Origin of the sequence: Bowmanella denitrificans (assembly GCF_002887595.1) — a bacterium.
Classification (GTDB): domain Bacteria; phylum Pseudomonadota; class Gammaproteobacteria; order Enterobacterales; family Alteromonadaceae; genus Bowmanella; species Bowmanella denitrificans.
In genome coordinates this window covers 574,917-632,587 of sequence record NZ_PEBU01000001.1, presented here as the reverse complement: position 1 = coordinate 632,587, position 57,671 = coordinate 574,917, and the positions used below count along the sequence as shown (strand labels likewise).

Below are 57,671 nucleotides of genomic sequence, written 5' to 3'. Positions count from 1 at the left end.
TTCTGTGCGCCTTCCAGGGCACTACCCTTAAACACCTGTAAAGGTTCGGTCAGCCCCAGCAACTGGATATTGTTCTCCACAATAAACTTGGCTTTGGTCAGCGAGGTGGGGGGCTTACGGGTCACCATAGTCACAGAATTAATCTTGCCTTTGGCCGCCGCACGCACGGCATCAAGACCAAGCAACGCTCCGGTAGCCAGCAGGATCTGACCGCCATGACGATCGGCCAGCTTCACCACTTCAGGATGCTGTAAGATGGCCGCGCCGCTGACAGTGACCAGGGTACGGCCCTGGCACAAGGCGGGTTCGGCAATATCCATAAAGGCGGTGGTAGGGGCGCATTCCACAATGACATCTGCCAGATCGGCCAGTTCTTTGCTGCTGACCACCGGCACATGCTGTGACAACGTTGCCATGGCGGCTTTGGCCTTATCCGGGTTGCCGGATGCAACAGCCACCAGCTCGAGGCCTGGCATGCCTTTATCCAGAGCCAAGCCTACAACCTTGCCGATAGTGCCAAAGCCGGCAATACCTACTTTTAATGTTTTTCTCATACTGGTTTCAACCACCCAATCAATACAAACAAAGAGTACATATTAATATCCATGTATACAATTATATTTTTTGAAATACATCATATCATTAATATGATATGGGCGGCTGCCAGGCCGCCATTTTCGGACTTATTCAGCCGGACGGGAGGGTAATTGCGGGTAGCGACCCATCATCAGAATCAGCACACAACTCAGTAGCATCACCACTGACATGGCCCAGAGTACTTCGGTGTAGCGTCCCAATGCGTCATAGGTCAGCCCCATAATCAGTGGCCCTACACTGGCACCAATTTTGAAGCCTGAGTAGCCATAGCCATAAATGGCCCCGAACGAGCGATGACCGAAGTAGCGGCTGGTAAAATAGGCCATCACATCAAACTCCGCACCGATGGCGATACCGATCAGTGCCGTACATAGCGCTGCTGACTGACCGCTGGCACCCATGGCAAAGGCGGCCAGGCCGATAACCGGGCCGAGCATAAAAAACACCACTACATAGGGTGCAAAGAACTTGTCCATCAGATATCCGGCCAGCAAACGACCACCTACAATGGAAATGCCCAGATAGGCAAAGGTACCCACGGCTTCCTGTAAGTTCATACCGCGGTCCATCATCATTGGCACCAGATGCACTAAAACTGTGGAGGTCGTCAGACCGGTTATCACAAAGGACGCAACCATCAGCCAGAAGGTACGCTGCCGCAGTGCTTCTTTGGCAGTAAAGCCGATTAGGGGTTTATTGGTGGCCGTAGCTGGGGCCTGGCTTTGCTGCTCGGCCAGTCCGTCCGTGCTAAGGCCCATTTCTGCTGGTGTTTCACGCACCAGGAATTTGGCGATTGGCAACACCAGCAGCACCACAACCACACCAATGGCGATGTAGGCTTCCCGCCAGCTGTAATGGCTCATAAAGTAAGATGCGATCAAGGGCACCAATGTCGTCCCCAGCCCTACACCGGACAAGCCAATCCCTAATGCCAGGCCGCGTTTTTTATTGAACCAGCTCACCAACAGGCGGGAATATGTTAAAGGCGCGGTGCCGGCACCAAGGATAGGAATCAGTATGCACATAGCATACAAATGCCAGATGGATGGCGTCAGCAAGGACATGGCAGCGATGGTAAAGCCAAACAGCAGGGTCGAAGGCACCAAAATGCGCTTCACCCCATATTTGTCTACCAGAGTGCCGACATAAGGAAAAAACAAGATGGCAGTAATGCCAATCACGGTGGACCCAAAGGAAATCTGGCCGCGACTCCAGCCAAAATCGACCTCGAAGGCCTTAATAAAGGTGCCAAAGGACATGGCGATGACACTGTAGCCAAACGCCAGACCGATAATGGCGGCGAGCACAATCCACCAGCCATAAAACAGCTTTTGCTTAATCTCCACGCCAGTTTCGGCGCGAATGGTTTTTTCATTCATCTTGTTGCCTCCAGGTAAACAAATTGTGAATGCAATTCAAAATAATTGTATACATGTAATTATGTCAAGAATACTTTTTGTGGGGTGGGTGATCCTTTATACAAAAAAGCCGGGCCAGGCCCGGCGTTAATCACAAGGATGCACAATGCTTAGAATTGATAGGTGGCAGAAATACCAAAGGTTCGCGGTGCTTTATAAGAACTGAACACGGTATTATCCCAGGCGGCATACACTGTGGTGGATGCAATGTTTTGTTCATCAGTGAGGTTTTTGGCCCACAACTGTACCCGCCAACTGTCGTCCAGAGAGGCCAGTTGCAGGCTGGCATTGACGGTATATTCTGAATCCACTTGGGTTAACGGATCATTTGAATTATCAAAGAAGTACTCATCCTGATACTGATAATCCAGACGCGCAGCCCAAAGTCCCAGATCCGTTTCCCATTCATAGGCTGCAGCCAGATTCAAGGTATGTTCCGGGGTGCGGCGCATGCGATTGCCGTTCAGGTCGCTGCCATCTACTTCAAAGGTGTCGGTAAACTCAGAGTCGATATAGCCATAAGCGCCGGTGAGGGTTAGGTTGTCGGTCAGCAGCGCGGTAAATTCCAGCTCCAAGCCCTGTGCTTCGCCAGTACCGTTGCGTACTTCCAGATCCGCAGGTGTGTTAGGGCCGGTTTCAACCCATACCTGGCTCTGCAGGTCGGTGTATTTGGTAAAGAACAAAGCACCGTTGAGTCGCAGTCGGTCATTAAAGGCCTGAGATTTAAAGCCCAGTTCATGGTTCAAGGCGAACTCAGGGGCAAAGGAAGCCAGAGCCTCCTCAGCACTTTCGGGGCCTTCGCCATTAAAACCACCGGCCTTATAACCACGTGCCAGTGAATAATAGAAGAACAGGTCCTGACTGGCTTTATAGTCCACCACCAGGCTGGGGGTCCAGGCATCCCAGGAGCCCTGGGTATTGACGTCGTAGCCAGCAACTCTGTTGCCATTTAAATCGCCGTGCATATTGTCCCAGTTGTCAAAACGACGACCACTGGCCACCGAGCGGAAATCTTTTTCGTCTTCACTCCAGCGTAAACCGGCGGTCATTCGCCATGCGTCGGTGAAGTTATAACTGGCCTGACCGAATACCGCATAGCTGTCGGTAACGTTATAGGTGCTGTTATACAAGGTGCCAGTGGTGGTTCCCCAGGGCGTATGGAACCAATAATTAACCATCTCATGGCGGTCGATATCCTCACGCATATAATACGCGCCCATTTGCCAATCCAGCTTGCCGTGCACACCGGCCAGACGGAACTCTTGCGAAAACTGCGAAGATTGCTCGTCTTTCTGCTGATACCACATGTCGTCTACTTGCATGGCAGCCAGTGCGTCATCGTCGGCGACGTTATTATTGGCAGGGTCACCCCAGGGGTCAAAGAACAGACCGTCATCCACCATGCCGGCTGCGGCATTTTCATAGAAGCTGAAATCGTTGTCCCGATAAGCAGTGATGGACGTGAACGTCATGCCTTCCAGGTCGTAACGGATATTGGCACTCAGCCCTTTGACTTCGGTATCTTCGAAGCCGTCAAACTCGTTGTCCGCTTCCCGGGGATCAGCACTGATAAAGGCGGCATTGCGTCCTTCGCTGTAGCTGATATGCCGCACGGTCGGCACCGAATCGGACTTGGAATAATCGGCACTTAGCAGGATTTCCAGGTCATCGCTGGGATTAATCAGCAACTGGCCGCGCATGCTGTAGCGCTCCAAGGTATCAGCATCATTCCCGGTGTGAGTATTCTTGCCAAAGCCGTCACGGTTGACCGCACTAAAGGCCAGCTTGGCACCGACATTGTCCGACAGCCCACCGGTGACATAACCGCGGGCCTGGAAAAGACCATAGTTACCGGCGGTCAGCTCTACCTTGCCTTCGGGATAGGCCATAGACGGCTTCTTGGTGATAAAGTTAATTGCGCCACCCACCACATTTTTACCGTATAAGGTGCCCTGCGGGCCGCGCAGCACCTCAACACTGGCCAGATCATACAGATCCATGGCAGCAGCCACACCGCGGGAAATATAGACACCATCCACGTAGATACCAATGGCAGCGCCAGCCCCGGCACTTTCAATATCACTGCCGATACCACGCATAAACAACTCGGGTTCAGCGGCGTTATACACATTCATCTGAAAGCCCGGCACCCGCTCGGCGATACCGTTTAGGGCTTCGATGCGGGAATTGGCCAGTTGATCGCCACTAAAGGCGGAAATGGCAATAGGGGTTTCCTGCAGGCTCTCCACCTTATGCCGGGCGGTTACCTGGATCACTTCAACACTTTTGCTGCTCTGTCCTTGGGGAAGTGCGTCCTGATTTTGTTCCTGAGCCAGTGCCGATCCGGACATGGCCAATGCGACTCCGACGGCCAGAGCACGACGGCGGGTTTGGGGTACTAAGGTTGACTTCATCGTTGCTAGCTCCTTCCCAATCAAGGATGTGATTATTCTTCGGGGACAATTCCCCTGAGCACTTGAATTCACCCTAAGTGAGGGCCAGCTATAATAGAAATAGTTTGTTTTGACGCCGCTATAACATATTTAACATATCCGCAACAACCTCATGTGCTTTTACCTGACTACACCTGTTACTTTTCCTGCCCTCTATGTTTGCTGCCCCTGGCAAAAATACCGGGTAATCAAAGAAAATGGCAAGATCCACTTTGGTATCGGCTGCGGCGCGACTCCCAAGTCAACATTGATATACCGATCTTCCCAGTCAAAGCCTGATTAGGTATAACAATTACATTATACCCAATCAAATTATTATTATTTTTAACAAAACATACATCTGCCTAACATGGCCCTATACATTGAAGGCAGCACTGCTGGCTGTCTCGCAGAACAAGCAGGTAATTCAATGACCTATACAAAAGCATTTTTTGAACAGTTAGATAACCAGGATCCACTGGCATCGTTTAGAGCGCAGTTTGCCTTGAACGAAGGAGAGATTTACCTGGATGGAAACTCCCTTGGCGCTCGTCCTAAGGCCGCATTAGCCCGTGCTCAGCAGGTGGTGGAACAGGAGTGGGGACAGGATTTAATCCGCAGTTGGAACAAACATCAATGGTTTGAATTACCCTATCGTATCGGTAATAAAATCGCCAGTTTGATCGGTGCCGAGGACGGCGAAGTGGTCTGCACAGACGCTACCGGACTTAACCTATATAAGGCTGTATCCACTGCCCTGCAGTTAAACCCGTCTCGCAAAGTGGTATTGATGGAAGGCAGCAATTTCCCCACCAACAACTATATGGTGCAAGGGCTGCTCAGTCAGTTGGGCGACGACTACCAGGTCCGCTTTGTGGAAGAGGCGCAACTGCTCGAGCAAATCGACGAGCAAGTGGCGGTGGTGTGTCTGACTCAGGTGCATTACAAAACCGGTCGGGTGCTGGATATGCAGGCAATCACTGCCTATGCCCAGCAAAAGGGCTGTTTGGTGGTCTGGGATCTGTGTCACAGCGCCGGCGCGTTACCGGTAGATCTGAACGGGGCCAATGCCGATCTGGCGGTAGGTTGCACCTATAAGTATCTGAATGGTGGCCCAGGCAGTCCGGCCTTTATCTTTGTCGCCAAACGCCATCACAACCTGGCACAGCAGCCGTTAAGTGGTTGGTGGGGACACAGTGCCCCTTTTGATTTCAAACGGGATTACCAACCCGGTCAGGGCATTAGTCAGATGCTATCCGGCACTCAGGCGATTCTGAGCCTGGCGGTGGCGGAAGTAGGAATCGATCTGATGTGCGCTGCGGATATGCAGCAGCTACGTAAAAAATCCCAGGCCCTGACCCGTTATTTTATTGAGCTGCTGGATCAGGAATGTGGTGAGCATGGTTTTGAACTCGTCAGCCCTCGGGAAGATGAAAAGCGCGGCAGCCAGGTGGCACTGAGCCATGCGCAGGGTTACCCCATAATGCAGGCGCTGATCGATGCCGGTGTGATTGGCGACTTCCGTGCGCCGGATATTCTGCGCTTCGGTTTTGCCCCGTTGTACAACAGCTATGTGGATATCTGGCAGGCAGTACAACGATTTAAAGTCATTATGGATGAAGAACGCTGGCGCGATGCACAGTTTAATCAGCGCCATGCCGTAACCTGATCGGCATTAGCCGGGCTCGCCGACCGCGGGCCAATCCACCTCATCGTTAGTTTCAGGAGTTGCTATGAGTCAGCGCCAGGGCCCCATGTGGTCTTCCCATTTTGCTTTTTTGATGGCCTCTATCGGTACGGCGGTGGGTCTGGCCAATATCTGGCGCTTTCCCTATACCACAGGCACTAACGGCGGTGGCGCCTTCGTTTTGATTTATATTCTGGCGGCCCTGGTGATTGCCATGCCGGTGTTAATGGCTGAACTGATGGTGGGGCGTCGGGGGAGAAACAGCCCACCCGAAGCCATTGCCACAGTGGCCAAAGAGTCCGGTGCCAGCCTCTGGTGGCGACATATGGGAAATCTGGGGGTCCTGGGGGCCATTCTGGTGTTGTCCTTCTATGCCATAGTTGGTGGCTGGACCCTGGCTTATGTACTGAAGCTGGCCAGTGGCAGTATGCAGGGCATGGATCCGGGTGCCATATCTATGGTGTTTGACCAACTGCAGTCCGCGCCCGGCCTAATGTTGTTCTGGCACCTGTTGTTTTTGCTGGTGGTGATCGGCATTTCTTCGTTGGGCCTGGCAGGTGGCGTGGAGCGGGTGGTTAAGCTGGTAATGCCCTTGCTGTTTATTATGCTGCTGCTACTGGTGGGCTACGCCGCCTGGATTGGTGACTTTGCTCAGGCTGTGCGCTTCTTATTTACCCCGGATTTCTCCAAGGTCACTACTAATATGGTGCTGGAGGCTGTCGGGCAGGCGTTTTTCTCCATCAGTGTCGGCCTGACCAACCTGATGGTGTACGGTGCCTATATGCAGCGTCAAACATCCATTCCTCGCTCTTCTGTGGTGATAGTGGGCGCAGACACACTGGTGGCGTTACTGGCCGGTCTGGCGATCTTCCCGATTATTTTCGCCTTTGGTTTAAATCCCAGTGAAGGACCGGGACTGGTGTTTGTTTCCTTGCCGGTCGCCTTTGCACAAATGCCTGCTGGCGCGTTGTTGGGCAGTTTGTTCTTTGTGTTGCTGTTTTTTGCCGCCCTGACATCTGCCATCTGTATGCTGGAGGTGCCGACCTCCTGGCTGATGCAAAAGACAAAATGGTCCAGACGCAAAGCCTGTCTGGTGGCAGGCGGTGTCGCCTGGGGACTGGGCGTATTGTCGGCGCTTTCGTTTAACTTGTTGGGCGATGTGCATCCGCTGGGCTTTATTCCTCTGTTTGCAGATAAAACCTTCTTCAGCTTGTTTGACTACTTCACGTCCAATATTGCCATGCCCCTGGGCGGCATTTTTGTGGTGCTGTTTGTCAGCTGGGCGCTGAAATCCCGCTTTACTGCGGAAGAGCTTGGCTTTACCCAGCACAGTCTGTGGTTTCGTTTATGGCTCTGGACATCCAGGTTGATCGCTCCAGGCGCCTTACTGCTGGTGTTTATCAGCAAGCTCAGCCCTACTTTCCATCTATAACCAAGAGGCCATTATGAGTCAGAAAATTAAAGCCGCTATTATCGGGCCGGGCAATATAGGCACTGACCTGCTGTATAAAGCATTACGCAGTGAACACATAGAGCCGGTCTTAATGATTGGCGTGGATCCAGACTCTGAGGGACTAAAGCGCGCTGCCGCGCTGGGCTTGCAGGTATGTGCAGAGGGCGTAAATGGGGCATTGGCGCAGGTCAGGCAGTTGGGCATTCAAATCGCCTTCGATGCGACCTCGGCTTACGCCCACAAGGCGAATTGTGAACTGCTTAACCCTTTGGGTGTGACCATGGTGGACCTCACTCCGGCGGCAATCGGCCCGTTTTGTATTCCGCCGGTTAATCTGGATAGGTTAAATCCAGCCGAACTGGATAATGTCAATATGGTCACTTGTGGCGGCCAGGCCACCATTCCAATGGTGGCGGCGGTCAGCCAGGTGCAGAAAGTCAGTTACGGTGAAATCATCGCCACAGTATCCAGCCGCTCGGTAGGCCCAGGAACCCGCCAAAACATCGATGAATTCACCCGCACCACCGCCAGTGCCGTGGAGTCCGTTGGCGGCGCAGATCAGGGCAAGGCCATTATTATCATCAACCCGGCCGAGCCACCGCTGATTATGCGTGACACAGTGCATTGCCTGTGCGCCGACACCCCTGACCAACAAGCCATTACCCAATCCGTGCTGACTATGCTGGAAAAAGTACAGGCCTATGTGCCAGGTTACCGGCTGAAGAACGGCCCGGTGTTTGACGGCAACAAGGTGTCTATTTATCTGGAAGTGGAAGGGCGTGGTGATTTTCTGCCGCATTATGCCGGTAATCTCGACATTATGACGGCGGCGGGACTGCACACCGCCGAACTGATCGCTCAATACAAGCAGGGCTGAGGAGAACAATATGAACCTGAAAGATAAATCCGTGATCCTGCACGATATGAGCCTGCGTGATGGTATGCATGCCAAGCGCCATCAAATCTCCCTTGCGCAAATGGTGGATATTGCCACTGGTTTGGATGCCGCCGGAATGCCATTGATTGAAGTGACCCATGGCGATGGTTTGGGCGGTGCGTCACTTAACTACGGCTTTCCCGCGCACGGCGATGAAGAATACTTGTCGGCGGTGATCCCAAAGATGCAACAGGCTAAAGTTTCTGCATTGCTATTACCTGGTATTGGTACGGTTGATCATCTGCGCATGGCTAAGGACCTGGGGGTCTCCACCATTCGTGTCGCCACCCACTGCACCGAGGCGGATGTGTCTGAGCAGCATATCGGTCTGTCGGCCAAGCTCGGGCTGGATACTGTTGGCTTTTTAATGATGGCGCATATGGTTAGCGCCGAAAAACTGCTGGAACAAGCCAAACTGATGGAAGCCTACGGCGCCAACTGCATTTACTGCACCGATTCGGCCGGCTATATGTTGCCGGATGAAGTCAGCCACAAAATTGGGTTACTGCGCTCAGAACTTGGCAGCCAAACCGAAATCGGATTTCATGGCCACCACAACCTTGCTATGGGGGTCGCCAATTCACTGGCCGCCATTGAAGCCGGGGCCAAACGCATCGATGGTTCGGTGGCAGGGTTAGGCGCCGGAGCCGGCAACACACCCCTGGAAGTGCTGGTGGCGGTGCTGGAGCGTATGGGCGCCAGGCATGGTATCGATTTGTACAAAATCATGGATGTTGCCGAAGATCTGGTGGTGCCGATGATGGACCAGCCCATCCGCGTAGATCGTGACGCCCTGACTTTGGGTTATGCCGGTGTTTATTCATCCTTTTTGTTGTTCGCTAAGCGGGCCGAAGCCCGTCATGGCGTCAGTGCCAGAGATATTCTGGTGGAGCTGGGCAAACGCGGTACCGTCGGTGGCCAGGAAGATATGATCGAAGACCTGGCGCTGGATATGGCCAACCAAGGAAAGCTGAGCAGACCTTAAGTTTTCTATATTTTTTCTGATTTCTGCGGCCGGGGCTTTACCCCGTGCCGCTTTATTTATCTAATGGCAGATAAATGACTTCCAAATAAATGTTATGCAGGACTTCAGACTGGGTGAATGGCAGGTAAGCCCCACGCAAAACAGCCTCACCCGGGGAAAGGAAACCAGGCAGCTCGAGCATACACCTATGCAACTGTTGCTGCACTTCACCCAAAACCCAGGCCAGATACTGTATAAAGATGCGCTGTTGCAGCACATCTGGGCCCAAAAAGTGGTAACAGAAGAAGTCCTGACGGTAGCCGTCAGTCATATCCGCAAGGCTTTAGGGGATAACGCCCGAGCCCCCAGCTATATCAAAACCGTACCGGGCAAAGGTTATTGTCTTATCTGTGCACCCTCCGCGCTCTCGCCCCACCATCGCCCAGAGTCGAAGAAAATATCCTGGTGGTACAAGTTGCCATTATTGCTGGTCATTCCCTTACTATGGTGGTTTTGGTCCCCCTTGGTGTCCGTCACTATGCCTGAAACCGAGCACCATTCGGCTGGCCAGGATCTTTACAATCAGGGGCGCTTTTTGCTTTTTTCACAGGAAGAGCAACATTTAGAACGCGCTGATAATCTGTTTGAACAGGCTCTGCAAAAAGATCCCGATCTGGGGAGTGCATTATGGGGTAAAGCCATGGTGTTAATTATCCAGGCTGACGATCTCTCAGGGGAACGGGCCGCTTCTTTGCGCTCCGAGGCCATCCAACTGCTTGAGCAAGCCGAACTTATGTCTGCTGACAACGCTGCCATCCAGGCGCAACTGGGCTGGTTGTATTTTACCCATGAATGGAACTTTAAGCTTGCCGGGCAAAAGTTAGAACGGGCAATTGAGCTGGATAACCGGGACGCCACCAATCATTTTCTGTATGCCCAGTATCTGATGGCCATGGGGCAAAATGACAGTGCGCTGGCTGCTACCCGCCGTTATATCGACTTGGCACCTCAGTATTACTCGGTGCCTGTTGTCGCCTGGCTTTATAACACCGCACGACAGCCACAAAAGGCCATGCTGGAACTGGAGAAGATCGCGGCCCTGACCGAACCAGATCTTGGCTTCCACTATTCAGCCATCAAAACTCTGGAAAGCCTGGGTTTGGAGCAACGCGCTTTTAATCACTTATTGCAAAGTATGCACTACAAAGGATTTACCAGCGGACAAATAGCAGACGCCAAGCAACAGTTTGCAACTGGTGGTCTGGCACAAGTATACAACTGGCTGATTCAGAACCAGATTCGCGACAATTTGGGGCACTATGCAGCACCATTAGCCTATGCCCGCTATGCCATCAAGGCTAACCAACCAGCCCAGGCGATCAAGTGGCTACAGGATGCTATACAACAACGGCAGGTAGAAGTTTTGTGGCTGGCAGTCGACCCTTACTATGACCCACTGCGCTTGGAGCCGGAGTTTCATCAGATTCTTAAACAACTGAAACTGGATGGCATCGGACAAAAAAAGAATGTTGAACTAAATTAGCCCACTCTAACCTTTCTTAAGGTTTATTTATGTCAACTTCAGGATCCAGGTTAGTCGCCCTGATAATTTGCCGGTTTTAACCAAAACTACAATACCTGATGAAACTCGTTAACTCCGTTTTAGTGTTGATCTGGCTAATCGTTTTTCCTGTCCATGCAGGGGTGCTTTGGCAGCTACAAACAAGCCATGGGGTGTTCGCACCTCCTCTGCTCCACAATAATGTACTGTATCTGGCAAATGGCAACACTTTGCGAGCCCTGAGTCTGCAGGGAGAAAGCCTTTGGCAGCACCAGCTATCCTCGCAGACCAGGAGCACGCCGACCATTGCCGGCGGATTACTGTTATTGCAAACCGAGCAGGGTTTGCAGGCATTTGATCTGACAGGCCGGTTAATCTGGCAGCACCACAGTGATGACGGCCCACATCTGGTCAATTGGGGCTGGGGTCAAGGTAATTATGCCGACCCCTGGAACTGGTATCGCTCGTCGGTCAGTGTTGCCGATGGCGCAGCATATTATGGCAGTCGAGCCGGTACTTATGCTGTACGCGTATCAGACGGACAGCAACTTTGGCATCAGAATACCGGCACCACCCACACTCAACCTGCTGTGGCGCAGGGCGTGGTAGTGGTTGGTAGTTGGAACAACCGCTTGTACGGCCTTAGTGCACAACATGGCCATATTCTATGGCAGTTTGAAAGTCCTGTACCTGAAGGTGAACTTGGCGGATGGGACGGCTGGCTGGGGTTTAATCTGGCACCATTGATCGATGGAGAGCATCTTTATGTGGGTAGCCGCAGTACCTGGTTTTTTAAATTGAGCCTGAAGGACGGCCATGAAGTCTGGAGTACTAAACATGCCAGCAGTTGGATTGGCTCGAAGGCCCTGGTACATCATGAAATTGTCTACTATGGATTGTCAGACGGCCAGGCCTTGGTCGGTCAGCAAACTGACTCGGGAAATATCGAACACTTGGTGCTTTCACCACATCTTATCTTTGCAGCGCCTGTTGCTGTGGGTGAACAATTGTACTTTGCTACTTTGTCCGGTGAGCTGTTTAGCTATCATCCAGTAAGTAAGGAAATGAAGCGGCAGTTTCAAACTCAAAGCAGCCGGGCTCATTATCAGACGTATGTGCGGCAAGGTGGCGGACCTCTCTATCAACCTCTGGATCCACAACTGACCCCACACCAGGCCAGCGTAAAACAAGTCACAGATATGCTTGAGGACATGGATAGCATTGTCAGCCTGAGTGCGGCGAATGGCATACTTTATCTGGGGTTGGCAAACGGCAGATTGCTGGCCTGGCGGCCGGATGAGTAACGCAGTTCATCTTGTTACACTAGCCTGGCGCCGCAAGTGGGTGGTTAAGGCTTAAAAAAAACGCCCGGCAATCTCAATTGATGGGCGTTTAAATGATAAGTACAGCTTAACTAAATCATTACTTGAAGTTAACCATCTGCGCATAGCTCATGGTTTTTGCCATTTGTCCCAGCCAGCGCCACAAACGAGCCTGTCTGGCTTTCTGCTCTTGCTCACAAGCTTGCTTACTGTCATGATTTACCGGAATTTTTACTGAAGCTGCCAACATAATCCGTACCCCTTTGCGTTTTGACCTGGGGATATTATTGAACATTTATCGAACGATGACGAACGACAAAATCTTAAGTTTGGGATAACTTTAACTAATGGATAAAAGACTGAGGCATTTACCCGCTTTACGCTGCTTCGACGCGGCCGCCCGCCACCAGAGCTATCGTCAGGCTGCCGATGAGCTAGCCATTACGCAGGCGGCGGTAAGTCAGCAAATCCGGGCTCTGGAAGAGGGGCTTGGGGTTAAGCTGTTTTATCGTGAAGGTCGGCAAATGCGTCTGACGGCGCGTGGGCGCACTTTGGCCAAAGCGGTGGAGCTAGCCTTTTCACAACTGCTCAAAGGCTTCAATCAGGTGCAATGTGAAGAGGAAGCCGGCGTGTTGACGGTAACCACAACCGGATCTTTTGCGTCCATGTGGCTGATGCCCAGGCTTTGGAAGTTTTCCGTGCTGTATCCGGATATCTCCATCCGGGTCATGGCCTCACCTCAGGTAGAAGATTTACGCCATGGCGATATTGATGTGGCTATCCGCCAGGGAGACGGTGTGTGGAGCGAACTCTGTCAGGAGGTGCTTATCAGCGACCCGGTGTTTGCCGTATGTTCCAGACGCATGGCAGATGAGATGCAATTGACCCATCCCAGTCAGGTGAATGGGTGTTTGCTGGTGGAGGGACATGATCCTGGCCTATTTAGTTGGCAGAACTGGTTTAGCCTGGCTGGGATTCATTTCGACCGTAAACAATTGCGTTGGGTGGAGGTGGCGACCTGGGAAATGTGCATTAATGCGGTAGCGGCTGGTCATGGTATTTGTTTATCCACTGCAACACTGGCCGGAGAGATGATTCAGCGCGGTGTTCTGGTCAAGCCGTTTGAGATTGAAATTACTCCCGGGCCGACATTCTCCATATTGCATAACCCGGACTCACCCAGATTAGCGCGAATTCAGATATTTCGGGACTGGCTCAGGCAGGAATTAGCGGCTGGCAGCGCCAAGTCAATCTAGAAAGAAGAAGTCTGGTTAGTAAGGTTTGTTTTTTCATACCTATAAGGGCACAGCAACACAATATTACCATTTGTTTCTTTTCGGAATTCGCTATGCTGGCTAAGTTCGAAATGCCCTTTGATAAAAGGGCAAAATGGCAGGATTGCCAGTAAGCTTAATAATAAGAACAGCCTAGGGGACTCAAGTTATGTTTGGCGATAGCATCGCATTCGATACGCACCTTTCCCTGATAGCGGCGTAATAGCAGAATGCGCCTGTTGCTAATCTTGTCCCTGATAGCAGGTCCGGGCCTGGCTCAGACGTTCTGCCCACACCCCATAAATTTGGTTTTCAGTGGTGACTGGTACCCGTATTTTTATCTGGACAAGCAAGGGCAATACAGTGGTAGGGACCTGGAGTTATTGCGCAAAGGCCTGATGCGAATGGACTGTGAACTGGCAATTTTGCATCTGCCTGAACGTCGTATCAGTGCCGATTTGCTTAGTGGTCGTGTCGATGTGGCAATTGCCGCCACCCTGACTGAACAGCGGCAAAAGCAATTTATGTTTTCTATTCCTTATCGTTTGCAAACCATTGTATTGGTATATCGCAAGTCCGACCGTCAAACAGCGGCGCTGGATACCATATTAGATCTGGTGCAGCAGAATAAGCTTGTTGCGTTAAACCGTGGTGGTTGGTACGGACATGAGGTCGCTGCGGTGCTTGATTCCAAATGGGCGAGACAACTGATGCATGTTGAAACCTTTGCATCCCGTCTCGAACTTCTCAGGCGAGGCAGAGTGGATGCATTTATTGATGACAAGGATACCGTGCTGGCGGAAATGCAGCGAAATGGTTTGACGGACCTTGCTCTGATAACAAGGCCCCTGGATATAGCAGAGCAGCACTACATGTTCAGTAAAATCAACCTGGACGAGGCTTTCGTTACTGAATTTAATCGCCAGTTATCTATTATCATGGGTGAACGCCCACCCAAATCGGCACGATTCAGCCCACTCCATCCTTTGCAAAGTGTGCCTGCACACTGAAGGCTTTTGTTAGCGGATAAAATCGTCTTTAGCCGCGTGCCAGCAATGTGCCTAACAGCTGAATAATGTCGTTGTCGCGCCGCCAGGCCAGGCCAATTTCGCGGCTTTGTTGCAGTTCCTGTAAGGGCCTGAACAGTACATCCTGCTGCGCCAGTTCAGCATGGACCGGGATCAAGGCGCACCCTACTCCGGCACTAACCAGGCCCATGGCATATTCTATGGTTTGAATACGGGCACGGATATCCAAGCCAATGCCGGCCTGACGCAACAGTGTTTTCAGGTTGTTCCAGGCTTCGCAGGGGGTACGCTGGATAAATGCAATGTCGGCCAGATCATTGATACAAATCTGCTCCTGCAGGGAGAGCGGGTGACCCATAGGGAGTGCAAGTTGGTAGTCCTCTTGCCAAATCGGGTGAAACTTCTCTCCCGGTATCAGTAATTCGCGGGTAATAATGCGTGCATCGCAGGCTTCTTCCGGTGGGACCAGGGTTAATTCCAGGCTGTCCCTGGCGGCACAAAATTGTTTCAGCAGGGCACTCATGCGAGCCACGCCCAGCCCCTTAATCAGGCCCAGACGAAACGGTTCTTTTACCTGACTGCCGCTGAACATGGCTTGTATCGCATCGGCCTGGCCAAGCAATTGTTTAGCCAGTGGATACAACTGTTCGGCCGCATCCGTGGCGCGGACTCCGCGCGCATGGCGCACAAAGAGCGGCCGCCCTAATTCATCCTCTAACTGCTTTAATGCCGCTGACAATGATGGCTGTGCAATAAAGCGACTGCGCGATGCCGCACTGAAGCTGCCCTGTTCATACACTGCTACAAAATGTCCAAGTACTCGCAAGTCCATGTTTTACCTTAATAAAGCCAAAATCAAGCTATAGCTAAATACTATAGCTATTAAAGAAATTTGATACTATTGCTTTATCTGAAATCGGCCTATTATCGAACAGTTAACAACTATTTAGCAGGTGTATATATGTCTCGTCCCGCTTTCAACTGGCAAGATCCGCTGGCCCTGGATTCCCTTTTATCCGAAGACGAGCGCATGGTACGCGACAGCGCTCACCAGTATTGCCAGGAGCAGTTACAGCCCAGGGTACTGCAAGCCAACCGTCAGGAAATCTTCCATCGTGAAATTATGAATGAGCTGGGTGAACTGGGCCTGCTTGGCGCGACATTACCCGAAGAGTACGGCTGCGCCGGGGTGAACTACGTTACCTATGGTTTGATTGCCCGTGAAGTGGAGCGTGTCGACAGCGGCTATCGCAGTGCCATGAGCGTACAGTCCTCTCTGGTGATGCACCCTATCTATGCTTATGGCAGCGAAGCACAAAGGCAAAAATACTTACCCAAGCTGGCTACCGGCGAGTGGGTGGGGTGTTTTGGCCTGACCGAGCCTAACGCGGGATCCGATCCGGGCTCTATGGCCAGCCGCGCGACGAAAGTAGATGGCGGCTATCGTCTGACCGGCACCAAAATGTGGATCACCAACTCCCCCATCGCCGATGTGTTTGTGGTGTGGGCCAAACTGAACGGTGAAATTAAAGGCTTTGTGCTGGAAAAAGGCATGGAAGGGCTGAGTGCACCAAAGATTGAAGGCAAGTTCTCTCTGCGTGCGTCTATTACCGGCGAAATAGTGATGGACAATGTGTTTGTGCCAGAAGACAACCTGCTGCCTAATGTCAGTGGCTTAAAAGGCCCTTTTGGTTGTTTAAACAAGGCGCGCTATGGCATTGCCTGGGGAGCGCTGGGCGCTGCCGAATTTTGCTGGCACGCCGCGCGCCAGTACACGTTGGACCGCCAGCAATTTGGTCGCCCCCTGGCGGCTACCCAGTTAATACAGAAAAAACTGGCTGACATGCAGACTGAAATCAGTATTGGCCTGATGGCCTGTTTGCAAGCAGGCCGGTTAATGGATCAAAACCTGCTGGCACCAGAAGCTATCTCGCTGATTAAACGCAATTCCTGCGGTAAGGCATTGGATATTGCCCGCATTGCCAGGGATATGCACGGCGGCAACGGCATTGCTGATGAGTTCCATGTTATCCGCCATGTGATGAACCTCGAAGCGGTGAATACCTATGAGGGCACCCACGACGTGCACGCTTTGATTCTGGGGCGTGCGCAAACCGGGCTTCAGGCGTTTTCTTAAGCCCAGTAGGAGGTTGCTATGCTGGATCGCAACGCCATAGTCAGGCATAACCTGCTGCGTTGGCTGGAAGACGATAATCTGCCACAGTCGGTATTGGATGTCTCTCTGGCCGAAGCAGGCCTGACCGATTGTCAACTGGTGGATTTATTTGAAACGCAGGTGATGAGCCGCCATCTGGATTTGCAATCCAGACAGATGCAAAAACAGGGCAAGAGTTTCTATACCATAGGCAGTGCAGGACATGAAGGCAACGCGGCTATCGCCGCCGCTCTGCGCATTGATGATATGGCATTTCTGCATTACCGCAGCGGCGCCTTTGCTATTCAGCGCAGTAAACAAAAGCCCGGCACGACGCCGCTTTACGATATGCTGCTGTCCTTTGCCGCCAGCAGCGAAGATCCAATATCCGGTGGCCGGCATAAAGTGATTGGCAGCCATGAGCTGTTTATTCCGCCACAAACCAGCACTATCGCCTCACACTTACCCAAAGCCATGGGGGCTGCTTATAGTATTGGCCTGAGCAAGAAACTAAATACGGCCACCAAGCTGCCAGATGACGCTGTGGTGGTATGCAGCTTTGGCGATGCCTCGGCTAATCATTCCACCGCGCAGGGTGCCATTAACGCTGCCTGCTGGGCGTCTTTTCAGTCTATTCCCATGCCGCTTATTTTTATCTGTGAGGACAACGGCATCGGCATTTCTACCGCCACGCCGCAAGGTTGGATCCACGCCAACTTTGCCAATCGTGCCGGGCTGGAATACCGCTATTGCGACGGGTTGAATCTGCTGGATACCTATCGCACCGCCAAACAGGCGGCCGATTGGGTGCGGAAACGCAGAAAGCCGTTGTTTTTGCATGTTCGTACTGTGCGCTTATTGGGCCATGCCGGTTCTGATTCGGAGTTTGCCTATCGTAGCCAGGCCGCCATTGAAGCCGCAGAGCGCCAGGATCCCATTGCCTACAGTGCCAGCTTACTGCTGAATAATAAGGCGATGACGGCCGGGCAAATTGCCGAGCTGTACCTGCAATTGGAAAGCCGTATTGCCCGCATTAGTGACGTGGCGGCAGCGCGTCCGAAACTGACCAATCCTGCCCAAATTAAAGCATCTATTGTACCGCCCAGGCGTGAGCCGCCTGACGTGGTTGCTATTGAAACGGCACAACGGGACAGCTTGTTTGCCCATGAAAAACACAATCTGGCCAAACCCCAGCATTTAGCCAAGCTGATCAACTGGGCATTATTGGATTTAATGGCGCAGTACAAAGAAATTGTGATGTGTGGTGAAGATATTGGCCGTAAAGGTGGGGTGTACAATGTCACCGCCAAACTCTGTGAAAAGTTTGGCTCGTCACGGGTGATTAACACGCTGTTGGACGAACAGTCTATTCTGGGCATGGGTATCGGCATGGCACACAACGGCTTGTTGCCGATCCCTGAAATCCAGTTTCTGGCTTATGTGCATAACGCCGAGGACCAGATTCGCGGCGAGGCGGCCACCCTACCGTTTTTCTCTAACGGACAGTATGCCAACCCTATGGTGATTCGCATTGCCGGGCTGGCCTACCAAAAAGGCTTTGGTGGTCATTTCCATAACGACAATTCCTTTGCGGTGTTCCGCGATATTCCCGGCTTGATTCTGGCTTGCCCCTCCAATGGTGCCGATGCTGTGGAAATGCTGCGTGAATGTGTGCGCCTCGCTCGCGAGGAGCAGCGACTGGTGGTGTTTCTGGAACCCATTGCACTGTATATGAAAAAGGACCTGCACGAAGAGGGTGACAACCTGTGGTCATTCCCTTACGTGCCGCCCGCAGACGCTAAGCCCATTGCCCTTGGCGAGCCCGGTGTGTATGGCAGCGGCAAAGATCTCTGTATTATCAGTTACGGCAATGGCTACTACCTTAGTCGCCAGGCCGAGAAACAGTTAGCCGAGCAAGGTATCCAATGCACAGTGATTGATTTGCGTTGGTTAGCCCCGCTAAATCAAAGCGCTATCTTGCAGCAGGTTGCCGACCACCAGCAGGTTTTGATAGTGGACGAATGCCGGCAAACCGCCTCTATCAGTGAAGCCTTAGTCACTATGCTCAGCGAACACCCAGCGGGGATACACAATATTCAGCGGGTTTGTGCGCAGGACTGCTTTATCCCACTAGGCAGTGCCAGCTATGAAGTTTTGCCCAAAACTCAGGACATTGTTAATGCTGCCCTTAACATGCTTAATAAAACCATAAGAGAGGCCAGCTGATGACCAAACAAACTGCTGTGGTCATTTGCCCCGGACGGGGCACCTATAACAAGGAAGAGCTTGGCTACCTGGGTCGTTATCACAGTGACAAACAGGCCATGCTGGATGTGATTGACCAATACCGCCGCAGCCAGGCACAGCCGAGCGTGACAGAATTGGACGCCATGCCTGCCTATAAGCTGCCCGTACATACGGCTGGCGAAAATGCCTCTGCCCTGATTTACGCCTGTGCACGTGGCGACTTTGCCGCCATAGACAGGAACAAATACGACATTGTTGCTGTGACTGGTAACTCCATGGGCTGGTATATCGCTCTGGCGATGGCCGATGTGTTAAACCAACACAGCGCTATTGAACTTATCAATACCATGGGGTCAATGATGAGTGGTGGCTTGATTGGCGGCCAAATGATTTACCCCATCACAGATGACAACTGGCATGAAGATAGTGCGCAGAAAGCGCAAATCCTGCAATGGATGACAGAGGTGAATCAGCAGCCTGGCTGCCAGGTGTATCCCTCCATCTGGCTTGGCGGCTATCTGGTTTTGGGGGGTAATGAAGCTGGACTAAAAGCCATGGAACAACGCCTGCCCAGGTTACAAGACCGCTACCCTATGCGCCTGTATAATCATGCCGCTTTTCACACGCCATTATTGCAAAGCGTGTCAGACAAGGCCTTTGCAAGGCTGTCACAGAATCTGTTTCAAAGGCCTGCATTGCCCTTGATTGACGGTCAGGGGCGGATTTGGCAACCCCACAGCACCGACATGACGGCATTGTATCGTTATACCTTGGATACTCAGGTGGTTGCGCCTTATGACTACAGCAAGGCCATTGAAGTGGCGATTAAGGAGTTTGCCCCAGATAAGCTGATTATTCTTGGCCCCGGCGCTACATTAGGGGGCGCGACGGCTCAGGTGCTGATCAAGCAGAACTGGCACAACCTGAGCGATAAACAGGGCTTTATCCAACGTCAACAGCAGGATCCGCTGATTCTTGCCATGGGCATGGAAGCACAAAGGAGCCTGGTCAGCCGTTAAGGCTGCGCCAGGCTGTACATTCCCCTGGCATTTAACCTTCGTTCGTCTGGTTACCCTTAGGCGCAGTGCTCTTCTGTCAATATTTTTTACACTGCAGTCAGCTTTCTTTCGCCAGCTTTTCTATCTGTATGAAAAACATAGATAAAACTGAAGGGCACAAATATTGCTACATCTCTGCCAGTACGGAATATTTTATTATTTCGTTATCTTGTCAAGGATGCACGCCATGTGAAGTGGCTGGCCAATCTCCCAGTTGGTTGTTTCGAATATGTCGAAACAGGTTTGGACGGCGCCCCTAACCTCAAAAAAACCAGTAAGGGAAAATGCATGAAAAAAACAGCAATAAAGACACTGGCCGCAGCAACGCTGCTGACTGCTGCAGGTGCAAATGCGGCAATTATCTATGATGGTAATGTTACGCCCGATGTTATTTTTGGTGGCGGCAATGCCAATGGTAGCTATACCATAGATCGAGATAACGGTGTCGAACTGGGTTTGCGTGGCAAGCTGCGTCATAACGGCAGTGGTGCACCGGAGAACACCTTTAACAGCAACGGGGATGGCACCTACAGTTTCGATGCCGGCGTTGCTCCTACACAGAGTTTTCCCACTGCAGTGTGGAGCTTTGAGTGGTCGATCAATACTGACTACACAGGCAACAACCAACTAAAACTGGCCGATCTTAGCTTTGTGCTTGGTTTAGACACGAATCCCAGTCTGTCTACTGCCTTTACCACTTTTGATCCTATTCATGCCAACAACCCAGGCTCTGGCAATGTGTGCTGGGACCATTCTTTGGGTGATAATGCCACGGCAAATGGCGCAGGCGTTGAAACCAACTGTGGCTTGGCAACAGCAGTAGCAGACTATGCTACCAATCTGACCGACTACAATGTTGCGCAAAACTCCTGGAAACCCCACTGGTTTTTCCCGGTATTTGACCCCACTGTGGATGGTACTTACAACATATTCCTGGCAGCCATGAATACTGCCGGGCAGGAACTAGCCAGAACCGAGATCCAGATTATCGTGGGTCAGGGCGGCAGCGCTGAAGTGCCAGAGCCAGCTACCTTGCTATTGATGCTTGGCGGGCTCCTGGGGTTAAGCCGCAGGTTTGCTAAAAACGGCTGATCCTTGTCTTTGTGGCGCACAGGCTCAGGCTTGTGCGTCAATAATTGCATACACAATCCCTGCTTTCCCTGCCACACGCTTTTACTTCCCGCTATTGCCTGAGCCCGCTCTCTAGGTTTTGATAATAGACATTATCATAATAAATCAAACAGTTAAGGAACCTTGATGAGTCTTAGAATATGGCTTGCCGCAATGCTACTGCTGCTAAGCGCCTGTGCATCAGTTCGCGACTATACCCCCTTAGTGTTGGAAGCCAGTGCACCACAATTGCAGCAACTGATGTCCGGCGGGGAGCTGACCAGCGAGCAACTGGTGAATTTCTACCTGCACAGGATTGACCAGTATGACGACCAGGGGCTTGCCTTAAATGCGGTAATCAGCCTGGACCCCAGTGCAATCAGGCAAGCCAGAGAACTGGACATTGAGCGGCAGCAAGGCCGTGTGCGAGGCCCCCTGCACGGTATTCCGGTGCTGCTGAAAGACAATATTGATAGTCTTGGTGTTGCTAATACCGGCGGGTCAGTGCTGCTTAAAAATAATCTGCCGGCCGATGATGCATTCCTGGTGAAAAAGCTGCGTGAGGCTGGGGTGATCATTCTGGGTAAAGCCAATCTCAGCGAGTGGGCAAACTTTCGCTCCACTCGCTCAAGCTCCGGTTGGAGTGCCATGGGCGGACAAACTCGTAATCCCTACGACACCAGCACCTCGACCTGTGGTTCAAGTTCAGGTTCAGGTGCTGCCGTGGCAGCCAACCTCACTGCCATAGCCGTGGGCACGGAAACCGACGGCTCGTTGGTTTGCCCCGGGGCCATGAATGGCATTGTCAGCATCAAGCCGACATTGGGCTTGATTAGTCGCGACGGCATCATTCCTATCGCGCACAGTCAGGACACTGCCGGGCCGATGGCCCGCACTCTGACCGACGCAGTACTGTTGCTCGAAGCGATGCAAGGGCCGGACAGCGCCGATGCTGCTAGCTATGCCGACCACCGTGATTTTAGCCAACACCTGATAAGTACTGGATTGGCAGGTAAGCGCATCGGTGTTGTACGTAGTCTGATGGGCTACCATGCCTTGCTGGATAACGTGTTTGAACAACAACTGGACGTATTGCGTGAACAGGGCGCGATACTGGTGGATACCCATTTGGAAAACCAGTGGGGAGATGATGAATTTACGATACTGTTGCATGAGTTCAAACGCGGGATTACCGAGTATCTGGCGGGCACGTCATTACCCTATCGCAGCCTGGCCGACTTAATTGAAGCCAATAAGGTTAACCAGCTTGAGGAAATGACAATTTTTGCTCAGGAATTGTTTGATATGGCTGAGGCTCGCGATACGACGCAGGAGCCCGAATACCTCGAAGCCCTGGCGCGTGCCAAGCGCCTGGCTGGTGAAGAAGGTATTGATGCGCTGCTGGTCAAAGATAAGCTGGATTTACTTATTGCGCCAACCGTTGGACCAGCCTGGAAGACTGACCATATCAATGGCGATCATTATCTGGGGGCCGCCAGTTCTGCCGCCTCTGTAGCCGGGTATCCACATATCACCATACCTATGGGGTTTATAGAAGTGCCGGGTAGCCCGGCACTGCCTGTAGGGATGAGCTTTTTCGGTGCGGCGAAATCAGAGCCGGTGCTTATCGAGGCGGCGTTCGGTTACGAGCAAGCCAGCAACAAACGCCGCCCTCCGACATTGAACTAATATCCATCAGGGCGCCACAGTATCTATCAGGGTACTACTTAGGCGCCTTTGATTATTACTTGATCTGACTGATCTTTAGTATGCCAATACGGCCATCATGGCCTGCACCGACAAAGGTTTGCTGATCCGCCGCCAAAGTATAAAAGCCCTGGTCAGAAAATGCCTGCCAGTTGGATCCGTGATCATAGGAGATGTCTGTGCCGCTCTTGCCGGTAGCTAAACAAATGGCATTGATACAGGCCATGGCCGTGCGCAGCCCCCGCTCACCGGTTTGGATAAGCTCGGCACCTTCTGAAGTAAGCTTGGCCAGATTGGGATATTTGCCCGGTCTGTCCTGATAATCCCCGCCCAGGGCAAAGGCTTCATTTTTGCTGTTCAGGCCAATAGCATAAGCCCCACCGGTTTGTCCCTGGTTGTGGATAGGCAGTTCGACACGTTGCCAATGTTCCCCCGCATCCTTGGAGTGATAGGCCGAGGCCGAAAAGCCACCAGTGGCAATCCAGACGTTTTGCTTATCCTGGATTTTCAGGGTATTGCCGCTGGCCGCAAAGGCCGCTTCCTTGTCGAGTATCTCTGGTAGTTGTGCCTGGCTGATGCGTCGCCAGGTCTTACCACCGTCGGAGGTTTTCATCACCATATAGAAGCCGTCAACAGGGTCGCCCAACAGCAGACCATGGTCCTGATCCCAAAAGTCGATAGCATTGAAAAAGCCCTCGGCGTGCTGATTTTGCAACCACAATTGCCAGCTTTCACCACTATCAGTGCTGCGGTAAATACGTGAACTTTGGCCAGGCCCCACCGTCATGGCCAACAGGCTGCCATCGGCAAATTGCTGTAAGTCGCGAATATCCCCGTTGGCTTCGGCCGCAATCGCCGCCGATTGCCAGCTTTGACCACCATCCAGACTCTTGTACACCTGCCCTTGCGTACCTGCTACCCACAACTGTCCATAAGCTGCACTGCTGGCCCGCAACGATGGGGAGTCAGGTAGGGTATGTATTTGCCATTCCAGGGCTGATACCTTAGCTGTTAGCAACAAGGCCAACACTGTTAAGGTTAATGCGCTTCTTTTCAGCATCGTGACTCCCTCAGGCTCAATGTAATTCGGCAATACGTTTTAACACAGTAAGAAATGCCTGGCAGGAAGCGATGGAGGCGGTTTCTTCCATAGTGTGATAACCCGTGGTCGGAATTTGCAGGGTTGAACCTGTTACCACCCCATTCGAGGCGGCGATAATTCTGCCCATTTCCGTACTGCCATAGGATTGCGCTGATAAACCTTGTGCCACCAACTGCGCATTTTTCTGGTCTATGTATTCATCCTTATAGCTACAGGTATGGCCATACACTTCGCAAATAGCCTGAAGTTGTTCGGTCAACAGCGGATCAAAATCGGCGTTGGCGTCTTTATGGCGTAACACCAATTGCTGCTTATCTGCCTCTATACGATCTGGATAGGGGCTGGTATCCACCACAATCAGTCGGTTGGTACTGCTGCCAAAGCGTCGGAACCATTCCAGCAGGTAACGCCAGCTTTTGCCTGCTTCTTCCTGGGCGGTAAAAAATGCCGTACCTTCAAAACCCTGACTAAACAGATGGACCAGAAATGCGGCAGTCAGCACATTGTCCAGCTGGCCGCTGATGGTATCGTCACGCACCGTCAGACGGTCGGCAAAGGCCACGGGAGTGCCTGCTACCAGGTGTTCCATACCTTCAAGGGTGAAGATCAGGTTATTGCGTCTTTCACATACATAACTTTTGGCGATGTGCCCTTTGCCTCGGTAAGCGCCGGACCAGGGCTCATAAGCCATCACCGGCGTGGCATCAAAGCGATCAACAATTTTGTTGATCAGCTGTTCCGATACCGAATTGCCCAATAAATCCGAGCGGTTACCCGCTACAAAGGCGGCATACTGAAATTCATTGGGGCCGGTGCAAATCAGGCCATGGCGGTCGATATGAGCGGAGAACATGGCGGAGAAAGGTTTGCTGCCTTGTGCCACCAGTACGCCTTCATACCAGGTGACCTGGGCACCTCGCTCTTCCAGCTCTCGTTGTAGCACCCGAAAAAAACTATGCTCGGCACCGACTACACTGGGTTCGCGAATCAGGGTTTTTAGCAGATCAAAAACGTCATTTAATTCAGACATAAGGGGGCAATCCGAGCGGTTTTCTATACCCACTAGCATACTGATAATCGGGTAAAATGGCAGCAGATTAATCGAATGGAAGCGTCGCTAATGCCCTGTGTTGGGTTCCAGATGAGATAGTGCTAAGGTGGTTCAAACAACAAAAAGGAACATAATGTGGCGGGAAAATATCCAGATAAAATTCGGCAATTGGAGCTCTACGATGGGCGATTCGATGCATATCGCTTAAGGGCTCAGGGCGCAGAGGTTCTGTTTGCATCATACCAGGCTGGAACCCAGATCCCCCCGCATCAGCATGAAACCGACAACTACGGGGTGATTATACGGGGGGAATTGATCCTGACCATGCAGGGTGAAACCCGTCGTTTCGCTGTTGGTGACTGGTATCATGTACCAGCCAATACCGAACATGCTGCCAGTTTTGCAGTGGAAACCGACGAAATCGAATTCTGGTTTAATGACCGAAGCTAAATCAGTACAGAGTGGCTAGCGATCATTGTTGGGCTGAAGCCCAACCCACAGTGGGTCGGACTTAAGTCCGACAGAATTTAAGTCGTCATTTGGCAGCCATCAGTTGACGGAGCGTGGGAGCAAGTCCAACGGCCAACTAACGAAGTAACTGCGCCGCCTGTTTGGCAAAATAGGTCAGAATACCGTCAGCACCTGCCCGCTTGAAAGCCAGTAATGATTCCATTATCACCGCCTCCTCGTTGAGCCAGCCATTGGCAAACGCAGCCTTGTGCATAGCGTACTCACCACTGACCTGATAAGCGAAGGTCGGCACGCCGAATTCCTGCTTGCAGCGCTGAACGATATCCAGATATGGCATACCGGGTTTAACCATGACCATATCCGCACCTTCGGCGATATCCTGGGCGATTTCGCGCAGTGCTTCGTTGCTGTTAGCCGGATCCATTTGGTAGCTCTTCTTATTACCACCCTTAATGTTAGCCGCTGTGCCCAATGCATCTCTGAATGGTCCGTAATAGCTAGAGGCATATTTAGCCGAGTACGCCATAATGCAGGTGTTGACGTGGCCCTGCTGTTCCAGCGCCTTGCGGATCTGCCCGATTCTGCCATCCATCATATCCGAAGGGGCGACAATATCGGCACCGGCCTCGGCATGCGACAGCGCCTGCTTAACCAGCACGTCGACGGTTTGGTCATTGACGATATAGCCATTTTCATCCATCAATCCGTCCTGACCATGAGAGGTGAAAGGATCCAGTGCTACATCGGAAATCACACCCAGATCAGGAACAAACTCTTTCAGGGCGCGAATGGCCTTTTGCGCCAGACCATCTGGGTTAAAGGCTTCGCTGGCACATTCTGATTTCAATTCTGCAGGTGTGACGGGAAACAAGGCAATAGCGGGAATGCCCAATTCAACCAGCGCTTCTGCTTCTTTGAGTAACAGGTCTATGGACATCCGGCTAATGCCTGGCATGGAGGGAATATCTTCGCTGCGATTTTTTCCTTCCAGTACAAACATAGGGTAGATCAGATCCTGTACCGACAGGCGCGACTCAGCTATCAACTGACGGGTAAATTCGTTTTTACGGATACGACGGGGGCGAACCCGAAGAAAATCAGACATGGGAAGACTCCTGAGAATAACTACGTATTTGATTACGGCCGGCCTGTTTGGCTTGATAAAGTGCTTGATCGGCCTGGCTCAGTAAGGCCATTTCATCGCCATCCATGCTCACGATGTTGCTGGCAAAGCCACCACTGATAGTCAGGTGAATTGCACCTGCCGGTGTGTGTACGGGCGTGTCTTGCATCGTCTGACGAATCTGCTCCAGTAGCTGCCAGGCACCATCTGCATCGGTATTGGGTAGCAGTAGAGCAAATTCTTCACCACCATAGCGACACACATCATCGGCCGGGCGGCGCAAATGGTCGGCAATCAGTTTTGCCACCATACGGATGCATTCATCGCCAACTAAATGGCCGTATTGATCATTGATGCTTTTAAAGTGATCGATATCCAGCATGGCCACACTGAATTGGGTTTGTTCGCGGCGACTGCGCCGTATCTCGGCGATATATTTTTTATCAAAGTAACGGCGATTGCGAATACCGGTCAGGGCATCCTGGGTATTGCGTTCTTCCAGCTCACGGTTCTTTTCTGACAGTTCACGCAGGGCAATCTCCAGCTCAAGGGTACGCTCCTGAACACTGTATTCCAATTCCTCCTGAGCCTTCTCCTGCATCTCCCTGGACTGTTTTGCCTGCTCCAGCGCCAGGCTTTGAGCCGCAAAGGTAGCCTCGCGTTGCTGGTTATAGTTGATCGCTAATACCAAAGCCAGCAGTATGGACTCGATCAAGGCGCCCACCATCAGCAGGTAATGAGAGCCGATGTTGAGATCTATCAAATCGAGATTTTCCAGGCCAGCTACCAGTGCACTGATCAGCAGGGTAAACCAGGCTAGCGCATAGATCCGGGCGATTTCAATGCCCTTTCCGGACAGCCACAAGGCCAGACCACAGATGTAAACCACACTGACCATCAGCACCAGTAAAAACACTTTGATCATCAGCCAATAAGGCAAGAACAGCCCCAATAGCAAGCCAGCCAGGTACAGGGCCGCACAGACGAGCAATCCTCTGTCCAACCATTGGCCGTATTTTCGCACCTGCAGCAGCTCGCGGGTAAATATGATAGCAAAGCCCATGGTGGCATTGGCAAATAACACCACGCTACGTCCCTGCAGCCATATGTCCTCTGGCCACAAGTATTTGTAACCAATGCCATGCAGGGTCAAAAGGGTCAGACTCAGGAACACCACATAACCGCAGTACACCAGAAAATTGGAGTAGCGGGTGGTAACAAAAAAGAAAAAGTTGCTCAATGCCATTGCTGCCAAAACGCCAAAGAAGCAGCCCATCAGCAGGTTGTGCTCACCGGCGTACACCAAGTACTGTCCGGCATTCCACAGATTTAGCGGCAGTTTCAGTGAACCACTGGTTTTGGCGCGAATAATCAGGGTAATAGGTTCGCTGCTATCTGGTACCGGAAACAAAAACTTTTCGGTGCTGATGTCCCGACTGCGAAATGGCAGGGTGTCACCGGTAACATAATCACTCAGCAGCCGCTGTCCTTGAAAGAACCATACCTCCAGCTCGTCCAGCAAAGCATAGTCAACTTCCAGTAGCCATTGATCTCTGGCGTCGAGTTGTGGGAGCTGCAGCTTCAGCCACAAGGGAGCACTGCGCATACCAAAAGATAGCTGCTGGCTTTGTTCTGTTTGCCATTGCAGGTTGCTGCTTTGCAGCACTTCGTCAATACCAAGTGCTTGACTGTCGTCTAGCAGAAATTCTACACCACGTCCTATGCTTTGCAGAGGCTGGGTGCCGGCCACCGCCTGCATCACTTTGATAGCGGCAACAAACACGATTAATACCGCCAGTACACCGTACAGCCACAGCCAACGGCGTCTTAACTGAATACCGTTAAGACTGTCCATCATGCGGCTCCTGGCCGAAAAGTGTCTGACTATTGGTAAAGCTGCTGGTGGCAAGTTGTGCTAGTGGGATACCCGTTAAACTTGCCAGCTCTTCTGCAATAAGCGGCAGATGACAAGGTTCGCAGCGCTCAATGCGGGGCCTGACATGACGGGGTGCCAGATAAGGGGCGTCGGTTTCCAGCATCATGCGGGCTGGGGGTAAATGTGCGACCGCTTGTCGTAGCTCTGTGGCCCGGCGCTCATCGCAAAGCCAGCCAGTTATGCCAATATACAGGCCTAGATCCAGATAGGCTTCCATCTGCTCACGATTGCCGGTAAAGCAATGGGCCACACCGCCGGCTAAATGTGGACGAAAGCGTTTCAGAATCGCTATTTGCTCGTTAAAGGCATCCCGTTCATGCAGAAATACCGGCTTCTGTAACTCTACAGCCAATTCAAGTTGTTGCTCAAAAACCCTGAGCTGGTCTTCACGAGTCGAAAAATTGCGATTAAAGTCCAGGCCGCATTCCCCTATCGCTCTGACCTGCGGCTTCTTGGCAAGTTGCCGCAGTTTGTCGACAAAGTCTGGCTGTACACTGCCGGCATAATGTGGATGTACACCGGCAGTGCTGAAGAGTTGATGCTGCTTGGCTAGTTGCCAGGCTGAATGACTTTCCTGCACATCCGTGCCGGTAATCAACATCTGACAAACCTTATTTTGTCTGGCGCGCGTCAGAACCTGATCCAGATCGGCACTGAACCTTTTGTTGGTCAGATTAACGCCAATATCAAACCAGGTCATGCTTACTTGATACGTTTGACCCGTATCTTACGGTTGGCTTCATCGGAACTCAGGAAAAATGCCCCCAGCATGCCACGCTCGATATATAGCTGGCCATTTGGAATGGGGAAGTTGCCGGAGTCGGACTGTTTCCAGATTTGCCCGTTGGTCAGGGTCAGAATCAGTTTGCCATAGGCATCCTGGTCTTTGGACTGCAGGGTGACATAGATTTTATCTTCTTCATTTTCCGGTCTGGTGACATGCTCAAGACCAAAGTTCTGCTCCTGGCTAGTTGTTTCAACTGTCTGTTGTGTTGGCAAAGGGCCATCTTGCCTCGCCGACTGGCCGCGAACCTGGCTGATGGCCTGATGGGTGGATAATACCCTGTCGCCGCCTTCAAATTGGCTGGCATCTTTGGCGACTTTGTCGTAACAGACTAAACGCTTCAGGCTGTTTTGCTCTTTTGTGCAAGCCTGTAATGCTGACGCCAGCGTTTCAGCCTGGGCAAAAACGCCCAAAAAACAAAAAGGTAAGGCCAGAAATAATTGTTTTATTTTCATGGTGAATCCTGATGTTCCACGTCCTGGTCGGGTCGGTAATAGATTGCGCCAGCCAGTACGCCAAGTTCAAACAACAGCCACATGGGCACGGCAAGTAAGGTTTGGGAAATGACGTCCGGTGGTGTTAGAAGCATGCCAATCACGAACACGCCAACCACCACATAAGGGCGTTTTTCCTTCAATTGCGCCGGGCTGGTCATACCGGTCCAGCACATCAGTATGATGGCAACCGGGATTTGAAATGACAGGCCAAAGGCAAAAAACAGTTTGAGTACAAAATCCAGATAACTGTTGATATCTGTACTGATGGTAACCCCTTCAGGCGCAACACTGGTAAAAAAAGCGAAAGCCAGAGGAAACACCACATAATAGGCAAATGCGATACCGCCATAGAACAGTAAGGTACTGCAAACCAACAGTGGTGCTATCAGTTTCTTCTCATTGCGATATAAGCCCGGAGCGACAAATCCCCACACCTGATACAGCACCACGGGAATGGCGATAAAAAACGACAGTACCATGGTGAGTTTAAAGGGCGCAAAAAACGGTGACGCGACATCGGTGGCAATCATTTGTGCACCCTTTGGCATCACCGACAACAAAGGGGTCGCCAATAGGTGGTAAAGATCCTGGGCAAAGTAGGCCAGACTGATAAATACCAGCAACACTGCCAGCAGGGCTTTTAATATGCGGCTGCGCAGTTCTACCAGGTGACTGAAAAGGGTTTGTGAGTCTGACATCTATTCTTTTTGATAGGGTTTTTGCACCGAGTCGGCCGCTTCACGCAATGTATCTACGGAATCCTTCAGTTCTGGTGACAAATTTTCCAGATTCTGCTGCTCGGCCTTCTTCAGGTTGTCATGCAATTCCTGAATTTTCAGTTGTTGCTCCATTTCCTGTTTGAAGTTGCTGGCCATAGATCGAATACCGGAAATTGTTCTGCTGGTGGACCGGATAGCGCCAGGCAGACGTTCGGGGCCCAGCACCAGCAAGGCCACTATACCTATCACCAAGAGTTCCCAGAAGCCGATGTCGAACATAATTATTTTTGTTGTTGTTTATCTGCTTGGTTACTTGGCTGATTGTCAGCCTTATTTTCCATTTTCTGCTGAGGAAAATCAGCATCCTGCTCTTCAGTTTTTTCGTCAGTTACGGCCTTCTTAAAGCCCTTGACCGCTGAACCCAGGTCACTGCCCAGGGTACGCAACTTCTTGGTGCCGAACAGCAATACGATGATTGCGAAGACAATCAACAATTGCCAGATACTAATGCCACCCATGCTTTACTCCCGTTTAACACTTTTGCAGCTATTATACGTAGGTTGGACAAAAGGTCACTGCATTTGATCCTGCGGTGGTTAGTGGTCATGCTTGTGAATAGGCATTGTTGAAAAGGAGCAGCTTTGAACTGTCCAAGGATTTTCATTTTAATGGTCGTCCTTGCTCTGCCTGCTCAGGCGCAGGACTCGCAGCAACCGCTGCAAGACCAGCCCTGGTTGGATGACTTGCAAGACAATGTAACGGATTCCATTAATGCCACGGCATTGTGGTTTGATCATTTTTTTGCCGATGAATCTCTGCAAATGGATGAAAAAGCCCGAGGCGAGGCCAGAATTCGGTTAGGTTGGGAGCCTCGCAGTCGTGCGGTAAACGAATTTGAAACACGCTTTCGGGTGCGGGTTAAATTGCCGAACATGAAGCATCAAACCGACCTTATTTTTTCAGACTATGACGAAGACGAAGATGCATCCAGTATCAAAGCCGCCCGCAATGATGCCATAGATAACCGCAATCGCTTCTCCATGGCGCTACGCTGGACAGCCAAGAAAAGTGCAGATCTGAATGTTTCCCATCGAATCGGTGTGGGGCGAAAGTTGCAGCCTTACGTGAAGTCACAGGTACGCAAGACTTTTGGCTTATCGGATATCAACAATGTCAATCTGGAGGCCTCGGTTTACTACTACACTCAGGACAGATTCGGCAGTCATCTGATGGCCCAGTATGAACACCAACTGGCAGGCAATGATCTGTTCCGTTTCGACAACCACTTTTATTTTCGGGACGAGGAAAACGACTGGATCTGGCAACATGGCTGGTACAAATACAGCCAATGGGATGATAAAACCGCGATGATTTACGGTCTTTATGTAGAAGGTAACAGCCGACCGAATTACCGGGTAGAAGAATATTTAGTCAGTACCCGCTGGCGGAAAAATGCATTACGGAAATGGCTATTCTTCGAGGTGGAGCCTTTTATGCTGTGGCGTCGTGATGAGGATTTTAAAGTGTCTTACGGACTGGCGTTGCGGGTTGAAGGTTATTTTGGTCACTCTGGCTGATGCAAGACAGAGACTGGATATTAGCTAAAATCTGTATGCAGAAACCCAGTTGCTGAAAGCGAAAACACTTGGTTAAAAAAAGCCCGGATCACCGGGCCCTATTCAAATTTTTTCTCGCGTCCCAACAAAGCCAGGGCTGCCTCTTTTGGCGGTTTTCCCTCATACAGCACTTGGTAGATTTGCTCGGTAATGGGCATTTCCACACCCTGGCGCTGTGCCAGCAAATAAACCTCACGGGTATTGCGATAGCCTTCCACAACCTGGCCAATACTGTCCATGGCTTCCTGTACAGACATTCCCTGCCCCAATGCTAAACCAAAACGGCGGTTGCGGGACTGATTGTCCGTGCAGGTCAGCACCAGATCTCCCAGACCGGCCATTCCCATAAAAGTACTGACCTCGGCCCCTAATGTTGCCCCCAAACGGGTTAGTTCCGCCAGCCCCCGGGTAATAAGTGCAGTCCGGGCATTTGCACCAAAGCCGATACCGTCTGCCAAACCAGCGCCAATGGCAATAACATTTTTAACTGCGCCACCTAATTGCACGCCAACAAAATCCGTGTTTTTGTAAACCCGCAGAGACTTACCGCAATGCAGCATATCTGCAATATCGTCAATAAAGGCATCATCAGTGGAAGATAAGGATATGGCGGTGGGCAGGCCAGCAGCCATTTCTTTGGCAAAGGTAGGACCGGACAGCACGGCCAGGGAAACTTTGTCACCTAAAATACGCCGGGCCACATCCTGAAGCAGGCAACCTGTTTCTGGTTCCAGTCCTTTAGTGGCCCAGACAATCCGGTGCTCGGTAGTCAGCATCGGCTTAATTTGTTTAAGCAACTCTGCAAAACCATGGCTCGGCACCACCACCAGAATATTGGGGCTGGCGGCCACGGCTTTGGCCAGCTCAGTTTCGACCTGCAATTGCTCGGGGAAAGCAGCGCCGGGCAGGTAGCGGGCATTGACTCTGTCACTGGCCATCTGCGTCATCTGGGCTCTATCCCGCCCCCAGATCCAGGTGGGAAACCCATTTCTGGCGAAGCAAAAAGCAAGGGCGGTGCCATACGACCCCGCCCCCAGGACTGTCATGCTTTTGGTTGAAGCGATCATCAGGCCTCTTGGTTTTGAGCAGCCTGCTGAGCTTGGGCATCCTGCATGCGCTTTTGCAGATAAGCGGCAAAAATCGCATCGAAATTCACCGGAGCCAGGTTCAGTTGCGGGAATGTACCGCGGTTGACCAGGTTTGAAATACACTCCCGGGCGTAAGGGAACAAAGTGTTAGGGCAGAATGAACCCAGAATATGGGCTTTTTGCTGATCAGACATATCAGCAATAGTAAAAATGCCGGCCTGCTGAACTTCAACTAGAAATGCGGTTTGATCACCAGCTTTGGCAGTCACGGTCACAGCTAAAACCACTTCGTAGCTGTTGTCGTCCAATTTAGCACTGCGGGTGTCTAAATCCATTTTTACTTCGGGTTTCCATTCCTGCTGGAAAATGGCCGGGGAGTTTGGAGATTCGAAGGAAATATCCTTGGTATAAATACGTTGGATGGCAAACTGTGGTTGTGCTGCTTCGCCCTGGTCCATACCGTTGGCTTGTACTTCTTCTGTCATGTTTTTTCCTAAAAGTGTTCAGGCCTGCGCGGCCAGTAATTCGTCCAGTTGTCCCCGGGCATCCAGAGCCAACATATCATCACATCCACCAATATGGCGCTCGTTGATGAAAATCTGCGGCACAGTATAGCCGCCGTTTGCCCGTTGAATCATCAGATCACGCAACTCGGGCTGAAGATCTATGGGGTATTCCTGAAAAACCACCCCTTTACTGGTCAATACCTGTTTGGCACGCACACAATAAGGGCAATAATTCTTGGTATAGATTTCCACTTTTGCCATGATTAACCTCGCATTGGCATCAACAACAATCCGCCGTTACTTGGCTACAGGTAAATTGGCACTCTGCCAGGCGTTCATGCCGCCTTTCAGCACCGAAACCTGACTAAAGCCGGCTTTCAACATTTGTAAAGCCGTACGCTTGGCCGTCATTCCCATGGCACAGACCACAATAATGGGTTTGTCCTTGTTGTTTTCAAGGGCTGAAAACTCGCCTTTATTGAGTTTTTCTGCCGGAATTTGTTTAGCACCCAGTATGTGGCCCTTCTTGAACTCATTTTGACTGCGAATATCCAGCACCAATGCGTCCTGCTTGTTCATTAATAATGTGACGTCGTGCGTACCCAGTTCTTTGACCGGGGAGAATTTACTGCTGACCAGGCTGTAGACCAGCAATACTGCCAATGCCACCCAGGCACTGGAAAGAAGATAATGGTTACCGATAAATTCGATAAACTGCTGCATATTGGGCTCGCCTATTAAACAAGATAGGTAAAAAAATGACTGCAAAGTATATAGAAAACCGCCACAGAAGCCAGTCCCCTGTCTACTCTGAAATTGTCGTGATGGGGTGCCAAGTCTTTGCCTGGCAAGCTGCAAATTGGTATAAATTGCCGCGGTAATGACCAACCTTATGGACAGGAGAAACCAGTGCCCTATACCCGCAGTGCTCTGACAAATCAGCTTAATTCCCGGCTCAGGTTGGTCAGGCTGCTTATGCACTGGGTTTCTTTAACCAGCAAGTGTCTTGGTCTGGTGTGCTTTTGCCTGTCTGGGCTGGCTTTTGCTCAAGAAGATCCCGACCAACAACTCAAAGCTTTGCAGGAACAGATTAAAGAACGGCAACAGCAACTAGATTTGCGTCTGGCTGATGCCAGGGAACTGGAAAACGTCTTGCAAAAAGCAGAGAAAGACATCGCCAGTTTGGTTAAGGATATCAATACGACCCGCCAGCGTTTGCAAACCAATGAGAGCCAACAGCGTAAATTGCAAAGCGAGGAAGCCGAATTGTTGGGCAAAATCCGCCAGCAACAAGATGCGCTGGGCGATCAACTTCGTAGCGCCTATATGAGTGGTCAGCATGACTTCACCAAGATGCTGCTCAACCAGGAAGATGCCGGCAAGCTGGAACGTATGCTCAGCTACTACGGTTACCTGAATAAAGCCCGTCTTGAACAAATTCGCCAGTTTACTGCCATGGTGGACAGACTGAAAATGGTACGTTCTGAGCTTCTTGCAAAACGCGATGAGCTGGCCAAATTGGAGCAGGTACAGGATGCCCAGCGCCAGCTAATGGCGTCTCAGCAACAAAAACGTGAAGGCACATTGAAAGAACTGGCAAGTCGCATTGACAGTGAAGCCGCGCAGATAGAGCAACTGCAGATTAATGAACAAAACCTGATCCAGGCTATTCAGCGTGCCGCCGAGCTGGCGGCCAGGCAAAATCAGACCTTATCCGGACTGGATGGTATGCAGGGGACGCTGCTGAAGCCAACCGACGGGCGTATGCGAGACTTGTTTGGTAAGCACCGACAGGGCCAGGTACGCTGGAAGGGGGTACTTTTTCAAGGCAGTACGGGGGATTCAGTGCGTGCAGTGCATCATGGCAAAGTGCTATTTGCTGACTGGCTGCGGGGCTTTGGTTTAGTCACAGTGATAGATCATGGTGACGGCTATATGAGTTTGTACGGCTATAATCAGGCGCTGTTAAAAGGCGTTGGCGATTCCGTGGAAGCGGGCGAAGAAGTCGCCTTACTGGGGCAAACCGGTGGACAATCCAGCCCGGCATTGTACTTTGAACTGCGCCACAAAGGTCAGGCGGTCAGCCCGGCGCGCTGGCTGAGTGATTAAATAGCAGGTTATCAATTTCCATACTTCTGCTGGCTTGGTATCTGCCAAGAATACTGGCATGCTAAGCTAAGAAAGATAGGAAAAATAATAAGTCTGAGTGTTGATAAAATACGCCTGTGCGCTGCTGATATTGTTAACGGCCCTTCCTGTTTGGGCTGGCCGGGTTGTTGTTATTATTGATGATATGGGTTATCGCAAAGATGACAGCCAAGCCTTTGCACTTCCAGCCGAAGTCACCTTTGCCATCTTACCCCACACGCCTTTTTCCCAGACTTATGCGGATTTAGCCAAAAGCCAGCGTCGTGATGTGATTTTGCACATGCCCATGGAAGCCTTGGCAGGCAATAAGCTGGGGCCCGGTGCACTGACCTCTGATATGGCCTCAGACTCCATACAGCATGAACTGAGTGCGGCATTGCAATCGGTGCCTAATGCCATTGGTCTGAACAATCATATGGGCAGCAAACTGACACAATTAAGTCAGCCGATGGATGTTACGATGCGCTTTTTGCGTGAACGGCAGATGTTCTTTGTGGACAGCCGCACCACTCGCTTCAGCAAGGCTGAGCAAATTGCTCATCGTCATGGGGTACTCAGCGCCCATCGCCATGTATTTCTTGATCATATCCAGAGTGAAGAACATATTCAGGCACAGTTTGAACGCCTGATCCGTATTGCACGCAAATACCCTTATGCCATTGGTATTGGCCATCCCTATAAGGAAACGCTGGTTTTTTTGCAAACTCGTCTGCCTCAGCTGGAAGAGATGGGCATTGAATTACTGCCTATTAGTGAACTGATGCGGGAAAAACATCTGGCCTTGGCAGAGCAGGCTGTATCACAACCCTTAACGGAATAATCAGTATGAAGGTTCAAGACAAGCATATCTGGCTGACAGGGGCATCCATGGGGATTGGTGAGGCATTGGCACGGGCCCTGGATGCCCAAGGCGCCAGACTGATCCTCAGCGCCCGCTCGGCCGATAAACTGGCAGTGCTGCGAGCGTCATTGAAACATCCGCAGCGGCATAAAATTGTGCCGTTAGATTTATCCAGGGCAGAGACTTTGCCTGACGTGGTGGCACAAACTGACCTGTCAGATGGCTTGGATATGCTGATTAACAATGGTGGAATTTCCCAGCGTGGACCCGCAGCACAAACGCCCCTATCAGTGCAGCGTCAGGTGATGGAAGTCAATTATTTTGGCACTATCTGCCTCACTCAGGCGCTGTTACCTGCCCTGCGTCAGAATCAGGGCATGCTGGTGAATATTGCCAGCGTGGCAGGCAAAGTGGGTGGTCATGGGATGTCTGGATATGCGGCGTCCAAACATGCACTGATTGGTTACATGGATTGCTTGCGCGCCGAAGAAACCCATCATGGCGTGAAAGTGCTGAATGTTTGCCCGGGCTTTGTGCAAACCAACATTTCTGTTAACGCCCTTACCGAAAGTGGCCAACCCTACGGCGAAGTTGCTAAGTCCATTGCTGAAGGGATCAGCGCCGCAGATTGCGCTCAGCAAATTATCCTTGCTATACACAAAGACAAGTTTGAAGTGGTTATTGGTAAGGGACTGAGCGCTTTGGCACCTTATATCAAACGCTGGTTTCCGAATTTCTTTTTTCGACTTAGTGTCAGAAAAAACATTCGATAAATCAGTTGCTTAAATTTGTTTGGCAAGATCGTCTATTGCCAATTTTGGTAAATGTTATACTATAACGGGCTCTGAAACCTCGTTATGCTGTGGATTATGTCGAACAAAAGCAACAATTTGCTGGATAAAATGGGCATCTGGGCTTCCAGCCTGTGCGCATTGCATTGCCTGCTGTTGCCGGTTTTAATCCCTCTGCTGCCTTTTGTCGGAGCCAGTTTCTTTGCCGATGCCTGGTTTGAGCGCAGCATACTGACGGTATCGATGATCATCGGCTTCTGGGCGCTGCTGTCTGGTTTTTATCATTACCACAGACAGATTTATCCCCTATACAGCCTGGTTCTGGGTGGTTTGATTTATTGGAATAAGGACATGTTCGGCCACGAATATGAGCCGTTCACTATTGCTGTGGGCGCAGTGTTGATTATTGCCGCCCACCTGATCAACCTGAAGCTCTGTCAAAGCTGCCGTCAGTGTGACGATCATTAAGCTGGCTGTTGTTCTGACTCAGCCAGCCAGTGCAGTGCCTTATCTGGTACATTAGTAAAAATACCGTCCACTCCCCAGTTCTTAAGCATCTGCATATCCTGCGGTTCATCCACCGTGTAGACATAGGTTTTTAAACCCCGTGCTTTGGCATCCTGCACAAATTCAGCGCTGGTGAAGGCCACATCCGTATGCACCGACACGGCACCCAACTCCTGGGCAAAGGCCGCATAATCTAATGGACAACTGGCCGTCAGGGCGCCAATGGCAAATTCTGGCCGTAAGCGACTCAGCTGCGCCAGCAGGTGATGATCAAAGGATGAAAACAACAAATGCTGATGTGCTATGCCCAGGCTCTCGCAGGCACCGTCAAGCTGTTGCAGAAAGAGCGCTAAGTCCTTGATGCCTTTTAGTTCAATATTCAGCAAGCAGCGGTTTGCTGTCAGCGCCATCACTTCCTCTAAGGTTGGCACCTGCTGCCCTTCCCCGGCATCCAACTGGCGAATCTGGGCTTCGGTCATCTGGTCCAGCCGGCCAAATCCGTTGGTGGTGCGCTGCACCCAAACGTCATGAATAACCCAGCACTGTCCGGCTGCCTGAATAACATCAATCTCAATGCCCTGTGCGCCCATTTGCAATGCGCAATGCATGGCTTTCAGGGTGTTCTCCGGGGCCGCTTTACTGGCACCGCGATGGGCGAATATCAGCATATCAGCTTTGTCCTTTAGCGGGATGCAACTTGTTCGCGTTAATGGTTTCATAAATGGCCGCACTAATGACCATAATCCCACCTACCAGAGTTTGCCAGCTCGGTTGTTCATTCAGGACCAATATCGCCAGTATTACGCCATACAAAGGCTGCATACAGGCTACCAGCGAGAAAGTTTTGGCGCGCAGGTGTATCAGGGTGTAAGCCACCAGGGCGTGAGGGGCGGCGGTGCAGATGGTGCCAAGCAGCAGCAACATCAGATAAGTATGTTGTGATGCCTGATAAAGCTCGGCAGAGCCGAACCAGCACAAGCACAATACGATCACCAGGGTCTGATAGGTCATGGCCTGGGCCCCACCATAGTGGGAAAAGTATTTGCGGTGCAGCAGATTGCGCAAAGCATACAACAGGGCGGAAAATACCCCGACCGCAATTCCCAGGGTCACCTCATTGCCCAGAGACGCTTCAGGTACAATCAGGCCAATGCCTGCCAGCACCACTACCGCACTGACCAGATCCTGCCAGACCAGCCGAATTCCCTCAAAAAAAGGTTCCAGCAATACAGTAATAACCGGAAAGGTGAAAAGCGCGATCATGCCCACGGATACCGAGGAGTATTGCATGGCGGCAAAATAGGTGACCCAATGCACCGCCATCAGACTACCAAGCAAAATGGCGATGCCCATGTCTCTGGGGCGCTGAAAGCGCAGACTACTGCCGCTTATTCTGACCAGTAGCGCCAGCACCACAAAAGCAATGGCCGCCCGTCCTAAGGTAATATCCAGGGCCGACAGCGGAATAATACGGGAAAACAGTGCGGTGGCACCCAGCAGTATTACCGCCAGGTGCAATGACCACAGGCTTTTTTTAACCGGGTCCACGTCAGGATTTCAGGGTGGCGAATGGCTGACCTAAACGTGTTACGTCACCAGGCTGCAGGTTTTCCAGCTCCACCATGCCAGGTTCAAATACCGCGACTATGGTTGAGCCTAGCTTGAATAACCCCATTTCCTCGCCTTTTTTCAGCATCACGGCATTGTTGCCCTGGGCTGGATATTGCCAGCGTTGCACCTGCTTACCTGTTGGTGGTGTGACAGTACCAGCCCATTTAGTTTCAATGCTGGCCACAATGGTGGCACCCACTAATACCAGCCCCATTTTGCCATGCGGTGTGTCAAAGATACTTACCACCCGCTCATTACGGGCAAATAAGCCGGGCACATGTTCAGTTGTCAGAGGATTTACCGAGAACAACTCGCCGGGCACATACAGCATATCGGTTAGCTGCCCGTCCATTGGCATATGAATACGGTGGTAATCGCGGGGGGATAAATAAATGGTGGCAAAGGTGCCGCCTTCAAAAGGTTTGGCCAGCTCGGCATCGCCGCCAAGCAGAGCGGTAAGGCTATAGTTATGGCCTTTGGCCTGGAATATCCGATCTGCATCGATATCTCCGGCCTGGCTGACCGTGCCGTCTACCGCATGGGCCAGTTTATTTTCATCCTGAACAATTTCCCGTACTCCCTTTTTCAGCGGACGGGTAAAGAATTCATTAAAGCTTTTGTATTTGGCCGGATCGGATTGCTTCGCTTCCTGCATATCCACCTTAAACTGCTTGATAAACAGTTTAATAAGCCAGGTAGTAAGAAACCCCGCTTCTGCAGCGGCTAACTTGCCCACCAGACGGGACACGGCATGCTTAGGAAGCAGATACTGAAGGCTGACCTTAATTGGCTGCACGTTTTTCTTTCCTGATGAAAATAACCGCGGGGATTGTACCCTAACCATCCCGGCCAGTCGAAATACCAAAAAGCTCTCAACCAGAATTTACGGGTCAGACAGCAGTAAATCTTAATGAGACATAAATAAACTATTCACACATCCGCCATAGACTGCCAATCAACCTATCCCGCCTAACCCATTCGATGTTGGAGAAACTATGAAACCTGCGCTTTGGTCCTTACCTGTTCTGGCTGGCATGCTGGTCGCTTGCAACAATGATAATAAGCCAGACCCTGTCTTGCCGCTGCCAAACCATCAGCCCATCAGTCTGAAGATCTTGCATACCAATGATCACCATTCTTATTTTGAAAGTCAGACCATGGATCTGGCTCTGAACTACGATTCAGAGTCACAGGGTAATGAGAGGGTCCGGGTGCAACTGGGCGGCTTTTCCCGCATTGCCAGTGCCATTGAAGAATATCGGGATGCAAATACGTTGGTGCTAAATAGCGGGGAGTTGAATGGAACGCTGTACTTCAGCCTGTTTAAAGGCAAGGTCGATATTCAGGTATTCAATTACCTTGGTCTGGACGCCTACCAGCTCGGTAATCACGAATTCGACGAAGGGGATGCGCATCTGGCCGAACTCATTGATATGGCGAGTTTCCCGATTCTGGCCGGTAATGTGCATCCTACCGAGCAAAGCCCACTGTATGGCAAGCCAATCATGCCCAGAGTGATAAAAGATATCGAAGGTGAAAAAGTCGCCATTATAGGCGTACTGAAAGTGGAGAAAACCCGTGAGTCATCCATGGTCAGTGATCAGGTTAATTTCACCGACGAAGTCGAGTCGGTCAAGGCTCAGGTCAAGGAACTGGAGGCCGAGGACATCAATAAAATTATAGTGCTCAGCCATCTTGGTTATGAGTTCGACCAACAATTGGCCAGCCAGGTGAATGGCATTGATGTCATTATAGGCGGCGACACTCACGATGTTCTGGACTCGACCGGAGAACTCACCGGGATGGGGATCGCCGTGGATGGTGAGTATCCCACCCAGGTAAGCAATCCCGAAGGTAAGCCGGTTTATATTGCCCAGGCTTGGGAATATGCCAAAGGGCTGGGGCGTCTTAACGTGAACTTCGACGCCCAAGGCAACGTAGAAACGATTCAGGGCAACTTAGAGTTATTGGTTGCAGACCAATTTCAAGTGCAGGACGCAGAAAATAAATGGGTTGCCGCTGACCAATCACAGCAGCAAGCCATCCTTCAGGAAATCGGGACATTAACCAGTATTCGCACTATTGCTGCGGATCCAGCAGTAGATGCCATTCTGGCGCCTTACAAACTGGAACTGGAGAGCTTCAAACAGTCACAACTGGGCCAAGTGGACCAAACCATGCCTTTTACTCGTATCCCGGCAGCCTTCAGCAACGGTGAGCAGCCTTCTGGCAGCTACGCTGCGCAAGTGGTTGCCGACGCGTTTCTGCATTATATGCCTAAGGCTGATGTGGCGATTCAGAATGCCGGTGGAGTCAGAGCCGAATTGCATCAGGGCCAGTTTACTGTGGCAGACGCTTACCAGATTCTGCCGTTCTCCAATACTGTGGTGACCTTGGACCTGACCGGTGCGGAAATTCTGCAGGTGCTGAATGAAGCGCTCGATTATGCTCAGGGTATCAGTGCTTCAACCGGCGCCTTCCCTTACTCGTCACATTTGCGTTACGACGTGGTGTTAAATGCCGCAACCGGGCAAGGCATAAAGAATCTGGAAGTCAAAGACAGACGCAGCAATCAGTGGAAACCTATTGATCTTCAATCCATCTACTCTGTTGCAACCAATTCCTTTACGGCCCTGGGCAAGGATGGATACCTGACCTTCGCAAAGGTCAGAGAAACCCGGCCCGATGCCTTTGAACAATCCGATGTGGTGTATGCGGTGCCGTTGCTTGAATATTTCCGTGATGTTTTGCCAAATCACAACCTACCGGCTTTGGATTGGCAGGAATACTGTCTCAAGTCTGTCAGCATTGCGCCGTAACGCATAGGGTCACCTGATAGGGTGACCCTGTTTCTTTACTTGGGGGGCTTACTATAAGATGGGCGCTGTTCGTCCATACCTGACAATATCTTGTGGTAGCTGTCAAAACGCGCCTGGCTGATTTTGCCCTGCTGCGCCGCATCACGCAGTAAGCAGCCGGGATCGTCACCATGCTTGCAGTCACGAAATTTACAGCCACCGAGAAAATCACGAAATTCGCGGAATCCCCAGATTAGCCTTTCATCTGGCAGATGCCATAAAGAAAATTCTCTTACTCCTGGCGAGTCAATCAGATTACCGCCGCCAGGGAAGCGCAATAGTTTGGCCGCAGTGGTGGTATGTTGGCCCAGACCGGAATTATCCGATACATCGCCAATGGCCTCTTCTGCTTCAGGTAGCAGCTTATTAACCAGACTGGATTTCCCTACGCCGGACTGGCCGACAAATACACTGGTTTTGTCCTTGAGTAAGGCGGCCAGTTGCTCTATGCCTTCGCCGCTTTTGCAACTGACAAAGCACAATCGGTAACCAATATCCGCATATAGTTTAAGCTGCTGTTCAATTTCACTACGTTGTTCAGCACTCAGCATGTCCACTTTGTTGAGCAAAATCACCGGCTCAATCTGAACATCTTCGGCTGCCACCAAGTAACGATCGATAATATTCAGCGATAAGCTGGGTAGCACCGCGCTGACGACAATAATCTGGTCGATATTGGCGGCGACAGGTTTGATACCGTCATAGTAGTCGGGCCGGGTGAGCACGGATTTACGCTCTTGCAGTGCTTCAAGCACACCGCTGACATTGAGGGTCTGGTCTTTGCCCGGTCTGAACAGCACCTGGTCACCACATACCACCCCTTCCACATTGCGGCGTATATGACAGCGATATACTGTGCCTTGTTCGTCTTCAACATCGGCATGCTGTCCAAAACGCCCAACCACCAAACCGGCTCGGGACGGCAACAGGCTATCGTCGGCTGGGCCGACTTCCTTGCCACTTAAGCGCTTCTTCAGGTTACTGGAAACCTGACGCTTCTGGCGCTGTGTTAATTTGTTTCTTTTTGCCACTTGGGATGCGAATGCTTTACTATGACGGCCTGATACGGGACGCCCAGTGTACCTTGCAACATAAGCAAATACCAAAAGATAAAGGCAGGCGAGACATGACACAGAATGCTGACAACCTGGTGTGGATTGATATGGAAATGACAGGATTGGATCCAGAGCGGGAAAAAGTCCTGGAAATTGCCACTATTGTCACTGACAGCCAGCTTAATGTGTTGGCCGAAGGACCGGTGATTGCCATACATCAAAGTGACGAGGTACTGAACGGCATGGACGAGTGGTGCACTCGTACTCATGGTAACAGCGGCCTGACCCAACGCTGCCGGGACAGCCAAATCAATGAACAGCAGGCCGTTGCGCAGACCCTGGCATTTCTAGCCGACTGGGTACCGCAAGGCAAGTCACCGCTATGCGGTAACAGCATCGGTCAGGACCGGCGATTTATGGTGCGCCATATGCCTGAGTTGGAAGCCTATTTCCATTACCGCAATGTCGATGTCAGCACCATTAAAGAGCTGGTCAGGCGCTGGAAGCCGGAGTTGCTTAACCAATTTACCAAGCAGGGTACCCATCTGGCCCTGGATGATATTCGTGAGTCTATCGCCGAATTGCAATTTTATCGCCAGCATGTGTTCGCCATTTAACGGCAAATAGCTGCCTATAAAATCGTCGGTCAGCAAGATTTTTCAAAATAGCCCTTGCGTCTGACCGGTATTTTTGTAAAATGCGCCTCCGCTTGAGGTAGTTAAATTTACCTTAAAGCGTTTCAGAGTTGCGGGAATAGCTCAGTTGGTAGAGCACAACCTTGCCAAGGTTGGGGTCGCGAGTTCGAGTCTCGTTTCCCGCTCCAAATTTTCCTCATTCTTTGTATTATTTAAGTCATCCACTTAATTGCGGCTATTTTTCAACTGCTCCAGTTCTTCTTTTAGTAACACATTATCCTGCATGGTATCCAGCATATTGCGCATTTCCCTGAGCTGCGCAGTCAGGGTCATATGAGTTCGCACTCTGGCATGTAATACCGGTGGATTAATAGGTTTGGTGATATAGTCCACGGCGCCCAGTTCAAAGCCTTTCAGCATATCGTCGGTTTGATCCAGTGCAGTTAAAAAAATAATAGCGATATGCTGGGTAAAGGGATTGAGTTTTAAGCGGCGGCAGACTTCAAAGCCATCCATATCCGGCATCATGACATCCAGTAATATCAGATCGGGCAAGGGATCTGACGAGCAGATTTTCAGGGCTGTTTCACCACTGGTTGCAGCGCGAACTTTGTATTCCTTACGCAGGATGTCGCTGATGAGTTGTATGTTGTCTACCACATCGTCCACCACCAGAATGCGTAAAGGCTCTGCTTCGACTAATGCGTCATTGAGCTTATCGACTTTTTCGGCTACCGCAGAGGTGCGCTTAACCGGGTTAATCAGTGCACGTTCAATGCGAGCATGCAGGATCTTGGCAGAAAAGGGTTTGACCACATATTCGGACACACCCTGTTTAATAGCCTGGACAACCTGACTTTGTTCTATGTTGGCGGAGATCATCACAAAGGGCACGCTGAAATTTCGCTTGCCATTGCGTACGTGCTGGAGCAATTGAATACCATTCATTTTAGGCATCAACAATTCGGACAACACCAAATCCACATCTTCGCTTCTGAGCAACGATAGAGCGTGTTCGCCGTTACTGGCGCCAATCACGTTAGCAAAGCCCATCTCAGATACCATTTTAGCTACTGTGGCTCGCATGCTCTCAACCGGCTCCACAACCAAGGCGGTCATGGCAGCGTAGGACTTAGCCTGGGGTGTGGCTTTGCTTGTCGACATGCTAAAACTCCTTATACGCTGAGGTTCTCCAGGTGCTCTGCAATTAAAGTTAAGCGAATTCCCGTCGTTCGTCATTAAAAATGACTAGACTCAGACTTTACGCTTGGTTGAACTGAACCAGACGCTTACAAGGACGGTGAGACGTCAATGACTAAAAACAAGGTTACGTTGTTACTGCAAAAGCCCCTAGTTATAACAAAAAGCCTGAGGGAATCCGGATAATGCCTCAAACGGACAAAGCAACCATATTGGTCGTTGATGATACCCCGCAAAATATAGACGTTTTAACCGGCATTTTGCGCGCGGATTATCGGGTGAAAGCGGCCTTAAACGGTGCTCTGGCCCTGAAAGTCGCCAGCGCAGACCCTCGTCCGGATCTTATTTTGCTGGATGTGATGATGCCGGATATGGATGGCTATGAAGTGTGCCGACAATTGAAAAGCCGTATCGAAACCCAGGCCATCCCGGTTATTTTTGTGACGGCTAAATCTGAAGAACAGGATGAAGCACTGGGTTTCAGTCTCGGTGCTGTGGACTATATCAGTAAACCAGTTAACCCGCTGTTGGTGCTGGCTCGGGTAAAAAGCCAACTGGCTTTATACAACCAAGCCAGGCATCTTGAAAACATGGTTCAGCAACGCACCAGAGAGCTCAATGAAACGCGTCTGGAAATTATTCGTCGTCTGGGCCGGGCGGCAGAATTTAAAGACAATGAAACCGGTATGCATGTGATCCGCATGAGCTGGTTTTCACGCTTTCTGGCTGAGCAAATTGGCCAACCCGACACCTGGTGTGAATTGTTGTTTAATGCTGCACCTATGCATGATATTGGCAAGATTGGTATTCCTGACAACGTGCTGCTGAAACCCGGTGCTCTGGATGCAGAGCAATGGCAGATGATGCAGCAACATGTGCAGTTTGGTGCGGATATTCTTGGCGACCACCCTTCCCCTTTATTGCAAATGGCTCGTGAAGTTGCCCTGTTTCATCATGAAAAATGGGATGGTAGCGGTTATCCCCATGGCGTAAGTGGTACAGATATCCCTCTGTCGGCACGTATTGTGGCCATTGCAGATGTGTTTGATGCGTTGACCAGCAAACGCCCATACAAAAACGCCTGGACAGAGGAGCAGGCTGTAACCTTACTGAATGAGCAAAGTGGCAAGCATTTCGATCCACAACTGGTGCAAGAGTTTGTTGGTTGTTTGCCGCAGATTCGCGATGTTCAGGCCAGATATACCGATGATATCTGAGTTAACACGCCTGATATAAGGGGTAATTAGTGGTAAGGACAAAGATCTTGCGGCATCTCACCTGTTTTCGCCTGGTATGGCTTGTCTGGTTGTTGTTCAGTTCAGTTAATGTACTGAGCCAGCCCCAGAAAACCGAAGAGCTGTCAATCTACAATGGTCTGGCCAATCCGCAGATTTATGCGGTAGCTAAGGACCAACAGGGCTTTTTGTGGTTTGGCACTGCAGACGGCGTAAAGCGCTATGATGGCTATGGATTCAGCTCATTTCGGCACAATGATAAAGATCCTACGTCCCTGTCGAAAGACAATGTCGGAGCAATGTTGAACGACTCAAAAAACCGTCTTTGGGTAGGAACCTGGGGAGGCGGGCTTAATCTCTATCTTGCGGATAGTCAGTCCTTCAAGCATTTTCGCCATCACCCCGATCAGCCTGATTCACTTGGCGCGGACAAGGTACAGTCGCTGTTCGAGAGCCGTTCAGGAGAGATTTGGGTTGGTACCAATGGGGGGGGGCTTAACCTGTTTGATGAAAAAAGCGGGCGTTTCCGCCGTTATCAACCGGACCCTGCCGACCCAGGCAGTCTGGGCAGTGATCGGATTTGGGGAATCAGTGAGGACAGCCAGGGTTTTATCTGGGTGGCGACCTCCAATGGTCTGTACAAGCTGGACAGACAAAAACAGAAATTTGAAAAATTTGGCGTTGCCGACGGTATGCTGGACCACCCAGAGGTGCGCTCTCTGTATATCGACCCCCTGGACAGGCTTTGGATATCCACCCGGCTTAGCTTTGGTCGCTTCGACCCCGAAACGGCAGTTTACCATCGCCTGACCTTGCCGGATGGCGAGTTACCCAGTGTTAATAGCATGACCCGCCAGGGTGACAGATTGATTCTCGCCACACTGGCGGGCATTTATTATTTCCAGTTATCTTCACAGCGTTTTGTGGCGGCGGATTTGCATGAACAGTGGGCACTGCTGGGTAACAGGGATGTTCGTCAGGTGTTGGTGGATGACACCGGACTACTTTGGGCCGCTACCCGGTATTCCGGGGTTATTAAAGTTTTCCCTGGCGAGCCTTCTTTTCGCAGTTGGAGCCGTTATTTGCAGGATCAGCGCTTATCTGGCTTGTATTCCCAGGTATTGTCAATTACCGCTAACCGCCAGGGCGGATTATGGTTGGGAACCGGCAAAGGCCTGGTAGCCTTTGATGGAGAAAGCAGATTTACGCCTATTGAAGATGAACACCTGCCTGGTGAACTAACCCGTTTCCGGGTGAAAAGTATGGCGTACCTGAGCAATAACGATCTCTATCTTGGCACCGATGCCGGGGTTTATCGTCTGTATGCTGATCAGCAGGAAATTGAACCAGTTTCGCTGTCCTGGTTAGGGGGCCAGAGCCATTCTATTGAGTGGGTAGCAGCCGATGAGCATGATCGACTGTGGCTGGTGCTGTCATTTTCCTCACAGGTATTCAGATGGGACCCGGCCACGAATCAGGTTGAATCATATCTGGATAATATTGACCCCACTTTTACCTTTGTTGACCGCCAGGGTTTGGTCTGGGTAGGCACGGCAGGGGAAGGGTTGTTCAGAATTAATGTTAAAAGCGGCGACATTCAGCACCATAGACCCGGCTCTGCGCCTGGTGAGTTAAGTGACGGGCATATCAACGCGGTCATGCAGGAAGATAATGAAACTTTCTGGTTTGCTACAGACAGCGGCGTGGAGCGTTATTCCACCCGAAGCGGAACATTCAGCAGCTTTCGTCATATGGCCGAAGAAGAAGGATTCTCGGTGCAGTCTATGGCAATGGACCGGGAAAGAAGGATCTGGCTGGCGACATCCCATGGCGTGTTCCGTCTTGCCCCTGACTCTGGTGCTTTTCATCATTTCACCACCAATGATGGGTTAAACAGCAATAGTTTCCTGGCCCGCTCTGTTCATCAAAGTGGCGAGGGCAAAGTCTACCTCGGCAGCATTGATGGCATCACTGGCTTTGATCCGTTAAAAGTGAAGGTCAATGACGTGCCTCCCCCCTTGGTGATTACCTCAGTCAAAATCGACGGTCGGACACAATCTTTCCCTCTTCCCGATATTTTAAATGTGCCGCCGGATTTTAAGAGTCTGAGTATCAGTTTTGCGGCACTGGATTATCAGGCCAGTGAAGACAACAGGTATAAAACCAGGCTATTGGGTTACGAGGAAGACTGGCAACATCGTACCGCAGCCAATCAGATTAACTATGGTCGCTTGCAACCAGGAGATTATCGGTTTGAGGTTGAAGGCAGTAACAACCATGGCGTGTGGAGTAACCAGTCGCAATTCTTATCAATTCGGGTGCTGCCGGCCTGGTACCAAACCACCGAGTTTTTGCTATCAGCACCATTAACCCTGATTGTGCTGGTAACGGCACTGATAGCCTATCGGGCCAGGCAGCACCGACTGACACAACAATATCTGGCCGGACAGGTAGAGCAGCGTACCCACGATATCCTGGTGCTGGGCGATGTGGGCAAAGACATTACCGCCACTTTCGATTTAAACAAAATTGGCAGCATGATTTATGCACGTTTAAGGACAAGCTTGCCAGCGGATACCTTCGCTATAGGTTTGTATCATGCCCAGCAGCAACGTCTGGAGTTTGTGTTTATGCATTGCAAAGGGCAAAGTCTTGATACAGTTGAAACGCTGATCCAGGCAGAAAGCGATCCATTGTCGTGGTGTATCACGCGCAAGCAGGAATTTATTGCGGCTACTGAGCAGCAGTGGCAGGACAAAGCCATGTCCAGTGCCCAGAATCTCAATGGCGAGCAAACCCAAACGGTGGTTTGCTTGCCACTAATGGCCGGCCATGACGTGCTGGGGGTCATGACGGTACAAAGTGACCAGGCCGACGCCTTTGACAGCGCACAGATTAACATTTTGCGTGTGGTGGCCAGCCACACCGCCGTAGCGCTTTCCAACAGCCAGTCCTATCGCGAACTGATCGAAACCAAACAACGTTTTGAACTGGCCATGGTGGGTGCCAATGCCGGCTCCTGGGAGCTGGATACTAAAAGTGGGATTCTACTGACTAACGATATCTGGGCCACCATGTTGGGATATGACAAAGCCGAGTTAGAAGCTCGCTTTGACAATCGTATTGAGCAAATCATGCAATTGGTGCATGACGATGATAAAGCCCAGGCAAAAAATGCGTTGCGTAAACATCTGGCTGGACATACCAGTATTTACCGGGCGGAATTTCGCATGCTGACCGCTGGCGGTCAGTGGAAGTGGATCCTCAGTGTCGGCAAAGCGCTGGACGCCCGCGCAGGAGAGTTGGCCCGGCATGTATTTGGTATCAACCTGGATATCAGCGATGCCAAGGCTATGGAAGCGGATTTACTTGAGGCCAAGGACAAAGCAGAAACGGCTACTCAGGCTAAGTCGGACTTTCTTTCCAATATGTCCCATGAGATCCGCACACCGATGAATGCCATCATAGGTATGAGTCATCTGGCTTTGCAAACCCATCTGGATCGTCGTCAGCACAATTACATATCCAAAGTGCATCGCAGTGCCGAGGCGTTACTTGGCATCATCAATGACATTCTGGATTTCAGCAAAATTGAAGCCGGCAAGCTGGACATAGAAGCCGTGGAGTTTCGTCTTGAGGATGTGCTGGACAACCTGATCAGCCTGGTGGGCATGAAGGCGGAAGAAAAAGGCATTGAGCTGCATTTTGACGTGGCGGCTGATGTGCCTACCGCTTTAATTGGTGACCCGTTGCGTTTGGGGCAGATACTCACCAACCTTGGCAACAATGCCGTGAAATTTACCGAAACGGCCGGTGAAATTGTGGTGGCGGTACAAAGCCTGGAACAGGATAACGAACAGGTACAACTGCAGTTTTCGGTGCGCGATACCGGGATCGGTATGTCGGGCGAACAGCAGGCCAAGCTATTTCAATCCTTCAGCCAGGCTGACAGTTCCATTACCCGCAAATATGGCGGCACGGGTTTGGGGTTGGCCATCTGCAAAACCCTCTGCGAACTGATGGAGGGGCGAGTCTGGGTAGAAAGCCAGGCGGGTGCTGGCAGCACTTTCCATTTCACCCTGCGTCTGGGTAAGCAGTGCGGCATCCAGTCGCAGCGCGTTAGCCTGCAAAATGAACTGGGCCCGTTGCGGGTATTGATTGTGGATGACAATCTCACTGCAAGAGAAATACTTGCCGAGCTGCTGGCAGGTTTTGGTTTTCGTACCGAGCAGGCAAATAGCGGTGCAGCAGCTGTGACTATGGTGGCGCAGGCGGCAGCCAGCGACCCGTTCCAACTGGTTTGCATGGACTGGCGTATGCCTGGTATGGATGGTGTGGAGGCCAGCCAGCAAATCTTAACCGAGCTGCAAATGCCTCACCGACCAAGAATTATCATGGTAACTGCCTTTGGCTGTGACGAGGCGCGCCTGGCATCGCGGCATCTGCCTATTAGCAGTTATCTGATTAAACCCGTTACTCGCAGTGGCATGCTCAACGCCGTATTGCATGCAATGGGCAAAGGTGAATTGGCTGACCCCGCAAATGTCACTGCCAACAATGCTGCTCAGGACGCCAGGCAGAAACTGCAGGGGGCGAAAATATTGTTGGTGGAAGACAATGAGCTGAACCAGGAGCTGGCCATGGAGCTGCTTAGCAGCAGTGGTGTTCTGGTCAGTCTGGCCTGCAATGGCCAAGAAGCACTGGATGCCCTGCAAGATAACCACTTCGACGGCGTATTGATGGATTGTCAGATGCCGATGATGGACGGTTATCAGGCTACCCGCTTGCTGCGTGAGCAGCCCAAATGGCAATCTTTGCCGGTTATTGCCATGACCGCCAATGTGATGGCCAAAGATATTGAACGGGCTTTGGATGCCGGTATGAACGACCATATCGCCAAACCCATAAACGTCAATCAGATGTTTATGACTCTGGCAAAGTGGATTGTGCCGGCCCAGCCATTGGCTGGGCCGCAGCAGGTGCAAACCGCTGTAGCGGCAACAGAGATTGCTCCGATTGATGGGATTGATGTGCAGGCTGGCCTGGCCACCACACAAAACGATGTGCGGTTGTATCAAAAGTTGTTGCAGCGTTTTAGTCAAGGTAATGCAGATTTTGGCGTACAAATCGAAGCGGCCCTGGCCGCAGGCGATATACCAGCGGTAGCGCATATGGCGCACACCCTTAAGGGTACGGCAGGTAATATCGGCGCCAGGGAACTACATGCCAGGGCCGGAGCTCTTGAACATGCCTGTCAGGGCGCTACACAACAGGCCCCTGAACTGCTGGCGGCACTGCAAGACGAACTCAATCTGGTACTAACAGCCCTGCAAGCCAGTCACTCAGAACAGCAAGAAAACCATGAACAGGCTTTCGATGCCGCCAGGGTTGCCTCGTTATTGAACGAGCTTGACGCGCTGATCGCCGATTACGACACCGATGCGGTGGACATCCTTGAACAGCTTGAGCCCATGTTGAAAAACGGACCACATCAGACGCAATTGCGCCAGTTAGCCGGTTATATTGACAGTTATGACTTTGACGCTGCGGCAGAGTCATTGACCCGTCTAAAAGGTGAATTGCAGTTATCTTGAGATGTTGATCATGATAGAGGAAGTATCATCAAACCGGCTTCTGGTGTCGGTGGAGGGTCTTAATTTGTAGATATTGAGGCTAGTATGAGCCTCATTTCAGGACGCTACATGAAACAAATATTTCTGTCTCTTTTACTGTTTTGCTCTTTCCCCGCTTTCAGCAAGGATTGGCATTGCTTTTCTTATGAAAATGCCCTGCGGGGCGTGAATAATTACGGCGAAGTGCATATTAAGCATAAAGAATATGTCGAAGATGAAAAACGCAATAAAGTGCTGGATAGATTGTTTCATGAAGACCAGCAACAACGTCGCAATAAAGAATTCACCTTTTATCAAGATATAGAAAGAGCAGAGATTGTCTTCAAGGAATACAAGCAAGGGCGATTGAACCACTATTGTGATTTCTATCAGGCAGCCATTATCTTTATGCATCATCCTGAAGGCCGTTATCTGGAATTAGCCTCTGAACTGGCTGGGCAGGCTTTGGCATTGGGCGGGAACATTCAACCTCTTCGATGGCTCAGATGTGCAAGTGAAGACAGGCTTCTCTGGCATTTAGGCAAACCTCAGATATGGGGTACGCAGGAGCAGTTGATTGAAGGGCAATATAGTCAAGAGCCTTTTGATACCAGCGCTGTTACGGAAGAAAACCGGAACAGTTGCTTTGATGGGCTGTAAGATAAGCAACTCTTGCTAATCATTAATAACACTCAGTTTGTATCGATAGGGTCTACTCAGCGTCTCAGCAAGAAGCCCTTTACGTTCACCTGATTAAGCAAAATCCATTTGCCTGAGATGGCGGCATCTGGCACTCTTTCAACTGGTCCAACCAGGAGTGTGTTTATGTCTGCCCCCAATCCGCTGCGCCGTCTTATTGATAAAGCCAATACTTACCCGACCTGGCTGAGCAGGCGAATTATCACCTGGGCATTCTGCAGTAAGGTAAAGTTGGCGGGTACCGCGGGCCTGGAGATCCTGTCTACCGATGGACGCACAGTGACCATGCGCCAGCGTAACCTGAAAAAAGCCCAGAATCATATTGGCAGTGTACATGCCGCTGCTATGGCACTACTGGCTGAGTCGGCCACGGGCTTTATCTTCGGTTTGAATCTGCCGGGCGATAAACTGCCACTGATTAAGTCCATGCAGATCTGCTATCTAACCCGCGCCCAGGGTGATATGCAGGCCGTGGCGCGCATTAGTGATGAGCAGATTCAGGCCATGCAATCCCAGGAGCGGGGGGAGGCGCTGATTGCTGTCACTGTTACCGACAGCACCGGCGCACAAACCATTGAGTGCGATATGCTGTGGGCTTGGGTGGCGAAGAAGTCCCGTTAAGCAAGCCACCAGGCCAATGCCAACAAATCTCTAGCAATCCATTAACCAAATGGATAATAGGCATAGGCTGGCTGATGGTTTAAAATCCGCCGCCATTGTAAATCACAAGGCAACAGCGCATGAGTGGCGTGGAGATTTTTCTAATCGGCCTGGCCGTGCTGGCCTTGCTGGGGGTGATTTTTGAAGAAGTTACCCATATCAGTAAAGCCAAAATCACTTTATTTACCGGCACCCTTTCCTGGGTCATCCTTTATCTGAGCGCCGCCACCGACAGTGCCACCGAGCTGGTGAACCACCATCTGGAAGAGAATATCGCGGAAATTGCCAGCCTCTGGCTATTTCTGGTGGCGGCCATGACCTTTGTTGCCTATCTGAATAAAAAGCGCATGATTGAAAGTCTGATCAACAAACTGTTGCCCAGTCGCATCAGCGAACGCAATTTGTTGTTTATGACCGGTCTGTTTGCCTTCTTTTTCTCATCCTTGGCCGACAATATCACCGCAACTTTAGTGTCAGTAGCGATGATTTTGCCGTTGGGACTGTCAAAAGATAAAGTGCTTAAGTTTGCGGTACTGGCGGTGTTTGCCGTTAACTCAGGTGGTGTGGCGTTGATTACCGGTGATGTTACCACCCTGATGATCTTCCTGGATGGCAAAACCGAAATTCAGAATCTACTGTGGCTGAGCTTACCGTCATTGTGTTCGGTGTTGCTGCTGGCGGCCATGCTGTCCTTTGGCATGCAGGGGCAGATTACTCTGAGCAGAAAGCGCATTCCGGTCAATAAAGTGGATATGCTGATTGCGCTGGTATTTCTTGCAACTATCCTGATGACGATTCTGGGCAATATTGCCTTTAAGATTCCGCCGGTACTGAGTTTCATGTGCGGGTTGTCGGTGATGTTTCTTATGGCGCACTTTCTGCGTAAGGACAATGACGAAGATCCTATTCTGGATTATATCCGTCGTATCGAGTTTGATACGCTGCTGTTCTTCCTGGGCATTCTGCTGCTGGTGGGTATGCTTAAGCAGATTCAGGTGCTGGATGTACTGCTGAAGATCTATGAGGTCATGCCGCTGCCTGTGGCCAACTATACCTTGGGCGTATTGTCGTCTTTTATTGACAACGTGCCTTTGACCGCAGCGCTTTTGAAAGCGGATATCCATATGGATCCTGGCGCCTGGTTAAGCCTGACCTATGCGGTCGGCGTGGGTGGTTCGCTGCTGGTGATAGGCTCGGCGGCTGGCATAGTGGCTATGAGTAAAGTGCCAGGACTGACTTTTGGCCGTTTCGCTAAATACAGTTTGCAGTTGATTATTGCCTACAGCTTTGGTTATTTGCTGGTGCACTGGCTGGGCCAATATTTGTTCATTCAATAAAAAAATGGGGGGACATTACAGTTTTTTGTTGACAGTCCCCCATTTTAAAACTATCTAGTCCTTGGCAATTGCCCATATCCCTTGGGCCACGCTGCCTGTACCAAATCTATTGGTATCATTCCTGATGTTGATGACTTTTTAGTTGGGGATGCCCGTCATGGCCAAACAAACGAAAGAACAGCTGTTGAAACGCCAATTTCTTGATCCAAAGAATTACCCTTATGGGTTTTCCCGATCCGGGGATTTTTCTATTGCCGAAAGCCAGGCGCTTAGCCGCTACGGTTGCCTGATTGCTGCTTTAGTGGATGGGCATCTTGCTCCTGAAACTGAGGAGGACGAAGGATACATTGCCGCCGCCAGAGGTGACAGAGAGCCTCAAAGCGCTGCAGAAAAAGCCTGGTGCAAATATCAGAAGCGCATAAACCGCCCCAAAATGGGCAGTATCTATGGCACTAAGTCCCGTGGCATGGGTGACAATGAAGATATGGGTGAAGACTCAGACGTCGAAATCGAATTGGACGACTAGTCAAACTCAAAGGATATGTTAACAAAAGGTTGACATATCCTAATTTTCGCATTCTCACCCCTGGTTTCGGGATATTCATCCTATTTATTCTCTATATTGGGATAGATATCTCACTTTTGCCGCTTTTACTGTTTAAAATTTTCTCCTCCTTCAGTATAGTTTTCTTCCTCTTAGCAGCAGTGATCTGGCGATGGCGCTGGTCCTCAGCCATGCTGGTGCTTTGGCAAAAAAGGGGGATGCCCCGATACAAAACATGACAGTCGGGTAAAGACGCCCGCATCTGTCAGAAGCAACGGGAGAATAGCCAGTGGAGATGATGTCAGGCGCCGCGATGGTGGTCAGAGCGCTGAAAGATGTAGGGGTTAAACATGTATTTGGTTATCCGGGCGGTGCCGTGCTGGATATCTATGATGCCCTATATGCTCAGGAAGATGTTCAACATATTCTGGTGCGCCATGAGCAAGCTGCCGCGCATATGGCGGACGGCTATGCCAGAGCCACCGGGCAGACTGGTACTGTGCTGGTGACCTCTGGCCCGGGTGCAACCAATACCCTGACCGGGATCGCCACAGCTTATATGGACAGTATTCCGATGGTGATCCTGTCCGGTCAGGTGCCTTCCATGCATATCGGTGAAGATGCCTTTCAGGAAACCGACATGGTGGGCTGTTCCCGGCCTATCGTGAAGCACAGCTTTCTGGTTAAACGTGCGGTGGACATTCCCGATGCCATTGCCAAGGCCTATTACATTGCCAATACCGGCCGTCCTGGTCCTGTGGTGGTGGATCTGCCCAAAGATGTCGTGAATGTGCTGGAGTCGCATCCTTATCAGTTTCCAGACAAGGTACAGATGCGTTCCTATAACCCGACAATCAAGGGGCATATGGGGCAGATTAAAAAAGCCCTTAAAACCTTGTTGGATGCCAAGCGCCCGATACTCTATGTGGGTGGCGGGGCCATCGCCTGTGACGCCAGCAGCCTGGTTACCGAGCTTGCTGAAAAGCTGCACTTGCCGGTTACCAATACCCTGATGGGCCTGGGAGCCTTCCCTGGCGATCATGAGCAATGTCTTGGCATGCTGGGTATGCATGGCACCCTGCAAGCCAACAAAAGCATGCACAATGCTGACTGTATTCTGGCGCTCGGTGCCCGCTTTGACGATCGCGTAACGAACAATGTGCAGAAATTCTGCCCGCACGCCACCATTATTCATGTGGATATTGACCCGGCTTCCATATCCAAAACGGTGAATGCGCATATTCCGGTGGTGGGTTCGGTTAAAAGTGTGCTGACGCAGTTTTTCGAGCAGATGCACGAAATTAATGAAACCGAACGCAAGGAACAGCTTGCCGACTGGTGGGAACAAATCGCCGCCTGGCGCGCGCGTAACTGCCTGGCCTATAAAACCAGTGACGAGCTGATAAAACCGCAGCAAGTTATCGAGTCTCTGTATCGGCATACCCAGGGCGATGCTTATGTCAGCTCCGACGTAGGTCAGCATCAAATGTTTGCCGCGTTGTATTACCCCTTTGCCAAGCCGCGACGCTGGATCAACTCCGGCGGTCTGGGCACTATGGGATTTGGCTTACCTGCAGCCATGGGCGTACAGTTTGCCCATCCTGAAGCCGTGGTGGCCTGCGTAACAGGCGATGGCAGCATCCAGATGAATATTCAGGAACTGTCCACTTGTATGCAGTATGGTTTGCCAATCAAGATTATCTCTATTAACAACCGTGCTCTGGGTATGGTACGCCAATGGCAGGACATGATTTACAAAGGCCGACATTCCCATTCTTATATGGATTCATTGCCAGACTTTGTGAAACTGGCCGAAGCCTATGGCCATGTTGGGATCCGCGTGGACAAGCCGGAAGAACTGGACGCCGCCATGGCGCGCTGCTTTGAACTGAAAGACAAACTGGTCTTTATGGATATTGCCGTGGACCAGAATGAACATGTTTATCCCATGCAAATCAAATACGGCGCTATGGATGATATGAGACTAAGCAAGACGGAGCGCACCTGATGAGAAGAATTATTTCTGTATTGATGGAAAACGAACCCGGTGCCCTGTCACGTATAATTGGTCTGTTTTCCCAGCGGGGCTATAACC

At 51.0% G+C, this 57,671-nt stretch carries 52 protein-coding genes and 1 tRNA gene (2 of these 53 cut by a window edge); 30 read left to right on the top strand and 23 right to left on the bottom strand.

Features of this window, described 5'->3' with window-relative positions:
- The 3 genes from CSR04_RS02890 to CSR04_RS02880 form a co-directional block, all read right to left on the bottom strand.
- Positions 1-554, bottom strand: partial view of an aspartate dehydrogenase gene (locus CSR04_RS02890; RefSeq protein ID WP_102794874.1) — the 5' portion only. 259 nt of this gene lie to the left of the window's left edge; only the first 554 of its 813 coding nucleotides appear in the window; its start codon is at positions 552-554; its stop codon lies beyond the left edge, outside the window.
- 129 nt (positions 555-683) lie between these two features.
- The gene (locus tag CSR04_RS02885; RefSeq protein ID WP_102794707.1) at positions 684-1,976 is read right to left on the bottom strand and encodes an MFS transporter; all 1,293 of its coding nucleotides are present in this window, start codon (positions 1,974-1,976) and stop codon (positions 684-686) included.
- A gap of 149 nt (positions 1,977-2,125) precedes the next feature.
- Complete coding sequence (locus CSR04_RS02880) at positions 2,126-4,429, bottom strand: TonB-dependent receptor (protein ID WP_102794706.1); 2,304 nt, start codon at positions 4,427-4,429, stop codon at positions 2,126-2,128.
- A 448-nt stretch (positions 4,430-4,877) separates the two neighbouring features.
- Here CSR04_RS02880 and kynU point away from each other — a divergent pair, with 448 nt between their 5' ends.
- The 6 genes from kynU to CSR04_RS02850 all read left to right on the top strand — a co-directional run bounded on the left by kynU (position 4,878) and on the right by CSR04_RS02850 (position 12,353).
- On the top strand, positions 4,878-6,116 hold the full coding sequence (kynU, locus tag CSR04_RS02875; protein ID WP_102794705.1) for a kynureninase: 1,239 nt from the start codon (positions 4,878-4,880) through the stop codon (positions 6,114-6,116).
- Positions 6,117-6,180: 64 nt separating this feature from the next.
- On the top strand, positions 6,181-7,566 hold the full coding sequence (locus CSR04_RS02870; RefSeq protein WP_102794704.1) for a sodium-dependent transporter: 1,386 nt from the start codon (positions 6,181-6,183) through the stop codon (positions 7,564-7,566).
- Between the two features lie 13 nt (positions 7,567-7,579).
- Positions 7,580-8,464: an acetaldehyde dehydrogenase (acetylating) gene (locus CSR04_RS02865; protein ID WP_102794703.1), complete on the top strand. Its 885-nt coding sequence runs from the start codon at positions 7,580-7,582 to the stop codon at positions 8,462-8,464.
- A 10-nt stretch (positions 8,465-8,474) separates the two neighbouring features.
- Complete coding sequence (gene dmpG, locus CSR04_RS02860; RefSeq protein ID WP_102794702.1) at positions 8,475-9,509, top strand: 4-hydroxy-2-oxovalerate aldolase; 1,035 nt, start codon at positions 8,475-8,477, stop codon at positions 9,507-9,509.
- 94 nt (positions 9,510-9,603) lie between these two features.
- Entirely contained in the window at positions 9,604-11,031 is a 1,428-nt protein-coding gene (locus CSR04_RS02855) for a winged helix-turn-helix domain-containing protein (RefSeq protein ID WP_102794701.1), read from the top strand.
- A gap of 98 nt (positions 11,032-11,129) precedes the next feature.
- The gene (locus CSR04_RS02850) at positions 11,130-12,353 is read left to right on the top strand and encodes an outer membrane protein assembly factor BamB family protein (protein ID WP_102794700.1); all 1,224 of its coding nucleotides are present in this window, start codon (positions 11,130-11,132) and stop codon (positions 12,351-12,353) included.
- A gap of 118 nt (positions 12,354-12,471) precedes the next feature.
- Here the strand turns inward: CSR04_RS02850 and CSR04_RS24865 are convergent, their stop codons facing one another.
- On the bottom strand, positions 12,472-12,621 hold the full coding sequence (locus CSR04_RS24865) for a hypothetical protein (protein WP_172449210.1): 150 nt from the start codon (positions 12,619-12,621) through the stop codon (positions 12,472-12,474).
- A 97-nt stretch (positions 12,622-12,718) separates the two neighbouring features.
- Between CSR04_RS24865 and CSR04_RS02845 the strand changes: the two genes are divergently transcribed.
- The gene (locus CSR04_RS02845; RefSeq protein ID WP_102794699.1) at positions 12,719-13,627 is read left to right on the top strand and encodes a LysR substrate-binding domain-containing protein; all 909 of its coding nucleotides are present in this window, start codon (positions 12,719-12,721) and stop codon (positions 13,625-13,627) included.
- Positions 13,628-13,875: 248 nt separating this feature from the next.
- A complete protein-coding gene (locus CSR04_RS02840; RefSeq protein WP_102794698.1) occupies positions 13,876-14,655 on the top strand; it encodes a substrate-binding periplasmic protein in 780 nt (259 codons plus the stop codon).
- Positions 14,656-14,683: 28 nt separating this feature from the next.
- On the opposite strand, the gene CSR04_RS02835 is transcribed toward CSR04_RS02840, so the two are convergent.
- Positions 14,684-15,505 (bottom strand): LysR family transcriptional regulator, encoded by an 822-nt coding sequence (locus CSR04_RS02835; RefSeq protein WP_102794697.1) that lies wholly within the window; start codon positions 15,503-15,505, stop codon positions 14,684-14,686.
- A gap of 129 nt (positions 15,506-15,634) precedes the next feature.
- Between CSR04_RS02835 and CSR04_RS02830 the strand changes: the two genes are divergently transcribed.
- The 5 genes from CSR04_RS02830 (at position 15,635) to CSR04_RS02810 (ending at position 22,932) form a co-directional block, all read left to right on the top strand.
- Positions 15,635-16,810, top strand: coding sequence for an acyl-CoA dehydrogenase (locus CSR04_RS02830; RefSeq protein WP_102794696.1), 1,176 nt, complete (start codon positions 15,635-15,637; stop codon positions 16,808-16,810).
- A gap of 18 nt (positions 16,811-16,828) precedes the next feature.
- Positions 16,829-19,054 (top strand): dehydrogenase E1 component subunit alpha/beta, encoded by a 2,226-nt coding sequence (locus CSR04_RS02825; protein ID WP_102794695.1) that lies wholly within the window; start codon positions 16,829-16,831, stop codon positions 19,052-19,054.
- Positions 19,054-20,094 (top strand): acyl carrier protein, encoded by a 1,041-nt coding sequence (locus CSR04_RS02820; RefSeq protein WP_102794694.1) that lies wholly within the window; start codon positions 19,054-19,056, stop codon positions 20,092-20,094. The genes CSR04_RS02825 and CSR04_RS02820 overlap by 1 nt, the downstream gene beginning before the upstream one ends.
- Positions 20,095-20,421: 327 nt before the next feature.
- Entirely contained in the window at positions 20,422-21,225 is an 804-nt protein-coding gene (locus tag CSR04_RS02815; RefSeq protein WP_102794693.1) for a PEP-CTERM sorting domain-containing protein, read from the top strand.
- 165 nt (positions 21,226-21,390) lie between these two features.
- Positions 21,391-22,932 (top strand): amidase, encoded by a 1,542-nt coding sequence (locus CSR04_RS02810; RefSeq protein ID WP_102794692.1) that lies wholly within the window; start codon positions 21,391-21,393, stop codon positions 22,930-22,932.
- A 55-nt stretch (positions 22,933-22,987) separates the two neighbouring features.
- On the opposite strand, the gene CSR04_RS02805 is transcribed toward CSR04_RS02810, so the two are convergent.
- Together CSR04_RS02805 and CSR04_RS02800 are read right to left on the bottom strand one after the other, a co-directional pair.
- The gene (locus CSR04_RS02805; protein ID WP_102794691.1) at positions 22,988-24,010 is read right to left on the bottom strand and encodes a WD40/YVTN/BNR-like repeat-containing protein; all 1,023 of its coding nucleotides are present in this window, start codon (positions 24,008-24,010) and stop codon (positions 22,988-22,990) included.
- A 16-nt stretch (positions 24,011-24,026) separates the two neighbouring features.
- Positions 24,027-25,082, bottom strand: a complete 1,056-nt coding sequence (locus CSR04_RS02800) for a peptidase M42 (protein WP_102794690.1) — start codon at positions 25,080-25,082, stop codon at positions 24,027-24,029.
- A gap of 156 nt (positions 25,083-25,238) precedes the next feature.
- Between CSR04_RS02800 and CSR04_RS02795 the strand changes: the two genes are divergently transcribed.
- Positions 25,239-25,553, top strand: a complete 315-nt coding sequence (locus CSR04_RS02795) for a cupin domain-containing protein (protein WP_102794689.1) — start codon at positions 25,239-25,241, stop codon at positions 25,551-25,553.
- Between the two features lie 136 nt (positions 25,554-25,689).
- Here the strand turns inward: CSR04_RS02795 and hemB are convergent, their stop codons facing one another.
- Genes hemB through tatA form a run of 7 tightly spaced genes read right to left on the bottom strand, consistent with a single transcriptional unit; the run spans position 25,690 to position 31,151 of the window.
- Positions 25,690-26,679 carry a porphobilinogen synthase gene (gene hemB / locus CSR04_RS02790; RefSeq protein ID WP_102794688.1) on the bottom strand — a complete coding sequence of 330 codons (990 nt, stop codon included), beginning with the start codon at positions 26,677-26,679 and terminating at the stop codon, positions 25,690-25,692.
- On the bottom strand, positions 26,672-28,555 hold the full coding sequence (locus tag CSR04_RS02785) for a sensor domain-containing diguanylate cyclase (RefSeq protein WP_102794687.1): 1,884 nt from the start codon (positions 28,553-28,555) through the stop codon (positions 26,672-26,674). The genes hemB and CSR04_RS02785 overlap by 8 nt, the downstream gene beginning before the upstream one ends.
- Positions 28,539-29,333, bottom strand: coding sequence for a TatD family hydrolase (locus tag CSR04_RS02780; protein WP_102794686.1), 795 nt, complete (start codon positions 29,331-29,333; stop codon positions 28,539-28,541). Before CSR04_RS02780 ends, CSR04_RS02785 begins: the two co-directional genes overlap by 17 nt.
- Positions 29,334-29,335: 2 nt before the next feature.
- The gene (locus tag CSR04_RS02775) at positions 29,336-29,872 is read right to left on the bottom strand and encodes a hypothetical protein (RefSeq protein WP_102794685.1); all 537 of its coding nucleotides are present in this window, start codon (positions 29,870-29,872) and stop codon (positions 29,336-29,338) included.
- Positions 29,869-30,612: a twin-arginine translocase subunit TatC gene (tatC, locus tag CSR04_RS02770; protein ID WP_102794684.1), complete on the bottom strand. Its 744-nt coding sequence runs from the start codon at positions 30,610-30,612 to the stop codon at positions 29,869-29,871. The genes CSR04_RS02775 and tatC overlap by 4 nt, the downstream gene beginning before the upstream one ends.
- Entirely contained in the window at positions 30,613-30,912 is a 300-nt protein-coding gene (tatB, locus tag CSR04_RS02765; protein WP_102794683.1) for a Sec-independent protein translocase protein TatB, read from the bottom strand. It lies immediately after the preceding gene.
- 2 nt (positions 30,913-30,914) lie between these two features.
- Positions 30,915-31,151: a Sec-independent protein translocase subunit TatA gene (gene tatA / locus CSR04_RS02760; RefSeq protein ID WP_102794682.1), complete on the bottom strand. Its 237-nt coding sequence runs from the start codon at positions 31,149-31,151 to the stop codon at positions 30,915-30,917.
- A 150-nt stretch (positions 31,152-31,301) separates the two neighbouring features.
- Between tatA and CSR04_RS02755 the strand changes: the two genes are divergently transcribed.
- Positions 31,302-32,210: a hypothetical protein gene (locus CSR04_RS02755; RefSeq protein WP_172449209.1), complete on the top strand. Its 909-nt coding sequence runs from the start codon at positions 31,302-31,304 to the stop codon at positions 32,208-32,210.
- 98 nt (positions 32,211-32,308) lie between these two features.
- Here the strand turns inward: CSR04_RS02755 and gpsA are convergent, their stop codons facing one another.
- From gpsA to CSR04_RS02735, 4 genes are read right to left on the bottom strand one after another with little or no spacing between them, the layout of a single operon-like run.
- Positions 32,309-33,316: an NAD(P)H-dependent glycerol-3-phosphate dehydrogenase gene (gene gpsA / locus CSR04_RS02750; RefSeq protein ID WP_102794681.1), complete on the bottom strand. Its 1,008-nt coding sequence runs from the start codon at positions 33,314-33,316 to the stop codon at positions 32,309-32,311.
- Positions 33,316-33,822, bottom strand: a complete 507-nt coding sequence (gene secB / locus CSR04_RS02745) for a protein-export chaperone SecB (RefSeq protein ID WP_102794680.1) — start codon at positions 33,820-33,822, stop codon at positions 33,316-33,318. Before secB ends, gpsA begins: the two co-directional genes overlap by 1 nt.
- A gap of 18 nt (positions 33,823-33,840) precedes the next feature.
- Positions 33,841-34,104, bottom strand: a complete 264-nt coding sequence (grxC, locus tag CSR04_RS02740; RefSeq protein WP_102794679.1) for a glutaredoxin 3 — start codon at positions 34,102-34,104, stop codon at positions 33,841-33,843.
- A 36-nt stretch (positions 34,105-34,140) separates the two neighbouring features.
- Positions 34,141-34,566 (bottom strand): rhodanese-like domain-containing protein, encoded by a 426-nt coding sequence (locus tag CSR04_RS02735; protein ID WP_102794678.1) that lies wholly within the window; start codon positions 34,564-34,566, stop codon positions 34,141-34,143.
- A 186-nt stretch (positions 34,567-34,752) separates the two neighbouring features.
- Between CSR04_RS02735 and CSR04_RS02730 the strand changes: the two genes are divergently transcribed.
- The 4 genes from CSR04_RS02730 (at position 34,753) to CSR04_RS02715 (ending at position 38,091) form a co-directional block, all read left to right on the top strand.
- The gene (locus CSR04_RS02730) at positions 34,753-35,952 is read left to right on the top strand and encodes a murein hydrolase activator EnvC family protein (RefSeq protein ID WP_245921316.1); all 1,200 of its coding nucleotides are present in this window, start codon (positions 34,753-34,755) and stop codon (positions 35,950-35,952) included.
- A 97-nt stretch (positions 35,953-36,049) separates the two neighbouring features.
- Positions 36,050-36,811, top strand: coding sequence for a divergent polysaccharide deacetylase family protein (locus CSR04_RS02725; protein ID WP_245921314.1), 762 nt, complete (start codon positions 36,050-36,052; stop codon positions 36,809-36,811).
- A gap of 5 nt (positions 36,812-36,816) precedes the next feature.
- Complete coding sequence (locus CSR04_RS02720; RefSeq protein WP_102794677.1) at positions 36,817-37,605, top strand: SDR family oxidoreductase; 789 nt, start codon at positions 36,817-36,819, stop codon at positions 37,603-37,605.
- A 96-nt stretch (positions 37,606-37,701) separates the two neighbouring features.
- A complete protein-coding gene (locus CSR04_RS02715; RefSeq protein WP_102794870.1) occupies positions 37,702-38,091 on the top strand; it encodes a MerC domain-containing protein in 390 nt (129 codons plus the stop codon).
- On the opposite strand, the gene CSR04_RS02710 is transcribed toward CSR04_RS02715, so the two are convergent.
- From CSR04_RS02710 to asd, 3 genes are read right to left on the bottom strand one after another with little or no spacing between them, the layout of a single operon-like run.
- A complete protein-coding gene (locus CSR04_RS02710; protein WP_102794676.1) occupies positions 38,088-38,798 on the bottom strand; it encodes a glycerophosphodiester phosphodiesterase in 711 nt (236 codons plus the stop codon). The genes CSR04_RS02715 and CSR04_RS02710 overlap by 4 nt on opposite strands.
- A gap of 1 nt (position 38,799) precedes the next feature.
- Complete coding sequence (locus CSR04_RS02705) at positions 38,800-39,678, bottom strand: DMT family transporter (RefSeq protein ID WP_102794675.1); 879 nt, start codon at positions 39,676-39,678, stop codon at positions 38,800-38,802.
- 1 nt (position 39,679) lies between these two features.
- A complete protein-coding gene (gene asd / locus CSR04_RS02700; RefSeq protein WP_245921311.1) occupies positions 39,680-40,537 on the bottom strand; it encodes an archaetidylserine decarboxylase in 858 nt (285 codons plus the stop codon).
- A 199-nt stretch (positions 40,538-40,736) separates the two neighbouring features.
- On the opposite strand from asd, the gene CSR04_RS02695 reads away from it, so the two are divergent.
- Entirely contained in the window at positions 40,737-42,560 is a 1,824-nt protein-coding gene (locus tag CSR04_RS02695) for a 5'-nucleotidase C-terminal domain-containing protein (protein WP_102794673.1), read from the top strand.
- A gap of 35 nt (positions 42,561-42,595) precedes the next feature.
- Here the strand turns inward: CSR04_RS02695 and rsgA are convergent, their stop codons facing one another.
- On the bottom strand, positions 42,596-43,630 hold the full coding sequence (gene rsgA, locus CSR04_RS02690) for a small ribosomal subunit biogenesis GTPase RsgA (protein WP_102794672.1): 1,035 nt from the start codon (positions 43,628-43,630) through the stop codon (positions 42,596-42,598).
- Positions 43,631-43,725: 95 nt separating this feature from the next.
- Between rsgA and orn the strand changes: the two genes are divergently transcribed.
- Together orn and CSR04_RS02680 are read left to right on the top strand one after the other, a co-directional pair.
- Positions 43,726-44,271, top strand: a complete 546-nt coding sequence (orn, locus tag CSR04_RS02685; protein ID WP_102794869.1) for an oligoribonuclease — start codon at positions 43,726-43,728, stop codon at positions 44,269-44,271.
- 130 nt (positions 44,272-44,401) lie between these two features.
- Positions 44,402-44,477 (top strand) — tRNA-Gly (locus tag CSR04_RS02680).
- A 37-nt stretch (positions 44,478-44,514) separates the two neighbouring features.
- On the opposite strand, the gene CSR04_RS02675 is transcribed toward CSR04_RS02680, so the two are convergent.
- Positions 44,515-45,453: a response regulator gene (locus tag CSR04_RS02675; RefSeq protein WP_172449208.1), complete on the bottom strand. Its 939-nt coding sequence runs from the start codon at positions 45,451-45,453 to the stop codon at positions 44,515-44,517.
- A 221-nt stretch (positions 45,454-45,674) separates the two neighbouring features.
- On the opposite strand from CSR04_RS02675, the gene CSR04_RS02670 reads away from it, so the two are divergent.
- The 8 genes from CSR04_RS02670 to ilvN all read left to right on the top strand — a co-directional run.
- Positions 45,675-46,706 (top strand): HD-GYP domain-containing protein, encoded by a 1,032-nt coding sequence (locus CSR04_RS02670; protein ID WP_102794670.1) that lies wholly within the window; start codon positions 45,675-45,677, stop codon positions 46,704-46,706.
- A gap of 47 nt (positions 46,707-46,753) precedes the next feature.
- Complete coding sequence (locus tag CSR04_RS02665) at positions 46,754-52,318, top strand: response regulator (protein WP_102794669.1); 5,565 nt, start codon at positions 46,754-46,756, stop codon at positions 52,316-52,318.
- Between the two features lie 84 nt (positions 52,319-52,402).
- Entirely contained in the window at positions 52,403-52,996 is a 594-nt protein-coding gene (locus tag CSR04_RS02660; protein WP_146027087.1) for a hypothetical protein, read from the top strand.
- A gap of 165 nt (positions 52,997-53,161) precedes the next feature.
- Positions 53,162-53,656 carry a DUF4442 domain-containing protein gene (locus tag CSR04_RS02655; protein WP_102794667.1) on the top strand — a complete coding sequence of 165 codons (495 nt, stop codon included), beginning with the start codon at positions 53,162-53,164 and terminating at the stop codon, positions 53,654-53,656.
- A gap of 119 nt (positions 53,657-53,775) precedes the next feature.
- The gene (nhaD, locus tag CSR04_RS02650; protein WP_102794666.1) at positions 53,776-55,032 is read left to right on the top strand and encodes a sodium:proton antiporter NhaD; all 1,257 of its coding nucleotides are present in this window, start codon (positions 53,776-53,778) and stop codon (positions 55,030-55,032) included.
- Positions 55,033-55,189: 157 nt separating this feature from the next.
- A complete protein-coding gene (locus tag CSR04_RS02645) occupies positions 55,190-55,558 on the top strand; it encodes a MaoP family protein (RefSeq protein WP_102794665.1) in 369 nt (122 codons plus the stop codon).
- A gap of 307 nt (positions 55,559-55,865) precedes the next feature.
- Positions 55,866-57,584 carry an acetolactate synthase 3 large subunit gene (locus CSR04_RS02640; RefSeq protein WP_102794664.1) on the top strand — a complete coding sequence of 573 codons (1,719 nt, stop codon included), beginning with the start codon at positions 55,866-55,868 and terminating at the stop codon, positions 57,582-57,584.
- A protein-coding gene (ilvN, locus tag CSR04_RS02635; protein WP_102794663.1) for an acetolactate synthase small subunit crosses the window boundary here: on the top strand, positions 57,584-57,671 show its start. It continues 410 nt past the right edge of the window; only the first 88 of its 498 coding nucleotides appear in the window; its start codon is at positions 57,584-57,586; its stop codon lies off the right edge, out of view. The genes CSR04_RS02640 and ilvN overlap by 1 nt, the downstream gene beginning before the upstream one ends.

Coding starts and splice junctions, on each gene's coding strand:
- CSR04_RS02885 (WP_102794707.1), bottom strand. CDS start 1,976: ATGAATGAAAAAACCATTCGCGCCGAAACTGGCGTGGAGATTAAGCAA.
- CSR04_RS02880 (WP_102794706.1), bottom strand. CDS start 4,429: ATGAAGTCAACCTTAGTACCCCAAACCCGCCGTCGTGCTCTGGCCGTC.
- kynU (WP_102794705.1), top strand. CDS start 4,878: ATGACCTATACAAAAGCATTTTTTGAACAGTTAGATAACCAGGATCCA.
- CSR04_RS02870 (WP_102794704.1), top strand. CDS start 6,181: ATGAGTCAGCGCCAGGGCCCCATGTGGTCTTCCCATTTTGCTTTTTTG.
- CSR04_RS02865 (WP_102794703.1), top strand. CDS start 7,580: ATGAGTCAGAAAATTAAAGCCGCTATTATCGGGCCGGGCAATATAGGC.
- dmpG (WP_102794702.1), top strand. CDS start 8,475: ATGAACCTGAAAGATAAATCCGTGATCCTGCACGATATGAGCCTGCGT.
- CSR04_RS02855 (WP_102794701.1), top strand. CDS start 9,604: ATGCAGGACTTCAGACTGGGTGAATGGCAGGTAAGCCCCACGCAAAAC.
- CSR04_RS02850 (WP_102794700.1), top strand. CDS start 11,130: ATGAAACTCGTTAACTCCGTTTTAGTGTTGATCTGGCTAATCGTTTTT.
- CSR04_RS24865 (WP_172449210.1), bottom strand. CDS start 12,621: ATGTTGGCAGCTTCAGTAAAAATTCCGGTAAATCATGACAGTAAGCAA.
- CSR04_RS02845 (WP_102794699.1), top strand. CDS start 12,719: ATGGATAAAAGACTGAGGCATTTACCCGCTTTACGCTGCTTCGACGCG.
- CSR04_RS02840 (WP_102794698.1), top strand. CDS start 13,876: ATGCGCCTGTTGCTAATCTTGTCCCTGATAGCAGGTCCGGGCCTGGCT.
- CSR04_RS02835 (WP_102794697.1), bottom strand. CDS start 15,505: ATGGACTTGCGAGTACTTGGACATTTTGTAGCAGTGTATGAACAGGGC.
- CSR04_RS02830 (WP_102794696.1), top strand. CDS start 15,635: ATGTCTCGTCCCGCTTTCAACTGGCAAGATCCGCTGGCCCTGGATTCC.
- CSR04_RS02825 (WP_102794695.1), top strand. CDS start 16,829: ATGCTGGATCGCAACGCCATAGTCAGGCATAACCTGCTGCGTTGGCTG.
- CSR04_RS02820 (WP_102794694.1), top strand. CDS start 19,054: ATGACCAAACAAACTGCTGTGGTCATTTGCCCCGGACGGGGCACCTAT.
- CSR04_RS02815 (WP_102794693.1), top strand. CDS start 20,422: ATGAAAAAAACAGCAATAAAGACACTGGCCGCAGCAACGCTGCTGACT.
- CSR04_RS02810 (WP_102794692.1), top strand. CDS start 21,391: ATGAGTCTTAGAATATGGCTTGCCGCAATGCTACTGCTGCTAAGCGCC.
- CSR04_RS02805 (WP_102794691.1), bottom strand. CDS start 24,010: ATGCTGAAAAGAAGCGCATTAACCTTAACAGTGTTGGCCTTGTTGCTA.
- CSR04_RS02800 (WP_102794690.1), bottom strand. CDS start 25,082: ATGTCTGAATTAAATGACGTTTTTGATCTGCTAAAAACCCTGATTCGC.
- hemB (WP_102794688.1), bottom strand. CDS start 26,679: ATGTCTGATTTTCTTCGGGTTCGCCCCCGTCGTATCCGTAAAAACGAA.
- CSR04_RS02785 (WP_102794687.1), bottom strand. CDS start 28,555: ATGATGGACAGTCTTAACGGTATTCAGTTAAGACGCCGTTGGCTGTGG.
- CSR04_RS02780 (WP_102794686.1), bottom strand. CDS start 29,333: ATGACCTGGTTTGATATTGGCGTTAATCTGACCAACAAAAGGTTCAGT.
- CSR04_RS02775 (WP_102794685.1), bottom strand. CDS start 29,872: ATGAAAATAAAACAATTATTTCTGGCCTTACCTTTTTGTTTTTTGGGC.
- tatC (WP_102794684.1), bottom strand. CDS start 30,612: ATGTCAGACTCACAAACCCTTTTCAGTCACCTGGTAGAACTGCGCAGC.
- tatB (WP_102794683.1), bottom strand. CDS start 30,912: ATGTTCGACATCGGCTTCTGGGAACTCTTGGTGATAGGTATAGTGGCC.
- tatA (WP_102794682.1), bottom strand. CDS start 31,151: ATGGGTGGCATTAGTATCTGGCAATTGTTGATTGTCTTCGCAATCATC.
- CSR04_RS02755 (WP_172449209.1), top strand. CDS start 31,302: ATGGTCGTCCTTGCTCTGCCTGCTCAGGCGCAGGACTCGCAGCAACCG.
- gpsA (WP_102794681.1), bottom strand. CDS start 33,316: ATGATCGCTTCAACCAAAAGCATGACAGTCCTGGGGGCGGGGTCGTAT.
- secB (WP_102794680.1), bottom strand. CDS start 33,822: ATGACAGAAGAAGTACAAGCCAACGGTATGGACCAGGGCGAAGCAGCA.
- grxC (WP_102794679.1), bottom strand. CDS start 34,104: ATGGCAAAAGTGGAAATCTATACCAAGAATTATTGCCCTTATTGTGTG.
- CSR04_RS02735 (WP_102794678.1), bottom strand. CDS start 34,566: ATGCAGCAGTTTATCGAATTTATCGGTAACCATTATCTTCTTTCCAGT.
- CSR04_RS02720 (WP_102794677.1), top strand. CDS start 36,817: ATGAAGGTTCAAGACAAGCATATCTGGCTGACAGGGGCATCCATGGGG.
- CSR04_RS02715 (WP_102794870.1), top strand. CDS start 37,702: ATGTCGAACAAAAGCAACAATTTGCTGGATAAAATGGGCATCTGGGCT.
- CSR04_RS02710 (WP_102794676.1), bottom strand. CDS start 38,798: ATGCTGATATTCGCCCATCGCGGTGCCAGTAAAGCGGCCCCGGAGAAC.
- CSR04_RS02695 (WP_102794673.1), top strand. CDS start 40,737: ATGAAACCTGCGCTTTGGTCCTTACCTGTTCTGGCTGGCATGCTGGTC.
- orn (WP_102794869.1), top strand. CDS start 43,726: ATGACACAGAATGCTGACAACCTGGTGTGGATTGATATGGAAATGACA.
- CSR04_RS02675 (WP_172449208.1), bottom strand. CDS start 45,453: ATGTCGACAAGCAAAGCCACACCCCAGGCTAAGTCCTACGCTGCCATG.
- CSR04_RS02670 (WP_102794670.1), top strand. CDS start 45,675: ATGCCTCAAACGGACAAAGCAACCATATTGGTCGTTGATGATACCCCG.
- CSR04_RS02660 (WP_146027087.1), top strand. CDS start 52,403: ATGAGCCTCATTTCAGGACGCTACATGAAACAAATATTTCTGTCTCTT.
- CSR04_RS02655 (WP_102794667.1), top strand. CDS start 53,162: ATGTCTGCCCCCAATCCGCTGCGCCGTCTTATTGATAAAGCCAATACT.
- nhaD (WP_102794666.1), top strand. CDS start 53,776: ATGAGTGGCGTGGAGATTTTTCTAATCGGCCTGGCCGTGCTGGCCTTG.
- CSR04_RS02645 (WP_102794665.1), top strand. CDS start 55,190: ATGGCCAAACAAACGAAAGAACAGCTGTTGAAACGCCAATTTCTTGAT.